This window comes from Corallococcus sp. EGB (genome assembly GCF_019968905.1).
Taxonomy (GTDB): Bacteria; Myxococcota; Myxococcia; order Myxococcales; family Myxococcaceae; genus Corallococcus.
Genome location: NZ_CP079946.1, coordinates 4,968,661 through 5,026,331, shown reverse-complemented (window position 1 = coordinate 5,026,331; position 57,671 = coordinate 4,968,661). Strand labels below are relative to the sequence as shown.

General features: G+C 71.2%; 33 protein-coding genes (2 of these 33 only partly in view). 3 read left to right on the top strand and 30 right to left on the bottom strand.

Features of this window, described 5'->3' with window-relative positions; translation table 11 throughout:
- A protein-coding gene (locus tag KYK13_RS20795; protein WP_223631961.1) for a non-ribosomal peptide synthase/polyketide synthase crosses the window boundary here: on the top strand, positions 1 to 23,882 show its 3' portion. It extends 13,132 nt beyond the left edge of the window; 23,882 of the gene's 37,014 nt are visible here — the last part of the coding sequence; its start codon lies off the left edge, out of view; the stop codon is at positions 23,880 to 23,882.
- Between the two features lie 124 nt (positions 23,883 to 24,006).
- Here KYK13_RS20795 and KYK13_RS20790 read toward each other — a convergent pair whose 3' ends face one another.
- The 26 genes from KYK13_RS20790 to sppA all read right to left on the bottom strand — a co-directional run bounded on the left by KYK13_RS20790 (position 24,007) and on the right by sppA (position 48,086).
- Positions 24,007 to 24,801 carry a DedA family protein gene (locus tag KYK13_RS20790; protein WP_223631959.1) on the bottom strand — a complete coding sequence of 265 codons (795 nt, stop codon included), beginning with the start codon at positions 24,799 to 24,801 and terminating at the stop codon, positions 24,007 to 24,009.
- Positions 24,802 to 25,097: 296 nt separating this feature from the next.
- Positions 25,098 to 25,568 (bottom strand): cyclic nucleotide-binding domain-containing protein, encoded by a 471-nt coding sequence (locus KYK13_RS20785; RefSeq protein ID WP_223631949.1) that lies wholly within the window; start codon positions 25,566 to 25,568, stop codon positions 25,098 to 25,100.
- A gap of 33 nt (positions 25,569 to 25,601) precedes the next feature.
- A complete protein-coding gene (locus tag KYK13_RS20780; protein WP_223631940.1) occupies positions 25,602 to 26,117 on the bottom strand; it encodes a gamma carbonic anhydrase family protein in 516 nt (171 codons plus the stop codon).
- Between the two features lie 36 nt (positions 26,118 to 26,153).
- Complete coding sequence (gene miaB / locus KYK13_RS20775) at positions 26,154 to 27,539, bottom strand: tRNA (N6-isopentenyl adenosine(37)-C2)-methylthiotransferase MiaB (protein WP_223631938.1); 1,386 nt, start codon at positions 27,537 to 27,539, stop codon at positions 26,154 to 26,156.
- 73 nt (positions 27,540 to 27,612) lie between these two features.
- Complete coding sequence (locus tag KYK13_RS20770; protein ID WP_223631930.1) at positions 27,613 to 28,128, bottom strand: hypothetical protein; 516 nt, start codon at positions 28,126 to 28,128, stop codon at positions 27,613 to 27,615.
- A 25-nt stretch (positions 28,129 to 28,153) separates the two neighbouring features.
- Positions 28,154 to 29,551, bottom strand: a complete 1,398-nt coding sequence (locus KYK13_RS20765) for a VWA domain-containing protein (protein ID WP_223631928.1) — start codon at positions 29,549 to 29,551, stop codon at positions 28,154 to 28,156.
- 6 nt (positions 29,552 to 29,557) lie between these two features.
- Entirely contained in the window at positions 29,558 to 30,853 is a 1,296-nt protein-coding gene (locus KYK13_RS20760; protein ID WP_223631926.1) for a class I SAM-dependent RNA methyltransferase, read from the bottom strand.
- 39 nt (positions 30,854 to 30,892) lie between these two features.
- Positions 30,893 to 31,285 (bottom strand): TIGR02266 family protein, encoded by a 393-nt coding sequence (locus tag KYK13_RS20755; RefSeq protein ID WP_223631924.1) that lies wholly within the window; start codon positions 31,283 to 31,285, stop codon positions 30,893 to 30,895.
- 88 nt (positions 31,286 to 31,373) lie between these two features.
- The gene (locus KYK13_RS20750) at positions 31,374 to 32,036 is read right to left on the bottom strand and encodes a CoA transferase subunit B (RefSeq protein ID WP_223631922.1); all 663 of its coding nucleotides are present in this window, start codon (positions 32,034 to 32,036) and stop codon (positions 31,374 to 31,376) included.
- Positions 32,037 to 32,039: 3 nt separating this feature from the next.
- A complete protein-coding gene (locus KYK13_RS20745; protein ID WP_223631914.1) occupies positions 32,040 to 32,741 on the bottom strand; it encodes a CoA transferase subunit A in 702 nt (233 codons plus the stop codon).
- Positions 32,742 to 32,754: 13 nt separating this feature from the next.
- Positions 32,755 to 33,936: an acetyl-CoA C-acetyltransferase gene (locus tag KYK13_RS20740; RefSeq protein ID WP_223631912.1), complete on the bottom strand. Its 1,182-nt coding sequence runs from the start codon at positions 33,934 to 33,936 to the stop codon at positions 32,755 to 32,757.
- 148 nt (positions 33,937 to 34,084) lie between these two features.
- The gene (locus tag KYK13_RS20735; RefSeq protein ID WP_014397002.1) at positions 34,085 to 35,791 is read right to left on the bottom strand and encodes a 30S ribosomal protein S1; all 1,707 of its coding nucleotides are present in this window, start codon (positions 35,789 to 35,791) and stop codon (positions 34,085 to 34,087) included.
- 271 nt (positions 35,792 to 36,062) lie between these two features.
- Positions 36,063 to 37,208 carry an acyl-CoA dehydrogenase family protein gene (locus KYK13_RS20730; protein ID WP_223631905.1) on the bottom strand — a complete coding sequence of 382 codons (1,146 nt, stop codon included), beginning with the start codon at positions 37,206 to 37,208 and terminating at the stop codon, positions 36,063 to 36,065.
- 16 nt (positions 37,209 to 37,224) lie between these two features.
- Positions 37,225 to 37,701: an AgmX/PglI C-terminal domain-containing protein gene (locus tag KYK13_RS20725; protein WP_223631903.1), complete on the bottom strand. Its 477-nt coding sequence runs from the start codon at positions 37,699 to 37,701 to the stop codon at positions 37,225 to 37,227.
- 10 nt (positions 37,702 to 37,711) lie between these two features.
- Entirely contained in the window at positions 37,712 to 38,854 is a 1,143-nt protein-coding gene (locus KYK13_RS20720; RefSeq protein WP_223631901.1) for an acyl-CoA dehydrogenase, read from the bottom strand.
- A gap of 35 nt (positions 38,855 to 38,889) precedes the next feature.
- Entirely contained in the window at positions 38,890 to 39,513 is a 624-nt protein-coding gene (locus tag KYK13_RS20715) for a hypothetical protein (protein ID WP_223631900.1), read from the bottom strand.
- Position 39,514: 1 nt separating this feature from the next.
- Positions 39,515 to 40,291, bottom strand: coding sequence for an enoyl-CoA hydratase-related protein (locus KYK13_RS20710; protein WP_223631898.1), 777 nt, complete (start codon positions 40,289 to 40,291; stop codon positions 39,515 to 39,517).
- Positions 40,292 to 40,315: 24 nt separating this feature from the next.
- Positions 40,316 to 41,164 (bottom strand): 3-hydroxyacyl-CoA dehydrogenase family protein, encoded by an 849-nt coding sequence (locus KYK13_RS20705; RefSeq protein WP_223631896.1) that lies wholly within the window; start codon positions 41,162 to 41,164, stop codon positions 40,316 to 40,318.
- A gap of 59 nt (positions 41,165 to 41,223) precedes the next feature.
- The gene (locus tag KYK13_RS20700; RefSeq protein ID WP_223631888.1) at positions 41,224 to 41,664 is read right to left on the bottom strand and encodes a hypothetical protein; all 441 of its coding nucleotides are present in this window, start codon (positions 41,662 to 41,664) and stop codon (positions 41,224 to 41,226) included.
- 4 nt (positions 41,665 to 41,668) lie between these two features.
- Positions 41,669 to 42,184 carry a hypothetical protein gene (locus tag KYK13_RS20695; RefSeq protein WP_223631886.1) on the bottom strand — a complete coding sequence of 172 codons (516 nt, stop codon included), beginning with the start codon at positions 42,182 to 42,184 and terminating at the stop codon, positions 41,669 to 41,671.
- A 24-nt stretch (positions 42,185 to 42,208) separates the two neighbouring features.
- Complete coding sequence (gene apbC / locus KYK13_RS20690; RefSeq protein WP_223631884.1) at positions 42,209 to 43,294, bottom strand: iron-sulfur cluster carrier protein ApbC; 1,086 nt, start codon at positions 43,292 to 43,294, stop codon at positions 42,209 to 42,211.
- A gap of 154 nt (positions 43,295 to 43,448) precedes the next feature.
- Positions 43,449 to 44,051 (bottom strand): hypothetical protein, encoded by a 603-nt coding sequence (locus tag KYK13_RS20685; RefSeq protein ID WP_223646682.1) that lies wholly within the window; start codon positions 44,049 to 44,051, stop codon positions 43,449 to 43,451.
- Positions 44,052 to 44,145: 94 nt separating this feature from the next.
- A complete protein-coding gene (locus KYK13_RS39080; RefSeq protein WP_304504050.1) occupies positions 44,146 to 44,892 on the bottom strand; it encodes a zf-TFIIB domain-containing protein in 747 nt (248 codons plus the stop codon).
- A gap of 51 nt (positions 44,893 to 44,943) precedes the next feature.
- Positions 44,944 to 45,807 (bottom strand): helix-turn-helix transcriptional regulator, encoded by an 864-nt coding sequence (locus tag KYK13_RS20675; RefSeq protein ID WP_223631882.1) that lies wholly within the window; start codon positions 45,805 to 45,807, stop codon positions 44,944 to 44,946.
- Between the two features lie 3 nt (positions 45,808 to 45,810).
- The gene (locus tag KYK13_RS20670) at positions 45,811 to 46,341 is read right to left on the bottom strand and encodes a YbhB/YbcL family Raf kinase inhibitor-like protein (protein WP_223631880.1); all 531 of its coding nucleotides are present in this window, start codon (positions 46,339 to 46,341) and stop codon (positions 45,811 to 45,813) included.
- 74 nt (positions 46,342 to 46,415) lie between these two features.
- Positions 46,416 to 48,086, bottom strand: coding sequence for a signal peptide peptidase SppA (sppA, locus tag KYK13_RS20665; RefSeq protein WP_223631878.1), 1,671 nt, complete (start codon positions 48,084 to 48,086; stop codon positions 46,416 to 46,418).
- A gap of 79 nt (positions 48,087 to 48,165) precedes the next feature.
- On the opposite strand from sppA, the gene KYK13_RS20660 reads away from it, so the two are divergent.
- Positions 48,166 to 48,519, top strand: a complete 354-nt coding sequence (locus tag KYK13_RS20660; protein ID WP_223631876.1) for a hypothetical protein — start codon at positions 48,166 to 48,168, stop codon at positions 48,517 to 48,519.
- 9 nt (positions 48,520 to 48,528) lie between these two features.
- On the opposite strand, the gene rtcA is transcribed toward KYK13_RS20660, so the two are convergent.
- Complete coding sequence (gene rtcA, locus KYK13_RS20655; protein WP_223631874.1) at positions 48,529 to 49,605, bottom strand: RNA 3'-terminal phosphate cyclase; 1,077 nt, start codon at positions 49,603 to 49,605, stop codon at positions 48,529 to 48,531.
- Positions 49,606 to 49,710: 105 nt separating this feature from the next.
- A complete protein-coding gene (locus KYK13_RS20650; RefSeq protein ID WP_223631872.1) occupies positions 49,711 to 51,645 on the bottom strand; it encodes a CocE/NonD family hydrolase in 1,935 nt (644 codons plus the stop codon).
- A 295-nt stretch (positions 51,646 to 51,940) separates the two neighbouring features.
- On the opposite strand from KYK13_RS20650, the gene KYK13_RS20645 reads away from it, so the two are divergent.
- On the top strand, positions 51,941 to 53,548 hold the full coding sequence (locus tag KYK13_RS20645) for an ADYC domain-containing protein (RefSeq protein WP_223631870.1): 1,608 nt from the start codon (positions 51,941 to 51,943) through the stop codon (positions 53,546 to 53,548).
- Here the strand turns inward: KYK13_RS20645 and KYK13_RS20640 are convergent, their stop codons facing one another.
- Positions 53,549 to 56,122: a bifunctional serine/threonine-protein kinase/formylglycine-generating enzyme family protein gene (locus KYK13_RS20640; RefSeq protein WP_223631868.1), complete on the bottom strand. Its 2,574-nt coding sequence runs from the start codon at positions 56,120 to 56,122 to the stop codon at positions 53,549 to 53,551.
- Positions 56,119 to 57,671: the 3' portion of a sigma 54-interacting transcriptional regulator gene (locus tag KYK13_RS20635; RefSeq protein ID WP_223631853.1), read on the bottom strand. It continues 244 nt past the right edge of the window; only the last 1,553 of its 1,797 coding nucleotides appear in the window; its start codon lies off the right edge, out of view — the gene reads right to left on this strand; the stop codon is at positions 56,119 to 56,121. Before KYK13_RS20635 ends, KYK13_RS20640 begins: the two co-directional genes overlap by 4 nt.

The following is a 57,671-nucleotide window of genomic DNA, read 5'->3' as shown; positions in this document are numbered from 1 at the left end:
CGCTGGCGGACCTGGCCTTCACGCACGCCGTGGGCCGCAAGGCCTTCGAGTACCGCCAGGCGCTGGTGGTGAAGGACGCGGCGGACCTGACGCGCCAGCTGGGCAAGCCGGCGGCGGCGGTGAAGACGGAGAAGCGCGCGCCGCGCGTGGCGTTCGTGTTCTCCGGCCAGGGGGCGCAGCGCATCGGGATGGGGCGCGAGCTGGTGGAGGCGTCGCCCCGGTTCCGCGAGCACCTGGACGGGTGCCTCGCGCTGCTGGAGGCGCCGTTGCGGGCGCGGGTGTCGGCGCTGCTGTCTCCCGGGGCCGACGCGGAGATGGAGGCGAAGGCCGCCCTGGCGGACACGCGCGTGGCGCTGCCCGCGCTGTTCAGCGTGCAGGTGTCGCTGGCGCGGCTGTGGCAGGACCTGGGCGTGACGCCGTACGCGGTGCTGGGGCACAGCTTCGGGGAGTACGCGGCGGCGTGCGTCGCGGGCGTGCTGTCCCTGGAGGACGCGATGCACCTCACGGTGGCTCGCGGGGAGCTGATGCACCGCATGCCCCCCGGGGCGATGCTCGCGGTGGCGCTGCCCGTGGCGAGCGTCCAGCCGCTGCTGTCAGGCCGGCTGGAGCTGGCGGCCGTGAACGCACCGGACCGCTGCGTGGTGTCCGGGCCGGTGGAGGACGTGGAGCGGCTGGAGGCGGAGCTGAAGGCCCGGAAGGCCGGGGCCGTGCGCATGCCCGCGCCGCACGCGTTCCACTCGGCGGATGTGGAGCCGGTGATGGCGGAGCTGGCGCGGGTGGTGGGGACGCTGCGCCGGTCGGAGCCCTCGGTGCGGTATGTGTCCAGCCTCACGGGCACGGTGGCGCAGCCGGGGCAGTTGGCGGATCCGCGCTACTGGACCGAGCAGATGCGCAGGCCGGTGCACTTCACCCGCGCGGTGGAGACGCTCCAGGAGGAAGGCTGCGCGGTGCTGCTGGAGGTGGGCCCGGGGCAGGACGTGACGCCGCTGGTGCGCGCGAACCTGGCGCGGGAGGAGACCGGGCCTCGTGTCCGCGGGCTCGCTTCGCTGAGGGTGGGCGGGACGACGACGGAGCAGATGGGCTGGCTCCAGGCCGTGGGCGAGCTGTGGACGGCGGGTGTCGCCGTGGACTGGACCGCGCTCTACGCGCATGAGCAGCGCCTGCGGCTGCACCTGCCCACGTATGCCTTCCAGGAGAAGACCGTCTGGGTCGAGCCGAAGGGCCCGGCCTCGGGCCGCATCACGACGGCGACGCGGTCCGCGGTGGAGGTGTCCGCGCCAGGGACTGGTGCGGGGCCCGCTGTGTCCCCGGGCGCGAGCCTTGGAGGTGGCGGTGGGGCTGGCCGGGTGGCCACTCTTACCGAGGTTGCTTCGTCCAATGGGCGTCCGCTGACGGACTCCCCCCACGCCGCATCCCTTGCGACGACGCAGGACGATGCCTCCCAGGTCGCCACGTCCCAGTCGCCGACGCGGACCGACACCTCTTCGTACGTCACGTCCGCAACGACGCAGGCCCCTGGCGTGCCTCCCCACTCGCCCCAGCTCCCGACGCTGGTTGACGCCGCGACCTCCTCCACGGCCCAGGTCCCGGCGCGGGCCGACGCCACCTCCTTCGACAGGTCCCCGATGCCCACGCGCACCGACGCCGCAGACTCCGACGAACCCGGGACGGTGGCTCCCGCGGCCTCGCGGCCCGTGCGCGACGATGCGCCTCGCGGGGAGGTGGAGGAGCGCGTGGCCGCGCTGTGGCGCGATCGCCTGGGGCTCGAGTTCGTCGGCCGCAATGACGACTTCCTGGAGATCGGCGGCAACTCGCTGACGGCCGCCCAGCTGCTCAATCAGGTGCGCGACGCCTTCGGGGTGAACCTGCCGCTCGCCGCCCTGTTCGAAGCGCCCACCGTCGCGGGCATCGCGGCGCGCCTGGAGCCCCTGCTGCGTCAGGCGCCGCAAGCCCGCGTCTCCGTGGAGCTTCCCCTGGTGCCGCTGCCCCGCACCGGCGAGCTGCCCCTGTCGTTCGTGCAGGAGCGCGTCTGGCGCCTGGAGCAGCACCTGCCCGGCCAGTCCGCGTACAACATCCCGTTCGTCCTGCGGCTCGAAGGCGACGTGAACGCCGCCGTCCTGGAGCGCGGCATCAACGAGATCGTCCAGCGCCACGAAGCGCTGCGCACCACCTACGACGCGGTGGACGGACGCCCCGTGCAGCGCTTCCACGCGCACATGCATGTCCCCCTCACCCGCGTGGAGCTGCGCGGCCCGCTGGAGACCCGCGAGCCCGAGGCCCTGCGGCTCGCCCGTGAGGACGCCGCGAAGCCGTTCGACCTCGTCCACGGGCCCGTGCTGCGCACCACCCTCGTGCGCCTGGAGCCCCAGCTGCACCTGCTGCTGGGCTGCCTGCACCACATCGTCAGCGACACGTTGTCCATCGCGCTCTTCGTCCAGGAGCTGGGCCAGCTCTACGACGCCTTCCTCCAGGACCGCCCGTCCCCCCTGCCCCCGCTGCCCTTGCAGTACGCGGACTTCGGCGCGTGGCAGCGCCAGGGCATCGCGGAGGGCCGGCTGCCCGAACAGGACCAGGGCTGGCGGCAGCGGCTGGCTGGAATGCCGCGCCGGCTCGAGCTGCCCACGGATCGGCCGCGCCCCCCGGAGAGCCCGCTCACCTCCGCGCGCATGACCGTGGACTTCCCGCCCGCGCTCGCACGTGAGCTCACGGCCTTCGCTCGCCGCGAGGGCTTCACCGGCTACATGACCGTGCTCGCAGCGTGGCAGACGCTCCTGCACCGCTACACCGGCCAGACGGACGTCGTCGTGGGCACGCCCATCGCCAACCGCACGCGGCCGGAGCTGCTGCCGCTCATCGGCTACGTGGCGCACTCGGCGGCGTTCCGGACGCGCTTCACGGACGGGCTCACCTTCCGCGAGCTGCTCGCCCAGGTGCGCGACGAGGTCGCCGACGCGCAGACGCGTCCGGACGTCCCCTTCGAGTACCTGGTCGAGGCCCTCATCCCGGGCAAGGACATCGGCCGCGGACGGATGACGGACTCCGTGTTCGTCTACCACACGGGTGCGGCCGCGGGCGCGACGACGCTGGAGCTCACCGGCATGCGCGGCTCGCTGGTGGAGGTGCCGGGCACGCCCGTGCAGTGGGGCGCCACGCTGGCGGACCTCACGCTCGTGCTCTCCGAGTCCCATGGCCGGGTCCACGGCGCCCTGGAGTACGCGACGGAGCTGTTCGACGCCGCCACGGTGGCGCGGCTCGTGGAGCACTTCCAGGTGCTGCTCGGCGCGGCGCTCGCCCGGCCGGAGACGCCGGTCTCCCTGCTGCCCCTCGCCACGGAGGCCGAGCGCCGCGCGTGGCCCGCGCCCCGTGCCTCGCCGGGCTTCACCTCCGTTCCCGCGCTGCTCGCGGAGCGGCGCGCGCGCCACGCGGACACCACCGCCGTTTCCCGAGGAGACGCGCACTGGACCTGGGCGGAGCTGGGCGCCCGAGCGGACGCGCTGGCCTCGCGATTGAAGGCCCTGGGCGTGACGGCCGGGACGCCGGTGGCCGTGTGCCTGCGCCCGTCGCCGGAGAAGCTGGCCGCGCTGTGGGCCGTCCTGGCCGCGGGAGCCGCGGGCCTCGCGCTGGGCCCCGCGGACCTGGGGCAGCTCTCCGTGTACGCGCCGGAAGGCGAACGCGTGCCGGTGCTCGTCACCACGCGCGCCCTGGTGGCGTCCGTGCGCGTGGAGGCGTCTCGCGTCGTGTACGTGGAGGACGTGGAGGCCGCGACCGTGGCCCTTGTCTCCGGCGAGGACGCGCACGCGCTGGCGTGGCTGCTGCCCACGGGCTCAGGCCAGCCCGCGTGGGCGTTGGGACACCGCGAGCTGTCGGAGTTCTTCGCCGGCCTGGACGCGCGGCTGTCCCCGCCGGATGGCGGCGCGTGGCTGTCCGCGAGCGAGGCCTCCGCGGACCGTCCGGAGCTCGAGGCGCTGTGGGCGCTGACGCGCGGGCTGCGCGTGGTGTACCCGCCGGAGCGGATCAGCGCGGGGCTGGTGGCCCTGGGCGGCGGCGGGCCTCGCGCGAAGGCGATGGACCTGAGCCTCATCTACTTCGCCAACGACGAGGACACGGTCCAGGGGCCGAAGTACGAGCTATTGCTGGAGGGCGCGAAGTTCGCGGACGCGCACGGCTTCTCCGCCGTGTGGACGCCCGAGCGGCACTTCCACTCCTTCGGCGGCCTGTACCCGCAGCCGGCCGTGGTGGCGGCGGGCCTGGCCACCGTCACGAAGCACCTGCGCCTGCGCTCCGGCAGCGTGGTGCTGCCGCTGCATGATCCGCTGCTCATCGCGGAGCAGTGGTCCGTGGTGGACAACCTGTCGCAGGGCCGCGTGGGGCTGTCCGTGGCCACGGGCTGGCACACGCAGGACTTCACCTTCGCGCCGGCCAACTTCGAGAAGCGCCGTGAGCTCCTCCTGGAGAAGCTGTCCACGCTGCGCGCGCTGTGGCGTGGCGAGCGGTTCCGTCGGCCCGGCGGCGCGGGCACCACCGTGGAGGTCGCGCTGCGGCCGAAGCCCGTGCAGAAGGAGCTGCCGGTGTGGCTCACCGCCACGTCCAACCCGGAGACCTTCCGCATGGCGGGCGAGCTGGGCGCGGGCGTGCTCACGGGCCTGCTGTCGCACTCGCTGGAGGAGCTGAAGCCGAAGGTCGCCCTGTACCGCGAGGCGTGGCGCCGCAACGGCCACCCCGGCCGCGGCCACATCACCTGCATGCTGCACACGTACCTGGGCGACGAGGACCAGGAGGTGCTGCGCGTCGTGCGCCAGCCGCTGCTCGCGTACTTCCGCAGCTCGGTGGACATCGTCACGTCGCTGCTGCTCACCCAGGGCTACCAGGGCGACATCCAGAAGCTGTCCCCGGCGGACATCGACGCGCTGCTGGAGCACACCTTCGAGCACCACGCCAAGACGACGGGCCTCATCGGCACGGTGGACGGAGCGCTCCAGCGGCTGCGCGACGTGCGCGCGGCGGACGTGGACGAGGTGGCCGCGCTCATCGACTTCGGGCTTGAAACGCCGGTGGTGCTGGAGGGCCTGCGCCGGCTGGCCGTGGTGCGCGAGCGCATGGAGGCCGAGGCGGCCGTACGCCAGGAGCAGGTGCTGGTGGAGGCCGAAGCGGGCGTGGAGGGACTGCTGGCGCTGGCGCGCGCGTCCGGCGCGGTGCTGGTGCACACCTCCGCCCGCCTGGCGCGCACGCTGAGCGAGCTGCCCGGGGCGCGCGAGTCCCTGGCCCACGTGGGCGCGCTGGTGGTGGAGGGCGCGTCGGTGGAGCTGGGAGCCGCGCTGCACCGGGCCGCGGGCGTGGAGGTGTGGCTGTCCGGGGACGCCCAGGAGGGCGCGCTCCTGCCGCGCACGCCGCGGGAGCGCATCCCCGCGAACCTCCAGACCTGGGTGCTGGACGCGGCCGGCCAGCCCGTCCCCGCGGGCGTGGTGGGCGAACTGGCGCTCGCTGGCGCGGGGCTCCCCACCGCGCTGTGGCGCGCGGGCGACGAGGAGCACCGCCGCCTGGTTCCGCACCCCCGCGAGGCCGCCGCGAAGTTGTACCGCACCGGCCGCCATGCCCGGCTGCGCGCGGATGGCCGCGTGGAGCCGGTGGCCACGCCGTCCCGCCTCCCTCCTCCGCCCGTGGCGCGTCCCGCTGCGTCGCCTGTCGCCGCGCGCCCTGGCTCCATGGAATCGCCGCATGCCGGCGCCTCGCCCGTCGCCGTGCGCCCTGCCTCCGCGGCGACGGCGCGTCCCGCTGCCCCGGCCGTCGTGTCGGGCCCGCCGCCCATCCCGCGCGTGGGTCGCGACCGGCCGCTGCCTCTGTCCTTCGCGCAGCAGCGCCTCTGGTACCTCCAGCAATTGGAGCCGGGCAGCGGCGCGTACAACAACCCGTTCCTCTTCCGCCTCGTCGGGGAGCTGGACGTGGACGCGCTCCAGGCCGCGCTGGACGCGCTGGTGGCGCGGCACGAGGTGCTGCGCACGACGTACTCGCTGGAGGGAGATCGCGCGGTGCAGGTCATCCACCCGTCGCGCGGCCTGCCGCTCCAGCGCGTGGACCTCGCGGGCGAGACGACGGAGGCCCGTGAAGCGGAGATGCAGCGCTTCTGCCGGGCTGACGCGCTGCTGCCCTTCGACCTGGAGCGGGACGTGCTGCGCGCGACGCTGCTGCGCATGGAGCCCCGGGTCCATGTGCTCTCGCTCGTCTTCCATCACGCGGTCTCCGACGCGTGGTGCAACATGGTCGTCGCGCATGAGCTGGCGGCGAACTACGCCGCGTTCCGCGAGGGCCGGCCGTCCCCCCTGCCGCCGCTGCCGGTGCAGTACGCGGACTACGCCGTGTGGCAGCGCGCCTGGCTGGAAGGCGGCGCGATGGAGGCGCAGCTCGCCTGGTGGAAGCAGCAGCTCACCGGGGCGCCCACGCTGGAGCTGCCTACGGACCGGCCGCGTCCCGCCCGCCAGTCCCTCGCGGGCGCGCGGCACCGCTTCGCGTTCCCTGCCGACGTGTCCGCGCCGCTCCTGGCGTTGGGCCGCAAGCACGGCGCCACGTCGTTCATGGTGATGACGGCGCTCTTCCAGACGCTGCTGTCGCGCTACTCGGGCCAGGAGGACTTCGTGGTGGGCACGCCCATCGCGGGCCGCACGCGTCCGGAGGTCGAATGGCTGATGGGCTGCTTCATCAACACCCTGCCCCTTCGCTCCCGGCTGTCCGGACAGCCGTCCTTCGTGGAGCTGCTGGGCCGCGTGCGCACCCAGGCCCTGGAGGCCTACGCGCGCCAGGATGCTCCGTTCGAGCGAATCCTCGAGACCCTCGAGCTCCCGCGTGACCTGAGCCGCACGCCGGTCTTCCAGGTCGTCCTCAACGTCGTCAACACGCCAGAGGCCCGGGGGCACCTGCCGTCGCTGGAGCTCAGCCCGGTGGTGATTCCCGTCGACACGGCCAAGTTCGACCTGTCCCTGGAGGTCCTGGAGAGCCGCACGGGCATCGCCGCCCACCTGGAGTACGCGACCGCCCTCTTCGATGCAGCCACCATGGCGCGCATGGCGGAGCACCTGGTGGTGCTCGCGCGGGAGGTCGTCGCGGCTCCGCAGGCCCCGCTCGCGACGCTGTCTCTGCTCACGCCAGCCGAGCGCGAGCAGGTGCTGCGCGGCTGGAACGACACGCGCGTGGAGGCCCCTCGTGGCGCCACGCTCCATCAGCTCTTCGAGTCCCAGGCCGAGCGTACGCCGGAGGCCATCGCGCTCCAGTTCGAGGACCAGCGCCTCACGTACGCGCAGCTCGAAGCCCGGGCGAACCAGCTCGCGAACCACCTGCGGGCTCGCGGCGTCGGGCCAGAGATCCTGGTGGGCGTCTGCCTGGAGCGCTCCCTGGAGATGGTCATCGCCCTGCTGGGCGTCCTGAAGTCCGGTGCGGCCTATGTCCCGTTGGATCCGGCCACGCCCCCGGAGCGGCTCGCGGGGATGTTGGAGGACACCGCCACGCCCGTGCTCCTCACCCAGGAGCGCTTCCGCGCCGCGCTGCCTTCGCATTCCGCGCACGTCCTCGCGCTGGACGCGGGAGGGGCGGTCCTCGCGCGTGAGTCCACGACGCGTCCCACGCTGCTCGCGGGGGAGGATTCGCTGGCCTACGTCATCTTCACGTCGGGCAGCACGGGCCGTCCCAAGGGCGCGATGAACGCGCACGCGGGCATCGTCAACCGCGTGCGCTGGATGCAGGCGCGGTACGGCCTGACGCCGTCGGACGCGGTGTTGCAGAAGACGCCGTTCAGCTTCGACGTGTCCGTGTGGGAGTTCTTCTGGCCCCTGATGACGGGGGCGCGGCTGGTGCTCGCGCGGCCCGGCGGACACCAGGAGCCGGACTACCTGGTGGCGCTCATGGCCCGCGAGCACGTGACGACGGTGCACTTCGTGCCGTCCATGCTGCGCGCCTTCGTGGAGGAGCCGGGCCTGGAGTCGCTGACGCACCTGCGACAGGTGATGTGCAGCGGCGAGGCCCTGCCCGCGGACCTGGTGCTCCGCGCCCAGGCGCGCATGCCGCACGCCACGCTGCACAACCTCTACGGCCCCACCGAGGCCGCCGTGGACGTGACGTCCTGGGAGTGCCCGCGAGACGAGGCGCTGCGTGTCGTCTCCATCGGACGGCCCGTGGCGAACACCGCGATGTACGTCCTGGATGCCCACGGCCAGCCAGTGCCCGTGGGCATCCCGGGCGAGCTGTTCATCGGCGGCGTACAGGTGGGCCGGGGCTACTGGCGACGCCCCACCCTCACGGCCGAGCGCTTCCTCCCGGATGCCTTCAGCGACACGCCGGGCGCGCGCATGTACCGCACGGGTGACCTCGCCCGGTGGCGCACCGACGGCACGCTGGAGTACCTGGGCCGCGCGGACTTCCAGGTGAAGCTGCGCGGCTTCCGCATCGAGCTCGGCGAAATCGAGGCCGCGTTGCTCGCCCGCCCGGATGTGCGGGAGACCGTGGCCGTGGTGCGCGAGGATGCGCCGGGTGCACGGCACCTGGTGGCCTACGTCGTCTCGGGCGTGGAGCTGGATCCGGCCGCGCTGCGGACCCTGCTGCTGCGGCGGCTGCCGGAGTACATGGTGCCCTCCGCCTTCATCTCGCTGCCGGCCCTGCCGCTCACCTCCAGCGGCAAGGTGGACCGCAAGGCCCTGCCCGCGCTGGACGGCCCGCGCGTCTCGAAGCGGGAGTACGTGGCGCCCCGCACGGAGCTGGAGCGGACGCTCGCCACGATCCTGGCCCAGGTGCTGCGCGTCGAGCGGGTCGGGCTGGGTGACAACTTCTTCGAGCTGGGCGGCGACTCCATCATCAGCCTCCAGGCCGTCGCGCGAGCGCGGCAGGCCGGCGTGACGCTGTGGGTCCGCGACCTGTTCCAGCACCCGACGCTGGGAGCCCTGGCGTCGGTCGCCCGGATGAGCGACGTCCGCTCGGCGGATCAGGGACCGGTGGTGGGCGCGGTGCCGCTCACGCCCATCCAGCGTCAGCTGCTGGAACGCGACCCCACGCACGCGCACCACTTCAACCAGGCGCTGCTGCTCCAGACGCGCCAGCCGTTGGTGGCGGCGCAACTGGAGCAGGCGCTCCAGGCGCTCGTCGTCCACCATGACGCCCTGCGCATGCGCTTCATGCGCGACGACGGCGGTGTGTGGCGTCAGCAGAACTCCGCGCCGGATGAGGCTCAAGTCTCCCTGCTCCAGGTGGATCTGTCCGCGCTGTCCGCCGACGTGCGCGCGGCGCGGCTGGAGGAGGAGGCCCATCGCCTCCAGGCGTCGTTCGATCTGTCCCGGCCGCCCCTGCTGCGCGCCGCGCTCTTCCACTTCGGCCCAGGGCAGGAGCAGCGCCTGCTGCTGATCCTCCACCACCTGGTGGTGGACGCCGTGTCGTGGCGGGTGCTCGTGGAGGACCTGGAGGCCACGTACCTGCGCCTGCGCGCGGGTCAGCCTCCCGCGCTTCCGGCCAAGACGACCTCCTTCCTGGCCTGGGCCCGCAGGCTGGAGGCCCACGCCCTCTCCGACGCGCTGCATGCGCAGACCGCCCTCTGGCTCGACGAGGCCCGGCGGGACGTGGCCCCGCTGCCCGCGGATGGCTCGGGGCCCGGCCTCGCGGGTTCGCACCGCACCGTGACCGTCCGGCTGGACGCGGAGGAGACCCGGCTGCTGCTCCAGGAGACGCCGGGAGCCTGGCGCGCGCGGATCAACGACGTGCTGTTGACCGCGCTGGCCCTGGCGCTGCGCGAATGGACGGGCCAGTCGCGCCTGCTCATCGACCTGGAAGGCCACGGGCGCGAGGAGCTCTTCGCGGACGCGGATGTGTCCCGCACCGTGGGGTGGTTCACGTCGCTCACGCCCGCCCTGTTCCAACTGCCGGAGGCCGGCTCACCCGGGGACTGCCTGCGCGCGGTGCGCGACTCGATGAGCGAGTGGCCCGACCGGGGCATCGGCTTCGGGCTGCTGCGCTTCATGGGGCCCGCGGAGCTCCGGGAGCGGTTCGCGGCCCTCCCGTCCGCGCAGGTGGTCTTCAACTACCTGGGACAGCTCGACAGCTCCACTGGCGCCAGCACCCTCTTCTCGATGGGCAGTGAGTCCACCGGCAACAACGTGGCGCCCCAGTCGCTGCGCGCGCACCTGCTGGCCGTCGACGGCTTCGTGGCGGACGGACGGCTGCGGATGGACTTCGGCTTCAGCGACGAGTGGCACCACGAAGCCACCATCGAGTCCCTGGCCCTGGCCTTCACGCGCGTGCTGCGGACCCTCATCACCCAGCGCCACTCCGACGACGCTCGCCGGAGAACGCCCGGCGACTTCCCGCTGGCCCGCCTGCCCGCGTCGGCGTTGGACGCGCTGCTCGCCGCGCAGGGCCCCACGGTCGAGGACCTCTACCCGCTCTCCCCGGTGCAGCAGGGCTTGCTCTTCCATGCCCTGTATGCCCCAGCCGGCGGCGTGTACCTCACGCAGACCGCATGGTCGATCCACTCGGCCGTGGACATGGGGCTGTTCCGCAAGACATGGCAGGCCGCGGTGGACCGAAACGCCGTCCTGCGCACCGCCTTCGTCTGGGAGGGCCTGGACACGCCGCTCCAGGTCGTCCACGCGCAGGTGCAGCTGCCCTTCGAGCAGCACGACTGGCGCCACCTGTCCGCGCCGGAGCAGGAGGCCGCCCTGGAGCGGCTGGAGGCGGAGGACCGGGCGCGGGGCTTCGACCTGTCGCGGGCGCCGCTGATGCGCGTGACCGCGGTGCGGCTGGCGGATCACCACTGGCGCTTCCTCTGGAGCCACCACCACCTGCTGCTGGACGGCTGGAGCACCGGCCTGTTCTTCCAGGAGGTCTTCGCACTCTACGATGCCTTCCGCACCGGCACGGCGCTGCCGCCCGCGTCGCGCGCGTCGTTCCGCGACTACATCGCGTGGCTGCGCGAGACGGACCCCCAGGGCGACGAGGCCTTCTGGCGCGGTCAGCTCGCGGGCCTGTCCGTCCCGACCCCGCTGCCCGGCGAGTTGCCCCCGGTGGCGAGGCCGGCCGGCGAGGGCCATCCCGTGGAGACGCTGTTGGAGCTCCCGGAGGAGCGCACCGCGGAGCTGCAGGCGTTCGCGCGCCAGCACCAGCTGACGCTCAACACGCTGGCGCAGGCGGCGTGGGCGCTGGTGCTCGCGCGCCACGCGGACACGCGCGAGGTGCTCTTCGGCACCACCCTGGCGGGCCGTCCTCCGGAGCTCCCGGGGGCGGAGGCCATGCTGGGGATGCTCATCACGACCCTGCCGGTCCGCATCACGCTGCCCGAGGACTCCGCGCCCGTGCTGCCCTGGCTCCAGGCCCTTCAGGCCCAGCAGCTGGGCATCCTGCAGCACCAGCACACGCCGCTCGTCCGCGCGCAGGGCTGGAGCGACATGCCGCGCGGCACGCCGCTCTTCCAGTCGCTGCTCGTCTTCGAGAACTTCCCGCTGGACGAAGCCCTGCTGCGGCGCTCCACGGCGCTCGACGTGCGGGACCTGAGCACTGGCGAGTCCACGAACTACCCGCTGCTGGCCACGGTGATGCCGGCCGCGAAGCTCCAGCTGCACCTGACGCACGATTCGCACCGCTTCACCGCCGAAACGGCCCAGCGGCTCCTGGGCCAGTGGCGGCAGGCGTTGGAGGAGCTGGCCCGGCCCGGCGCCCGGATGGCGGACGTGTCCCTCGTGCCGGCCGGGGACCGCGCGTGGCTGCTGAGCGCGGCGCTGGGCGACCTCATCGACTTCGAGCGCGACTCCACGGTGCACGCGCAATTCGAACGGCAGGCCGCGGCGACGCCGGACGCGGACGCCGTGGTCTTCGGGGAGACGACGCTGTCATTCCAGCAGCTCAACGTCCGCGCCAACCAGCTCGCCTGGCACCTGCGCTCGCTGGGCGTGGGGCCGGAGGTGACGGTCGGCCTGTGCCTGGAGCGGACGGCGGAGGCCATCATCGCGCTCCTCGCGGTGCTCAAGGCCGGCGGTGCGTTCGTGCCGCTGGACCCCAGGGCTCCGACCGCGCGCAGGTCGTTCGTCCTCGAGGACAGCGGCGCGTCCGTGCTGGTGACGACGCAGGCGCTACAGGACGGATGGCATCCAGACGTGTCACATCGGGTGCTGATGGACGCGGAACCTGTCGGACAGTCGGACAGGTTCGCGGAGAACCCGCCGCCGGTGGCAGGGCCGGGGAACCTCGCCTACGTCATCTACACGTCGGGGTCCACAGGCACTCCGAAGGGCGTGATGGTGCAGCACCGCTCGGTGCTCCACCTGCACCAGGCGATGACGCGGAGCATCTACGAGAACCTGCCAGACGCCCAGCGCGTCAGTCTGAACGCGCCGCTGTACTTCGATGCGTCCATCGAGCAGGTGATCCAGCTGCTGTCCGGCCACTGCCTGGTCCTCGTCCCGGAGGACGTGCGCCTGGAGCCGGAGACCCTGCTCGGGTGGCTGGAGCGTCAGCGCATCGACGTGTTCGACAGCACGCCGTCGCAGCTCAAGCTCCTGCTGTCCGCGGGGCTGCTGGAGCGTGCCCACGTCCCCAAGCACTTCTCCATCGGCGGCGAGGCGATGGACGAGGTGACGTGGCGGCAGCTCGCCGCGACGAAGCGCGGTCGCGCCTTCAACGGCTATGGCCCCACGGAGGTCACCGTGGACGCGACGGTCAGCGTCGTCCAGGGCGCTCCCCAGGCGCTGCCCGTCATCGGCCGGCCGATTCCCAACCTGCGCGCCTACGTGCTCGACGCGAACCTGGGCCTGGCGCCCATCGGGACCCCGGGCGAGCTGTGCCTCGCGGGTGAAGGCCTCGCGCGAGGCTACCTGGGCCAGCCCGCGCTCACGGCCGAGCGCTTCATGCCGGATCCGCTCAGCACGGAGCCCGGCGCGCGCCTCTACCGCACGGGCGACAAGGCCCGCTGGCGCGAGGACGGCACGCTCGACTTCATGGGCCGCCTGGACTTCCAGGTGAAGCTGCGCGGCAACCGCATCGAGCCCGGGGAGATTGAAGCCACGCTGCGCGCGCACCCGGGCATCCGGGACGCGGTGGTGCGGGTCCACGACGAGCGGCTCATCGCGTATGTCGCGCCCCAGGTGGACACGTCGCCCCTGCGTGAGCACCTGCGCAAGCGCCTGCCGGAGTACATGGTACCCGCGGCGTACATCGCGCTGGACGCCCTGCCCCTGACGCCCAACGGCAAGGTGGACCGCAGGGCGCTGCCGGCGCCGGAGTCCGCCCCGGTCCCCGAGCGCGTCATCGAACCGCCCGCGACGCCCACCGAGGCGGCGCTGGTGCTGCTCTGGACCGAGGTCCTGCGCGTCCCCGCCGTGGGACGTCACGATGGCTTCTTCGAGCTGGGCGGTCACTCGCTGCTGGCCACGCAGCTGGTGTCGCGCGTGCGCGCGCACTTCGGCGTGGAGCTGCCCCTGCGCGCCCTGATGGAAGGGCCCACGGTCGCGGCGCTGGCCGAACGCATCGACGCGCTCCGCGCGCCCCGCTCCGGGGCACCGGAGGCCCCCGCGTCCGAGGCCCTGCCCGCGCTGGTCCGCGTGGCGCGGCCGGACGTGCTGCCTCTGTCGTTCGCGCAGCAGCGGCTGTGGTTCATCGAGCAGCTCGGCACGGCGGGCAACGCCTACAGCCTCCCGAGCCTGCTCAAGCTGGACGGCACGCTGGACATCATCGTGATGCTCGCGGCGTTCGATGAGCTGATGCGCCGTCACGAAGCGCTGCGCACGACCTTCCGTTCGAACGAGGGCACGCCGTCGCAGGTCATCCACCCGCCCTTCCCCATGCCCCTGCGGCACGTGGACCTCTCCGCGCTGCCGACGGCGGAGGAGCGAGAGGCGGAGGCGTCGCGGCTGACGCTGGAGGAGCTCCGCACGCCGTTCGACCTGGAGCAGGGCCCGCTGTTCCGCGGGCTCCTGATGAAGCTGGGGCCCACCGAGCACCGGCTGCTGCTCAACACGCACCACATCATCTCCGACGGCTGGTCCACGGGCGTGCTGGTGCGCGAGATGGGCGCGCTCTACGCGGCGTTCTCCGAGGAGCAGCCCTCGCCGCTGCCGGAGCTGCCGGTGCAGGCGGCCGACCACGCACTCTGGCAGCGCGGCTGGCTCCAGGGGGACGTGCTGGAGTCGCAGCTGGCGTACTGGCGCGGTCAGCTTGAAGGCGCGGCCCCCTTCCTGGAGCTGCCCACGGACCACGCGCGTCCGGCGCGTCAGTCCTTCCGGGCCGGCGTGCAGCCCCTGCTTCTGTCGCGCGAGCTGAGCGAAGCGGTGGAGGCGTACGCACGCCAGACGGCCACCACGCCCTTCATGGTGCTGCTCGCGGCCTTCCAGGTGCTGCTGCACCGGTACGCGGGGCAGGAGGACGTGCTCGTGGGGTCGCCCATCGCGGGCCGCCGTCACGCGGAGGCCGAGGACCTCATCGGCTACTTCGCGAACACGGTGGTGCTGCGCACGCGGGTCCGCGACACGCTCCGCTTCCGCGAGCTGCTGGACGAAGTCCGCGCCACCACGCTGGGCGCGTACGAGCACCAGGACCTGCCGTTCGAGAAGCTGGTGGAGGTGCTCCACCCGGAGCGGGACCTGGGCCGCACGCCGCTGTTCCAGGTGACGTTCACGCTCCAGAACGCGCCCATGCCGGAGCTGTCCCTGCCGGGGCTGACGCTGCGCCCGGTGGAGGCCCTCCCGGAGACCGTCCTCTTCGACCTCCAGTGCCTGATGGCCCGAACGCAGGACGGCTTCGACGGAGCCCTCGTCTTCAACCAGGACCTGTTCGAGCCGACCACGGTGGCGGGCATGGCGGAGCACCTGCGCGTGCTGCTGGAGGCCGCCATCCGCGCGCCGGACACGCGGCTGTCCCAGCTGCCGTGGCTGACGGAGGCGGAGCGTCAGCGGCTGCTCGTCGGGTGGAACGACACCGCCCGGGACTACCCGCGTGACGCGTCCGTGGCCGCCCTCTTCGCGGAGCAGGCCGCGCGCACGCCGGACGCCGTCGCGCTGAAGGCGGGCGCGGAGACGCTCACGTACGCGGCGCTGGACCGCGCGTCGAACCGGCTCGCGCATCACCTGCGGCGCCAGGGCGTGCGGCCCGGACACCGGGTGGGCGTGTGCCTGGAGCGGTCGTTCGACCTCATCACCACCCTGCTGGGCATCCTCAAGGCCGGCGCGGCCTACGTGCCGGTGGAGCCGAAGGCTCCCGCCGAGCGCATCACCTGGATGCTCCAGGCGGCGAGCGTCAGCGTGCTCGTCACCCAGGAGGCCCTGGCGGACGAGCTGCCCCAGGTGACGGACCTCCAGGTCCTGCTGGACGCGGACGAGGCCACCATCGCGAGGCAGCCGGAGACGGCGCTGGACCTGACGGTGCCGGCGGACGCGCTGGCCTACGTGATGTTCACGTCGGGCAGCACCGGACGGCCCAAGGGCGTCAGCGTCCCGCACCGGGGCATCACCCGCCTGGTGCGAGGCGCGGACTTCATCCACTTCGGCCCGGAGGAGGTGTTCCTCCACCTGGCGCCCATCGCGTTCGACGCGTCCACGCTGGAGGTCTGGGGCGCGCTGCTGAACGGAGCGACGCTGGTGCTGGCGCCGTCGAAGGCGCTGTCGCTGGAGGAGACCGGCGCGCTGCTGCGGCGCGAGGGCATCACCACGCTGTGGCTCACCGCGGCCCTCTTCGAGCAGATGGTGCTGCACCAGGGCGACGCGCTGGCGCGGGTGAAGCAGGTGCTCGCGGGCGGTGACGTGCTGTCCGTGGAGCGCGTGCGCGAACACCTGAAGCGGCTGCCTCCGGGCGCCGTGCTGGTCAACGGCTACGGCCCCACGGAGAACACCACGTTCTCCGCCACGCACACGCTGCGCGCCGGGGACACCGTGGGACGCTCGGTGCCCATCGGCCGGCCGCTGACGAACTCCACGGTGTGGGTGCTGGACGCGGCGCTCCAGCCCGTGCCTCCCGGCGTGCCGGGGACGCTGTACGTGGGCGGAGACGGTCTGGCCTGGGGCTACCTCCAGCGCCCGGACCTGACCGCCGAACGCTTCGTCCCCCACCCCTTCGCCACCGAACCAGGAGCGCGCCTCTACGACACGGGCGACCGCGTGCGCTGGCGGAACGACGGGACCTTGGAGTTCCTGGGCCGCACCGACTTCCAGGTGAAGCTGCGCGGCTTCCGCGTGGAGCCGGGCGAGCTTGAAGCCGTGCTGCGCCAGTCGCCGGAGGTCCAGGAAGCGGTGGTCGTGGTGCGCGAGGACGTGCCGGGCGACCGGCGCCTCGTGGCCTACGTCGTGGGCCACGAAGGCGAAGGCCTGGACACGGGCGCCCTGCGAGCCGCCACACAGAAGCAGCTGCCGGACTACATGGTGCCGTCGGCCATCGTGGTGCTGGCGAAGCTGCCGCTCAGCCCCAACGGCAAGGTTGACCGCAAGGCCCTGCCCGCGCCGCAGGCCCGTGCCGCGGACCCCGCGGCGTCCGCCTCGCCACGGAGCGCGCTGGAGAAGGCGCTCGCGGACATCTGGGCGGAGGTGCTGCACCTGGACACCGTGGACATCCACGGCGACTTCTTCGAGCTGGGTGGGCACTCGCTGCTGGCCACGCAGGTGGTGTCGCGCATCCGCGCGTCGCTGGGCGTGGAGCTGCCGCTGGGCGAGCTGTTCCGCGCGCCTACGGTGGCGTCGCTGGCGGAGCGGCTGGTGAACGCGCGCCGCACCCTGGCCCCGCCGCTGGTCCGGGTGCCGAGGACGTCCGCGCCGCCGCTGTCGTTCGCACAGCAGCGGCTGTGGTTCATCGACCAGTTGGAGCGGGGCAGCCCGCTCTACAACATGCCGCTGGCGCTGAGCCTCACCGGCGACCTGGACGTGGATGCGCTGCGGGCGAGCCTGGACGCGCTGATGGCGCGGCATGAATCCCTGCGGACCACGTTCCGCATGGAGAACGGCCGCCCCGTGCAGGACATCCACGCGGAAGGCCACGTCCCCCTGGAGATGGTGGACCTGACGGGCCCGGGCCCCCGCGCCGCGAAGCAGGCCGAGGCCCAGCGCCTGGGCCACGCCGAGACGCTGCGCCCGTTCGACCTGACGCACGGGCCGGTGATCCGCGCGCTGCTCCTGAAGCTGGACGCGCGCGAGCACGTGCTGGTGCTCCACCTGCACCACATCGTCTCCGACGGTTGGTCACTGGGCATCCTTGTGCGCGAACTGACCGCCCTCTACGAGGCCCACCAGTCCGGACGGACCGCTGCGCTGCCGGAGCTGCCGGTGCAGTACGCGGACTTCGCCGTCTGGCAGCGCGGCTGGCTCCAGGGCGGCGTGCTGCAGGCGCAGGTGGAGTGGTGGAAGCATCAGCTGGCCGGAGCACCGTTCGTGCTGGACGTGCCCACGGACCGGCCGAGGACCGCCACCGCCTCGCAGCGCGGCGGCCTGGTCCGGGTGACGTTGCCGCGAGCCCTGAGCGAGCGCGTGGACGCGCTGGCCCAGCAGGAAGGCGCCACGCCCTTCATGGCGCTGCTGGCGGCGTTCCAGGCCGTGCTGTCGCGCGTGTCCGGCCAGGACGACGTGCTGGTGGGCTCGCCCATCGCGAACCGCCGGCACGCGGAGACGGAGGGCCTCATCGGCTTCTTCGTGAACATGCTGGTGCTGCGAGGCCGCTTCGGCGCGAGGACGACGTTCCGCGAGCTGCTCGCGCAGGTGCGCACCACCACGCTGGGCGCGTACGAGCACCAGGACACGCCCTTCGAACACCTGGTGGAAGCGCTCCAGCCCGAGCGCGACCTGGGCCGCACGGCGTTGTTCCAGGTGATGTTCGCGCTCCAGAACGCCCCGGTGCCGGAGCTGGCGGTGCCCGGCCTCTCCGTGGGCCCGGCCCACTTCGAGGGCGACGCCCCGTCCCAGTTCGAGCTGGCGCTGGACCTGAACCGGACCCGCGACGGCTACGAGGGCCGCTTCCACTATTCGGCGGACCTCTTCGACGCGAGCACCATCGAGCGGCTCTTCGCGCACCTGCGCCGGCTGTTGGAGGCCGTGTGCGACGCGCCGGACGTGCCGCTGGCGGACGTGTCGCTCGTCTCGCCGGAGGAGCTGGCGCGGCTGGTGCGCATGGGCAGCGGCGAGCTGGCGGACTTCGAGCGCGACGCCACGCTGCACGGCCTCATCGAGCGGCAGGTGGCGCGCACCCCGGACGCCCCGGCCGTCGTGTTCGGTGAGACGGCGCTGACGTACCGGCAGCTGGACACGCGGGCGAATCAGCTCGCGTGGCGGCTGCGCTCCATGGGGGTGGGCCCGGAGGTGCGGGTGGCCCTGTGCGTGGAGCGCTCGGTGGAGGCCATCGTCGCGCTGCTGGCGGTGCTCAAGGCCGGCGGTGCCTTCGTCCCGCTGGACCCCGGAGCCCCCGCCGCGCGCAGGGACTTCGTGTTGAAGGACAGCGCCGCGGCCGTGCTCGTCACGACGGAGGCCGCGTGCGGGGACTGGAACCCCTACGGCGTCCAGGAGGTGTGGCTGGACGTGGAGCAGCCCGGCCTGGGAGCCCTCTCCCACGAACCCCTGCCCGCCCTGTCGGGACCGGAGCACCTGGCGTACGTGCTCTACACGTCCGGCTCCACGGGCACGCCCAAGGGCGTGATGGTGCAGCACCGCTCCGTGCTCAACATGCACCGGGCCCTGAACCGCGCGTTCTACGCGGGCCAGCCGCGCGGCCAGCGCATCACCGTCAACGCGCCGCTCTACTTCGACGCGGTGGTCGAGCGCGTGGTCCAGCTCATCGACGGCCACTGCCTCCACGTCGTCCCGGACGCGCTGCGCCTCGATCCAGAGGCGATGCTCGCGTGGCTGGAGCAGCACCGCATCGACTCGCTGGACTGCACGCCCGCTCAGCTCAAGCCGCTGCTGGCGGCGGGGATGCTGGAGCGGGCCTGGGTTCCGCCCCTCGTCATGATGGGCGGCGACGCGCTCGACGCGGAGTCGTGGCGGAAGCTGGCCGCCACGGACCGCACGCGCGTCTTCAACGGCTATGGCCCCACGGAATGCACGGTCGGCACGACGGGCGCGGTCATCCAGGGGAGCCTCCGGACGGAGCCCATCATCGGCCGGCCGCTGGCGAACCTGACCGCGTATGTGCTGGACGCGCGGCAGCGGCCGGTGCCCATCGGCACGCCGGGTGAGCTGTGCTTCGCCGGCGAGAGCGTCACGCGCGGCTACCTGGGCCGGCCGGACCTGACCGCCGATCGCTTCATGCCGGATCCGTTCAGCGCGGAGCCCGGCGCGCGCCTCTACCGCACCGGCGACAAGGGCCGCTGGCGGCCGGACGGCACGCTGGAGTTCATGGGCCGCCTGGACTTCCAGGTGAAGCTGCGCGGCTACCGCATCGAGCTGGGCGAAATCGAAGCCACGCTGCGCGCGCACCCGGCCGTCCGCGACGCGGTGGCGCAGGTGCGCGAGGACACGCCGGGCAACGCACGGCTCGTGGCCTACGTGGTGACGGACGGCGACCCGGAGGTGCTGCGCGAGCACCTGCGCCGGCACCTGCCGGAGTACATGGTGCCGTCGGCCTACGTCGCCCTGCCCGCCCTGCCGCTGACGCCCAACGGCAAGCTGGACCGCAAGGCGCTGCCCTCACCGGAGACGCAGCTGCGCGCCGCGCACTCGTACGAAGCCCCTGCGACGCCCGCGGAGGTGGTCCTGGCCTCGCTGTGGGAGGAGCTGCTGAGCATCCCCGTCGTGGGCCGCAACGACCACTTCTTCGAGCTGGGCGGCCACTCGCTGCTCGCCACGCAGCTGGTGTCCCGCATTCGCGAGCGGTTCGGCGTGGACGTCGGCGTCCGCGCGTTGTTCGAGTCCCCCACCCTGGCGGCGCTCGCCCAGCGGCTGCCGGACGCGCCAGAGGCCAGCAACGCCCTCCCCCCGCTGCGCCCCGCGGAGGGCCCCGGTCCGCATCCGCTGTCGTTCGCGCAGCAGCGGCTGTGGTTCATCGACCAGCTCGATCCGGGCAGCTCGCTCTACAACATGCCCACGGCGCTGCGCCTCACGGGCGCGGTGGACGTGCCCGCGCTCCAGCAGGCCTTCGACGTGCTGGTGGAGCGCCATGAAGCGCTGCGCACCACGTTCGAGGCGCACGCGGGCGAACCCCGCCAGCACGTGCACCCGGCCCCCACCGGAGTCCTGTCGGTGGTGGACCTCACGGGGTACCCCGAGGACACGCGGGAAGCCGAGGCCCTGCGGATCGCGAGCGAGGACGCGCTCAGGCCCTTCGACCTCGCCGCAGGTCCGCTCGCGCGGCTCACGCTCCTCAAGCTGGCGGAGCAGGATCACGTCCTGCTCCTGTGCATGCACCACGTCATCGGAGACGGCTGGTCCATGGGCATCCTGGTGCGCGAAGTCACCGCGCTCTACGAGGCCTTCCGGCAGGGCCAGGCCTCGCCGCTGGCCCCGCTGCCGGTGCAGTACGCGGACTTCGCGGTGTGGCAGCGCGGCTGGCTCCAGGGCGAGGTCCTGGACGCGCAGCTCCAGTGGTGGAAGCAGCAGCTGGCCGGAGCCCCGCAGGCGCTGGCCATGCCCACGGACAAGCCCCGCCTGCCCCAGCGGTCCTCCAGCGGCGCGACGTTCCCGGTGCGCCTGTCCCCGGAGCTCGGCGAGGCCGTGGAGGCGCTGGCCCAGGCGGAGGGCGCCACGCCCTTCATGGTGCTGCTGGCGGCGTTCCAGACGCTGCTCTACCGGTACTCCGGTCAGGAGGACCTGCTGGTGGGCACGTCCATCGCGGGGCGGCGTCACGCGGAGACGGAGAACCTCATCGGCTTCTTCGTGAACACGCTGGCGCTGCGCGCGCGGTTCGACGGCCGCCCGTCGTTCCGGAAGCTGCTCGCGCAGGTGCGCGCCACCACGCTCGGCGCGTTCGAGCACCAGGACCTGCCCTTCGAGCGGCTGGTGGAAGCGGTGCAGCCCACGCGCGACCTGTCGCGCACGCCGCTCGTCCAGGCGCTCTTCGCGCTCCAGAACGTGCCGGACACGGAGGTGCGCCTGCCGGACCTGACCCTGCGCCCGGTGGAGGTGGACCTGCCCACGACGAAGTTCGACCTGGAGCTGACGCTGGGCCGCTCGAAGCAGGGCTTCGAGGGGGTCCTCTCCTACGCTACGGACCTCTTCGAGCCCGCCACGGCCCGGAGGCTGTCGGAGCACTGGGTGCAACTGCTGGAGGGCGCGGTCGCGAAGCCCGACGCCGCGCTGGACGCCCTGCCCCTGCTGTCCGCGGAGGAGCGCCAGTGGGTGCTGGAGGAGTGGAGCGGCGAGAAGGCCGCCTACGAGAGCGACCTCTCCTTCCCCGCCCGCTTCGAGCAGCAGGTGACGCGCACGCCGAAGGCTCCCGCCGTGGTGATGGGCGACACGACGGTGTCGTTCCACCAGCTCAACGTGCGCGCGAACCAGCTGGCGCACTACCTGCGCTCGCTGGGCGTGGGCCCGGAGATCCCGGTGGCGTTCTGCCTGGAGCGCTCGCCGGAGGCCATCGTCGCGATCCTGGGCATCCTCAAGGCGGGTGGCGCCTACGTGCCGTTGGATCCGTCCGCTCCCGCCGCGCGCCGGGGCTACATCCTGGAGAACAGCGGCGCGGTCGTGCTGCTGACGACGCAGGCGCACCTGGTGGACTGGCAGCCGTCGGTGCGGCACGTGGTGCGGCTGGACGCGGAGGCCCGGCGCATCGACGCGCTGTCACCGGGCAACCCCCGGCCCCTCGTCCGGCCGGAGCACCTGGCGTACGTCATCTACACGTCGGGCTCCACGGGCATGCCCAAGGGCGCGATGGTGCAGCACCGCTCGCTGGCGCACCTGCGGCACGCGATGCACGAGGCGCTCTTCACCCGCGCGCCCCAGGCGATGCGGGTGGGCCTCAACGCGCCGTACTACTTCGACGCGTCGGTGTCGCAGCTGGTGCTCATGCTGGACGGGCACTGCCTGTGCCTCGTCCCGGAGGCCGTGCGGCAGGATCCGGAGAGCATGCTCGCGTGGCTGGAGCAGCGCCGGGTGGACGTCCTGGACTGCACGCCGTCGCAGTTCAAGCTGCTGCTGGACGCGGGCCTGCTGGCGCAGGCGCACGTGCCCGCCTACTGCATCATCGGCGGCGAGGCCGTGGACGAGGTGACGTGGCGAACGCTCGCGGCGACCTCCCGCACCCAGGCCATCAACATCTACGGCCCCACCGAGGGCACGGTGTTCACGACCTGGGAGCGCATCCGGGGCACGGCGCACCCGACGCCCGTCATCGGGCGGCCGCTGGTGAACGCGGGGGTGTACGTGCTGGACGCGAACCTGGCCCCGGTGTCCGTGGGGGTCCCGGGTGAGCTGTTCATCGCGGGCGAGGGCCTGGCGCGCGGCTACCGCAACCGCCCGGACCTCACGGCGGAGCGCTTCATCCCCCACCCGTTCAGCACCGAGCGCGGAGCCCGGCTGTACCGCACGGGAGACCGGGTCCGCTGGAAGCAGGACGGCACGCTCGACTTCATGGGGCGCGTGGACTTCCAGGTGAAGCTGCGGGGCTACCGCATCGAGCCGGGCGAAATCGAAGCCACGCTGCGCACGCACCCGGGCATCCGTGACGCCACGGTGTTGCTGCGCGAGGACGTGCCGGGCATGCCGCGGCTGGTGGCCTACGTGACGCCGGAGGTGGACACCTCGCCGCTGCGGGGACACCTCCACCAGTCGCTGCCGGAGTACATGGTGCCGTCGGCCTACGTCGCCCTGCCCGCCCTGCCGCTGACGCCCAACGGCAAGGTGGACCGCGCGGCGCTGCCCGTCCCCGTGGACGGCCCGGTCAGCCCCGAGGCCGGCGTGGGCCCCAGGAACGATGCCGAGGCCCGGCTCGCGGTCCTCTGGGCGGAGGCGCTGGGCGTGCCCGCGGTGGACGTGCGCGCGAGCTTCTTCGAGCTGGGGGGACACTCGCTGCTGGCGGTGCGGCTGATGGCGGCGGTGCACCGGGAGACGGGCCGCAAGCTCCCGCTGTCCTCCCTCTTCGAGGCCCCCAGCGTGGAGCAGTTCGCGGCGCTGCTGGACGCAAGCGCCGTGGAGGCGCCGAAGCCCTTCACGCCGCTGGTGCCCTTCACGAAGGACGGCACGGCCAGCGCGCCGCCGTTCTTCTGCGTGCACCCGGTGGGAGGCACCGTGCTGGTCTACGCGGAGCTTGCGCGCAGGCTGGGCCCGGATCAGCCCTTCTACGGCCTCCAGGCCCGAGGACTGGACGGCGAGAGCCAGCCGCTGGACACGGTGGAGGCCCTGGCCGCCAGCTACGTGCGCGTCGTGCGGGGGGTGCAGCCTCACGGCCCGTACCGCCTGGGAGGCTGGTCCCTGGGCGGCGTCATCGCCTACGAGATGGCGTACCAGCTGCGCGAGGCAGGCGAAGCCGTGGAGCTGGTGGCGATGATCGACTCGTACGTGCCGGAGACGGTGCCGGACTCGGAGCCGGAGCTGGACCGCATGCTCGCGCTGGGCCTGTTCGCGCAGGACCTGATGGGCATGTCGCTGACGGGCCTGGACGTGGACCTGTCGGCGCTGGAGCCCGAGGTGGCGGTCGAGCAGGTGCTGGAGTCCGCGGGCCGTGCCGGCGCGCTGCCGCCCGGCATGGACGCAGCGAGCGCCACGGCCCTCTTCACCGTCTTCGAGGCCCACCTTGAGGCCGTCCGGCGCTACCACCCGCCCGCGCTGGCGCAACGCGTGCTGCGCATCCACGCGGAGGAGCGGGACGAGACGCGCCCTATCGACGGAGGCTGGGCGGCGCTGGTGGGCGAGCAGCTCGCTTCGCACCAGCTGCCGGGCAACCACTACTCGCTGCTGCGTGAACCCACCGTGCAGTCCGTCGCGGAGCTGCTGAAGAAAGCGCTCCACGCCCCAGCCAAGGAGTGACGCGACCGCGGCGGCGCTGGCGCCTTCGTGAACGGAATGCGCCAGCCCGAGGCCCGCAACGAAGAACCCCGCTCCCTCCTGTGAGGGGGCGGGGTCCAGGGACCGCGTCACCGCCGCACGGCGGCTACTTGTGCGCGTTCAGGTCCGGCTCGGGCGCGGGCGCCTTGTCGGCGGGCACGTCGAAGAAGGCGCTGGGGCTGGGCGCGCGCGCCTGCGACACGCTGTTCTCCAGCGGCTCCTGCACGGGCGGCAGGGGCACCGGCGTCATGTGTGCCTGGGCGGCGGCCGCGGCCTTGAGCTTCGCGTTCTTGCGGTGGCGGAACAGGAAGTAGCCCACCGCCAGCACCGCCAGCGACCCCATCACCACGACCTGGCCGTCCTTCAGCTTGCGGATGACCATGTCCAGCTCGCCACCGAAGTGGAACCCGAGCCACACGAACACCGGCGCGGACAGGAGCGCCGCCAGCCCGTCCCAGAGGATGAAGCGCCAGTACGGCATGTGCACGGAGCCCGCCGTGAAGTACGTCACCGCGCGCACGCCGGGCATGAAGCGGGCAATCATCACGATCTTCTGGCCGTGCGTGACGAAGAGCGACTCCACCTTCGCCCGCTTCTCCGGCGTGACGATCTTGGAGAAGAACCCTCCGCCCTTCGCCCCCGGGTCGCGCCCCAGCTTCGTGCCCAGCCGGCGCCCCGCCATGTAGATGAGGCTGTCGCCCACCAGGATGCCGAAGAAGCCCACCGCCATCATCACCGGCAGGTGCGCCGCGCCCTTGTGCGCCAGGAACCCGCCGAGGATGAGCGAGATGTCCTCCGGAAGCGGCACCCCCAGCCCGCACGCCACCAGGATGGCGAACACGGTCAGGTAGGCGAAGAGGCCCTGGGAGTTACCGAGCAGGTTGGTGAGCAGTTCTTCCACGCGTCTTTCCGTCCAATCACTTCCCGAAGGGCCGCTCGGCAACCGCCCGGGCTGGCCCATCCAGTCACCCAGCCATCAACCGGGCGCGGCAGTTGAAAACTCCGGCCGCCGAGCTTCCCACTCCAAGCGCCCGGGCCCCACCACGAAAGCCCTCGGCCCTCTGCCTACCCATGCCCACGGTGTGGGACATCCCGGGTGCCCGGGGGATTCTCGACGGGCACAGTAACCACCTTGGGTGCGGGTAGCAGACCCATCGCGCTCTGGCAGGAGTCCCTCGCGACCTGTCCGACAGTCCGTCAGGTGCCGGGGGCCCGCGCCACGAGCGTGCGCAGCATGTCCCGGTTCTCGCGGGCCTTGGCGCCAAAGTGGCTGACGATGCCCATCAGCAGCTTGATGCAGGCCTGCGGCTTCTGCGCGAGCAGCTTCTGGAAGTCCGCCGAGCGGATCTCCAGCGCCATCACGTCCGTCTGCGCGGTGGCTGAGCACAGCCGCTCGCCCTTCTGCACGAGCGCCAGCTCCCCCAGGGGCTCCCCGACGGTCACCTCGCCCAGGGGCACGTCCTCGCCCGAGGGGCTCCGGGCGCTCAGCCGCACGGTGCCCTCGCCCACGATCAGCAGCGAGTCTCCGGGTTTGCCCTCGGTGAACAGCGCCGTCCCCTTGGGGTAGGCCCGTGACACGGCCGCCGCCGCGAAGATGGAGATGCCGGTGTCGGTGAAGCCCTTGAAGAGCGGGCAGGCCTTCAGGGTCGTCTCGGGGGCGAGCGCCATGGGGGTGTTCCTAACACGCACAACGCGGCCGCGTCAGCGGCTGGAGCGGTGTTCCGCGGCGGTGTGCACGTAGTGGAGGGCGGATTGGACGAGGAACTCGCGTTCGCCGTCGTGGATGGGGCGCTTCACCTTGCCGGGCGAGCCCACCACCAGCATCCCCGGGGGAATCTTCGTCCCCGGCGTCAGCAGCGTGCCGGCGCCGATGATGCAGTCGTCCCCCACCTCCACCCCGTCCATCAGGATGGCGCCCATGCCCACGAGCACCCGGTGGCCCACGACGCACCCGTGGAGGATGACCCGGTGGCCCACCGTGCAGTCGTCGCCCACCGTCGTCGAGTCACCCTGGCTGGTGACGTGGATCATGGTGAGGTCCTGGATGTTGGTGCGCTTGCCGATGCGGATGGAGTTCACGTCCCCGCGCAGCACGGAGTTGAACCAGATGGACGAGTCCTCGCCCAGCTCCACGTCACCCACCACCTGGGCGGAGTCCTCGATGAAGCAGCTCGGATGGACGCGGGGGGACACCCCGCGAAACGGCTTCAACGGCATGGTGGCACCTCCGACGGCAAGACGACGGCGAAGGCGTCAGGCCTCCGCCGGGACATGCAACGGCAAGGGCAGCTCCACCGCCGGCGGCGCCACGGTGGGGGCCTGGAGCACCGCCACCTGCCTGCCCGCAAGCTGGTTGGGCGTGGCGCGCTCCACGTGCACCTTCACGACGGAGCCCGCCGGAGCGTCGCCCTCGAAGTTCACCGTGCGGTTCTCCGGCGTGCGGCCGAAGCGCTTGGTGGCGTCGTAGCGCGAGCGGCCCTCGACGAGGACCTCCACGTCCAGCCCCACCTGCGCCTGGGTGTACTCGCCGCTGATGCGCCGCTGGAGCTTCTGCAGGCGCTCCAGCCGGGCCACCTTCACCTCGTGCGGGATGGGGCCCCAGTCCTTCTCGCGCAGCGCGGCGCCCGTCTTGGGGCGCGGGCTGTACACGAACGAGAACTGGTTGTCGTACTTCACGCGCTCGGTGAGCTGCATCGTCATCTCGAACTCTTCCTCGGTCTCTCCGGGGAAGCCCACGATGATGTCCGTGGTGATGGCGATGCCGGGCCGCGCGGCGCGCAGCTTCTCCAGCCGCTCCATGTACTGCTCGACGGTGTAGTCGCGGCGCATCATCTTCAGGATGCGGTCGCTGCCGCACTGCACGGGCAGGTGGAAGTGCGGGGCAATCCTGGGCTGCACGCGGAAGGCTTCAATCAGCTCGTCCGACAGGTCATGCGGGTGGCTGGTGGTGAAGCGCACGCGCTCGATGCCCGGCACCTCCGCGGTGCGCAGGAGCAGCTGCGCGAAGCTGATGCCGCCCCGGTACGAGTTCACGTTCTGTCCGATGAGCGTGACCTCGCGAACGCCCACGCCCGCCAGGTCCGCGACCTCGCTGAGCACTTCGGTGAACTCGCGGCTCACCTCGCGCCCACGGGTGTGCGGGACGATGCAGAAGGAGCAGACGTTGTCGCAGCCCTTCATCACGGTGACGAACTCGGTGACCTTGCCGCGGGACGTCTCCGCGTCGGCGCGCGGGAAGACGTACTCCTCGGAGTCCACGAAGGCCGTCTCCACCACGCGCTCGCGAGCGTCCTGCACGCGGGCAATCACTTCCGGCAGCTTGGCGATGTTGTCCGGGCCGAAGACGAAGTCCAGGTACGGCACCTTCTTCAGCAGCTTGTCCTTCTCCTGCTGGGCCACGCAGCCGCCCACGCCCAGGAGGGCGCCGCGGCTGGCCTTCACGGCGCGGTAGCGCCCCAGCGCGGAGAGCATCTTGTCCTCGGCCTTCTCCCGGATGGAGCAGGTGTTGAGGATGATGAGGTCCGCGTTGTCCGGCTCCGGCGTGGGCACGTAGGACATCTTCGACAACGCCTCGCTCATGCGGAGCGAGTCGTTGACGTTCATCTGGCAGCCGAAGGTGTGGATGAAGTAGCGCTTCATGGGTAGGCCTTGAAGGAAAACGGGCCGTTATGGAACGCCCGGACGCGGAATGCAACCGGGCGGGCACCCCGGGTCATCCCCGGCTGAGCACCTTCGTGAGCCGGGTGTGCAGCCCCAGCACCTGGGCCTCGCGCTCCCGGAGCAGGGCCACCGTCTGGGCGCCGTACCGGCGGCCCAGGGCGTCCGTCTCCTTCTCCTGGTTCACCAGCTCGTCCTGGACGCGCTTCTTCACCTCGTCCACCTCCGGCCCGGAGCGGGACTCCAGCTCCGTCAGCTTCGAGCGCAGCCGCTGCACGGTCCACCGCCGCCCGCCGAAGGCCCGGAGGATGGCGTTCCCCCACTCCGCCGCCTTCACGTCCAGGCCGCTGGCCTCCAGCGCCGCCTTGGACGCGCGCGCCATGGCCTCCGGGGTGGCGTCCGCCTCCACGTGCGCCAGGAAGGTCTCCTGGTAGCGGACCAGCTGGTCGAGCAGCGCGTCGTCCACCGGCCGGGACGCCATGCGCAGCGTGCGGTCGTCGGCGGCGTCGAGGTCCAGGCCGGTCTCCACGTTGGGGACGTCCTGGAAGTCGTCGAAGAGGGACGGGGCCATGGGGGCTCCTTGGGGACTGCGAGGTTCAGACGGGGACGAGCTGTTCCGCGATGCGGGCCAGGTCCGACACGGAGTTCACGACGACGGCCTGGGTGCAGTGCTTCTCGTAGGTGAGCATCTCGCTGTCGCCGATGCCCCAGTTGCCCCGCTCCTCGGGGCAGATCCACAGCACGCGCTTCGCCTTGCGCTTCAGGTCCTTCAGGGCCCAGGCGTTGCTCGCGTTGTAGTTGTTGCGGCCGTCGCCAATGATCATCACGGTGGTGCGGCGCGTGATGCTGCCCAGGTGGTCGCGCGTGAAGTCCGCCAGCGCGCGGCCGTAGTTGGAGTTGGAGCTCATGGACACGGTGCGCCCGGCGGTCGCCGCGTCGATGGCCTCGTTCACGTCCAGGTCCTTGAAGAACTGGGTCACCTCGCCCACGTCGGACACGAAGACGAACGAGCGCACGCGCACGAACAGCGACTGCAGCGTGTGCATGAACAGCAGCATCATCCGGGACGCGTTGCGCACGGAGTCGGACACGTCGCAGAGCACCACCAGCTCCGGGCGCTCCGGCCGGCGGGTGCGGAACACGGGCACCATGGGCACGCCGTCCCACGGCATGTTCCGGCGCAGCGTGCGCTGCGCGTGGAGCGACCCGCGCCGGTGCGAGCGCTGCTTGCGGATCATCCGGCTCTTGAGCTTCTCCGCCAGCGTGCGGACGGCGGCCTCCATCTGGTCCACCTCCGCCTGGGTGAGCAGGTGCAGCGCCTTCTCCGTGACGGAGTCCGTGCGGCGGCGGATGCGCGCCTCGGACTGGCGCTTCACCTCCGCGCGCGCGGCCTCTTCAATCTTGCGCATGGCCGCGGCCACGTGGCGCGAGACGATCTCCACGCCCTCGGCATGAAGCCCGCGAGCCTTGAGCTCGTCCTCCAATGACTTGAGGTCGGACCGGGCCCGCTCCAAGCCCGCGCCCGCGAGCAGCCGCCGCGTGAAGAACCCCGTCTGCAGAGGGCTCTCCAACTGCCCCAGGTCCAGCTGGAGCGAGGCCTGGCGGAAGATCTGCGCCAGCCGCGCGCGGTCCCCGGCGAGGAGGGCCTGCGCCAGCGGGGACATCTCCGGCGCCAGCAGGTTCATCTGGTAGATGACCATCTTCAGCAGGTCGCCTTCCAGGTAGCCCTCCTCCTCCAGCTGCTTCGCCAGCGACTTGTCGATGGCCTCGAACGTGCGGGCCGCGCCGGAGAAGAAGAAGTCGAACGCGCGGCGGAACGTCTCCACGTCCAGCTCGCGCTTCACCAGCGTGGTGCGCAGCACGGAGCGGAACAGCGCCCGGTCCTGGACTCCCACCTCGGCGGTGGCGCGCAAGGCGTCCTGCACTTCCGACGTGCTGACGCGCACGCCGTTCTGGCGGAGCACTTCGGCGAACTCGACGATGCGGGCATCCATGGCGTGTCAGGCTCCCCGTTCGAAGGACATCACCGCTTCCACGTGGTGCGTCTGCGGGAACATGTCCACCACCTGGAGCGCCACCGGCTTGTAACCGGCCTCCACCAGCCCCGCCGCGTCGCGCGCCAGCGAGGCCGGGTCGCACGCCACGTAGACGACCCGGCGCACGTCCAGCGCGCGCATCCACTTCGCCAGGCCCGGCGCTCCCGCGCGCGGCGGATCCGCGAGGCACAGGTCGAACGAACGCCCCTCCGCCACCAGCCCGTCGCACACCTTGCGCGCGTCGCCCTGGACGAAGCGCACGTTGGACACCCCACCCTCGCGAGCGCTCCGCTGCGCCAGCTCCACGCCCACCGGGGACGACTCCACGCCCAGCACCGACCCGGCCGTACCGGCCAGGGGGAACGTGAAGTTGCCGTTGCCGGAGTACAGCTCCAGCACGGAGTCCGTCTCCTTCGCGCCCAGCTCGTACAGCGCCGCCGTGACAAGCCCCACGTTGGCCTCCGCATGCGCCTGGGCGAACGCATCCGGACGCAGGTACACCGGCACCTCTGGCCGCAGCGGGGACAGCGAGCGCAGCACCGGTCGGCCGATGAGCCGCGCCGAGCCCTCCTTCGGCACCAGCACCGCGCCCTCCAGCCGCAGCGCGCGCACCGCGGCCTCCGCGGCCTCCAGGTGCCGCGCCGTCACCGGTCCGCTGAGGTTCACCGCGAACGCGGCCTTGTCGCCCTCGGCCAGCAGCAGGACCTCTTCCGTGTCCCTGGCCAGCGGCTTGAGCAGCGGAGCCAGCTTCCCGGGCAGCGCCGTGAGCACCGGCGTGAGCGCGGGACAGACCTCCACGGGGACGCGCTCGTGCGTGCGCCGGCCGAAGTAGCCGAGCACTCCCTTCCCCGCTCCGTGCAGCACCGCGCGGCGGCGGTAGCCCCAGTCCCGGGGCGCCACCATCAGCGGCCGCACGGCGAAGTCCGAGCGCCTCAGATGCCCCAGGTGCTCCAGCGTGGAGAGGACGATCTCCTGCTTCGCGGACCGCTGCGCCGGGACGGACAGCTCCAGCCAGTCGCAGCCGCCGCACGCGTCGGAGAGCACGCAGCGCGACGACACACGCTCCGTCCCGTCCGCAAGCACCTGGCCCAGGATGCCGCGCAGCACCTTCCCCTGGGCCTCCAGGTGGACGCGCACGGTGTCGCCGGGGAAGGCACCCGGCACGAAGACGGTGCGCCCCTCCCAGGAGGCCACGCCTTCGCCCAGCTGGCCCAGCCGTTCGATGGTCAGTTCAATGGGGGCTTCGGGCAGCGTCGTCATCGCAGGCGCACTCGCGGGGGCCGCCTGGGTGGGGCCGCCCTACTTCCGGGTCGCGCTGCCACGCTCGTCCGCCGGCAGGGCTTCCCGCAGGCGCTCCACGAACGCTTCGATGCGCGACCGCTTCTCGTCGTCAACGTCCAGGAACTCCACCGCCATCCCCGGCACCTCCGCCCCCGGCGTCTCCTGGGGGTTGGTGCGCGTCACCTTCCCGGACAGGTCCACCGGGAAGCTGGCACCCGGCAGCGACACCAACAGGCGCACCACCGTGCCCACCGGCAAGGGCTGCGGGGTGTTGATGTAGATGCCGCCGCGCGACAGGTTCACCGCCCAGTCCGTCACGAAGCCCGACACCGTGCGGTACGCCACGGGCAGCTCATGCTCGAGCCGGTGCGCGCGAGGCGCGGGAACGGGCTTCTCCGAAGTGTCGGTCATGACGTACTCCGTTCCCCCGCGGGGAAGGTGGCTTCCGGCCGCCTCCACCACAAGGCGAGGAGACGGAAGCGCACCCTAGCACCCTCCGTCAGGCAGGGAATTTCATCTCGCGCAGGTCGGGCGCGATCTTCAGCTTGGGCTCGGTGAGCTGCTGCACCCGTTCCACCGTCAGTCCGGGTGCGATCTCCCGCAGGACGAGTCCCTCCGGCGTCACGTCGATGAACGCGTGGTCGGAGACGATGTGGTGCACGCACTTGAGGCCCGTCAGCGGCAGCGAGCACTTCTTCAGGATCTTGGGCTGCCCGTCCTTGTTGGCGTGCTCCATGGCCACGTAGATGCGCTTGGCACCGACGGCCAGGTCCATGGCGCCGCCCATGCCCTTCACCATCTTGCCGGGGATCATCCAATTGGCCAGGTCACCCTCTTCGCTGACCTCCATGGCGCCCAGCACGGCCAGGTCGATGTGGCCGCCGCGGATCATCCCGAAGGACAGCGCCGAGTCGAAGAAGGCGGAGCCCTTCACCACCGTCACCGTCTCCTTGCCGGCGTTGATGAGGTCCGGGTCCTCGCTCCCCTCCTCCGGATACGGCCCGATGCCGAGCAGGCCGTTCTCCGACTGGAGCACCACCTCCACCCCGTGCGGGATGTAGTTGGGGACGAGCGTGGGGATGCCGATGCCCAGGTTCACGTAGAAGCCGTCCTTCAGCTCCTGGGCGATGCGCTGCGCGATCTGTTCACGAGTCAGGGGCATGGCTCAGGACGCCTTCTTGCGGACGGTCCGCCGCTCGATCCACTTCTGGAGGTTCTGCGCCTGCACGATGCGGTGCACGAAGATGCTCGGGATGTGCACCTGATCCGGGTCCAGCTCTCCCGGCTGCACGATGTGCTCCGCCTCCACGATGGTGACCCTGGCGGCCATGCACATCATGGGCGTGAAGTTGCGCGCCGTCTTGTGGAACACCAGGTTGCCCCAGGTGTCCGCCTTCCACGCGTGGACGATGGCGAAGTCCGCCTTCAGCGGCGTCTCCAGGACGTGGAGGCGCCCGTCGATGACGCGCGTCTCCTTGCCCTCGGCCACCTGGGTGCCCGCGCCCGTCGGCGTGAAGAACCCGCCGATGCCACAGCCCCCGGCGCGGATGCGCTCCGCGAGCGTGCCCTGCGGGTTCAGCTCCACCTCCAGCTCACCGGAGAGGAACTGCCGCTCGAACTCCTTGTTCTCCCCCACGTAGCTGGCGACCATCTTCTTCACCTGCTTGTTCTGCAGGAGGATGCCCAGCCCCAGCTCCGTGGTGCCGCAGTTGTTGGAGATGATGGTGAGGCCCTTCACGTTCTTCTTGTGCAGGGCCGTGATGAGGTTCTCGGGGTTGCCGCACAGCCCGAACCCACCACTCATGAGGGTGATGTTGTCCGGGATGTCGGCGACCGCCTCATCCGCGCTCGCGTAGACCTTGTTCATGCGGGCGGTATCCTCAGCGCTCGACCATCAGCGCGATGCCTTCGCCGCCGCCGATACACAGTGACGCCACGCCGCGCTTCTTGTCCTGGTCCTTCATCGTCTGGAGCAGCGTGACGAGCACGCGCGTGCCGGACGCGCCAATCGGGTGGCCGAGCACCACCGCGCCGCCGCGCACGTTCACCTTGGACGGGTCCAGGCCGAGGATGCGGTTGTTGGCGATGGACACCACCGCGAACGCCTCGTTGATCTCCCAGAGGTCCACGTCCTTGGCCGTCACGTTCTGCTTCTTGAGCAGCGCGTTGATGGCGTCCGCCGGCGCGATGGTGAACTCCACCGGCTTGCGGGCGGCCTGCGCGTAGCCCTTGATGCGGCCCAGGATGGTGCGGCCTTCGGCCTTCGCCTTCTCCTCGCTCATCAGCACCACGGCGGCGGCGCCGTCGTTGATGGAGGACGCGTTGGCGGCCGTCACCGTGCCGTCCTTCTTGAACACCGGCTTCAGGCCCGGGATCTTGTCCGGCTTGGCGTTCTTGGGGCCCTCGTCCTCGGAGACGGTGGTGAACTCATCCGGCTTCTTGCCCGGAATCTGGACGGGGACGATCTCCGCGGCGAACAGGCCCTCCTTCTGGGACTGGATGGCGCGGCGCGTGGACTCCAGCGCGAACTCGTCCTGCTGCGCGCGGCTGATGCCCTGCGAGGTGGCGCACTCCTCGGCGCAGTTGCCCATGTGCACGTTGCCGTACACGTCCCAGAGGCCGTCGTTGATCATCGCGTCCTTGAACTCCACGTTCCCCATGCGGGCGCCGCCGCGCATGGTGTGGCTCAGGTAGGGCGCGTTGGACATGGACTCCATGCCGCCCGCGACGATGACGTCCGCATCCCCCAGCGCGATGGCCTGCGCCGCCGCGATCACGGTCTTCAGGCCGGAGCCACAGACCTTGTTCAGGGTGACGGCCGGGACGGACTCCGGGAGGCCCGCGAAGATGGCGGCCTGACGCGCCGGGGCCTGGCCCACGCCCGCCTGCAGGACGCAGCCCATGATGACCTCCTGCACGGCCTCCGGCTTCACGCCCGCGCGCTCCAGCGCCGCCTTGATGGCGATGGCGCCCAGTTGGGGCGCGGTGAGCTTGGACAGCGCTCCCTGGAAGGAGCCGATGGGGGTACGGGCCGCGCCCACGATGACGACTTCACGAGCCATGGAAATGCCTCCTGGAGAGGGAACCGTCTGTAAAAGAGAAAAGCGCCGGAAAGGCACTTATCACGGGCGCTTTCCGCCGAATCAAATGGAAACGGCCGGGCTCCCCCTGGGGAACCCGGCCGCTATTCACGTCAGGACGTTGGGCTGATTACTTCTTCAGCTTGGAGGCCATGACGTCGCCCAGGCGGGCCTTGGACCCCTCGGCCTGCTTGCGCAGGTACTCGCGGTAGTCCTCGCCCTCGCCGATGAGCGCCTTGATGGACAGCGCCACCTTGCGGTCCGGGGTGTTGATGTCGATGAGCTTGACCTCGACCTCCTGGCCCTCCTGCACCACGTCGCGGGGGTTCTCCACGCGCTCCTCCTTCAGCTCGGAGACGTGGACGAGGCCCTCGATGCCCGGCTCGATCTCCACGAACGCGCCGAAGTCGGTGACCTTGGTGACCTTGCCCTTCACGCGGCTGCCCACCGGCAGGCGCTCGGACAGCGTCTCCCAGGGGTCCGGCTGGAGCTGCTTGATGCCCAGGCTGAAGCGCTCGTTCTCGACGTCGATGTTGAGGACCACCGCCTCGACCTCGTCGCCCTTCTTGAACATCTCGCCCGGGTGCTTGATGCGCTGGGTCCAGGAGATGTCGGACACGTGCACCAGGCCGTCCACGCCCTCCTCGACGCCGACGAACACGCCGAAGTCGGTGACGTTGCGGATCTGACCCTTGATGACGGAGCCGATCGGGTACTTGTCCTCGAGCAGCGTCCAGGGGTTCTGCTCGATCTGCTTCATGCCCAGCGCGATGCGCTTGGCCTTCGGATCGATGTCGAGGACGACGGCCTCCACCGTCTGGCCGACCTCCAGGATCTTGGACGGGTGCTTGAGGCGCTTGGTCCAGGACATCTCGGACACGTGCACCAGGCCCTCCACGCCCTGCTCGATCTCGATGAACGCGCCGTAGTCGGTGATGGACACGACCTTGCCGGCGACGCGGGTGCCGACGGGGTACTTCTCGTCGGCGCGGTGCCACGGGTCCTCCTGGATCTGCTTGAGGCCCAGGCTGACGCGCTCCTGCGCGGGGTCGAACTTGAGGACGACGACGCGCACTTCGTCACCGACGTTGAACATCTCGCTGGGGTGACCGATGCGGCCCCAGGACATGTCGGTGATGTGGAGCAGGCCGTCGATGCCGCCGAGGTCGATGAAGGCGCCGTAGTCGGTGAGGTTCTTGACCACGCCCTTGAGGACCGCACCCTCCTTGAGGTTCTTGAGGGTCTCCTTCTTCATCTCCTCGCGCTGCTTCTCCAGCAGCACGCGGCGAGAGAGGACGATGTTGCCGCGCTTCTTGTTGAACTTGATGACCTTGAACTCGAATTCCTTCGAGATGTACTGGTCAAGGTTGCGCACCGGGCGGATGTCCACCTGGGAGCCGGGGAGGAACGCCTTCACGCCGATGTCGACGGAGAGGCCGCCCTTCACGCGTCCGACGATGGTGCCCTTGACGATCTCATCACGCTCGCACGCGGCGGAGATCTCGTCCCAGATGCGCATCTTGTCGGCCTTCTCCTTGGAGAGGACGACCATGCCGGTGTCGTTCTCGCGGCTCTCCAGGAGGACCTCGACGGGGTCACCGGACTTGACGGTGACTTCCCCGCGGGGATTGGTGAACTCGGAGATCGGGACCTGACCCTCGGACTTGTAGCCGATGTCCACGATCGCGAAATCCTTCGTCACCTGCACGACCGTGCCCTTGACGATCTCGCCTTCCTTCAGGATTCCGTCGCCGCCCCGCTCCTTGAGCGAGGCCTCGAACATCGCCGCGAAGTCCTCGTCACCGCCGTCGATCTGCTGGTTCACGTTCTGCTGCATGAAGTGGAAGTCCTTGGAACGGTACAACTGCCCCCTGTTTGAATGGGTGCGCGGCCGCCTGCGGGGAGCGACGGGAAACCGCGGGTGTCCCCCAAATGGGGACGCAAGGCTGGTTGGAAGCCGCGCACCCTAGACACCTGGGTTTCCAGGAGTCAAGCGGAGCACTGCGCCAAGTGGTGATCCGTGTTCTATGAACGCCCGGCCGGGTCTGCATCTGTCCTACCCGGCGGGTGCCCCCTGCCCGCTCGCCCCATGTGGGACAAACGGGGCCCTACCCCTCCCGCTTGAACGTCTCGCGGGCGATGACCATCCGCTGCACCTCGCTGGTGCCCTCGTAGATGGTCTGGACGCGAGCATCCCGGAAGTAACGCTCGACCGGGAACTCGTCGATGTAACCGTAGCCACCGTGCAGCTGCACGGCCTTGTCCGCCACCTTGTTGCTCATCTCGCTGGCGAACAACTTCGCCATGGAGGCCTCGCGGGTGAACGGCTGGCCGGCCTCCTTGAGGGTGGCCGCGCGCAGGGTGAGCAGCTCGGCCGCGTCCAGCTGGGTGCGCATGTCCGCCATCATGAAGCGCGGGGCCTGCAGGTCCGCCACGGCCTGGCCAAAGGCCTTGCGGTCCTTGGTGTAGGCCACGGCGGCTTCCAGGGCGGCGCGGCCCGTGCCGCACGCCTGCGCCGCGATGCCGATGCGGCCGCCGTCCAGCGCCATCATGGCCAGGCGGAACCCGTCGCCCTCCTTGCCCAGGAGGTTCGCCGCCGGCACTTCGCAGTCCTCGAAGGTGAGCGCCACGGTGTTGGACGCGCGCAGGCCCATCTTGTCCTCGTGCCTGCCCACGTGGAGGCCCTTGGTGCCGCCCTCCACGATGAAGCAGGACAGGCCCTTGTTGCCTGCCTGGCCCGTGCGGGCCCACACGACGATGACCCCCGCGTAGGCGCCGGAGGTGATCCACTGCTTGCTGCCGTTGAGCACGTACACGTCGCCGCGCTTCACGGCGGTGGTGCGCATGGCGCCCGGGTCGGAGCCCGCGTGCGGCTCGCTCAGCGCGAACGCGCCGACGATGGACTCACCGGAGGTGATCTTCGTGACGAACTTCTCCCGCTGCGCGTCGTTGCCGGCCGCGTGGATGAGCTCGCCGCACATGTTGGTGACGGCCATGGCCACGGCCACGGAGGCGTCCGCGGCGGCCATCTCCATCATGGCCAGCGCGTAGGACACGACGCCCGCTTCCGCCCCGCCGTATTTCCCCGGCAGGTTCACGCCCAAGAGGCCCACCTCGGCAAGGGCCTTGAAGACTTCCGGGTCGAAGCGCTCTTCGCGGTCCGCGGCGCGGGCGTGCGGGGCCACGCGCTCGCGGGCGAACTTGCGAGCGGTGTCACGGATGAGCGTCTGGGTCTCGGTGAGATCGAAGTTCACGGGCGCGGGTGTCCTGCTACTCGATGGCCTTGAGGTTGAACGGGTACTCGATGGGGTGGTCGCGGCCGTCCGGGGGCTTGGGGAAGTCCATGGACGACAGGACGGACACCACGCAGTCGTTGAGGCCCGGGTCCTTCAGCGTGCTGCCGTGCTTGTCGATCTTCGCGCTGCGCACGGTGCCTTCCGCGGTGATGGTGAAGGTGGTGCGCAAGAGGCCCTCCACCTTCTTGTCCTTCTCCACCATGTGGTCCTCGTAGCACTCCTGGATGCGAGGCATGTGGTGGGCCATCACCTGGCGGATGGAGTCCGGGGTGAAGGGCAGCTTGCTGACGTCCAGCCCGTCGTCCTTCGCGGGGGCGGGCGTCTTCGTCGTCGGGGCGGTGGCCGGAGCAGGCGTCGCCGCGGCCTTCTTCTTGGAGCCGCCCTGGGCGAGCGCCAGCGAGGAGCCCAGGCCCAGGGACAGGAACAGCACGGGGAGGAGCGCGCGCTTCATGACCGGGTGACTACTCCTTGAGCAGGTTGGCGGAGATGACGATGCGCTGGATCTCGCTCGTCCCCTCGTAGATCTCGGTGATGCGCGCGTCGCGCACGTGGCGCTCGGCGTCCATCTCCTTGCTGTAGCCCATGCCGCCGTGGATCTGCAGGGCCTTGTTGGCCACGCGGCTGGCCATCTCGCTGGCGTAGAGCTTGGCCATGGCGCTCTCCTGGGAGTGGCGCACGCCCTTGTCCTTCATCAGCGCCGCGCGCCACACGAGCAGGCGGGCCGCGTCGATCTCCATGGCCATGTCCGCGATCATGAACTGGATGGCCTGGTGGTCGCGGATGGGCTTTCCGAACGTCTTGCGCTCACCCGAGTAGCGCACGGCCTCCTCGAAGGCCGCGCGCGCGATGCCCAGCGCCTGGGACGCGATGCCGATGCGGCCGCCGTCCAGCGTGGACATGGCGACCTTGAAGCCCTCGCCCTCCTTGCCCAGGCGGTACTTCTCCGGCACGCGCATGTCCTCGAAGAACATGGAGCAGGACCAGGCGGCGCTGATGCCCATCTTCTTGTCGGGCTCCGCGCGGATGAAGCCCGGCGTGTTGGTGGGCACGAGGAACGCGGTGATGCCCTTGTTGCCCGCTTCCTTGTTCGTCATCGTGATGAGGACGATGGCGTCGGCCTTGGGGCCGTTGGTGATCCAGTTCTTGGAGCCGTTGATGATGTACTCGTCGCCGCGCTTCACGGCGATGGTCTTCTGGGCGGCGGCGTCGCTGCCGGCTTCCGGCTCCGTCAGGCCGAAGCAGCCGATCTTCTGGCCGCTGGCGAAGGGCTTGAGGAACTGCTCCTTCTGCTCGGGCGTGCCGAACTTGGACACCGGGTCGCAGTAGAGCGAGTTGTTCACGCTCATGATGACGCCGGTGGAGGCGCAGCCGCGGGAGATCTCCTCCATGGCGAGCGCGTAGCAGACGTTGTCCAGGCCCGCGCCGCCCCACTCTTCCGGCACCGCGATGCCCAGGAGCGACAGCTCCGCCAGCTTCTTCACCGCGTCCGTGGGCCACGCGTGCTGTTCGTCCCACTTGCGGGCGTTGGGGATGAGTTCCTTGGCGGCGAACTCGCGGCACAGCCGCTGGATCTCGCGCTGGATGTCGGTCAGCTCGAAGTTCATGGTGGACCTCCCATAGTACGGGGTCCGCCCCGGGGCTACTCCGAAGACGCCCCGCCGTCCTCGGGCGCGGGAATCCGGGTTCCAAAGAACATCGCGAGAGGCACGGCCACGTCGAGGGACACGTCCGTGCGAGCCCCCGCGTCCGTCCAGGTCCTGCGCACCACCACCGACACCGTCCAGGGTTGGGTGTCCCGGTGCCGCTCAATCAGGTCGTAGGTGAGCCCCACCCCGGCCACCCCGCCCTTCCCGTCGCCGCCCCACACGCCCGCCCCCTCGGCCAGGGCGCCGAAGCGGGACACGTGCGGAAAGGCGTACACGCGTCCCCCGGCGAGCAGGCGGAAGGTGGACGGCCGCAGGCGCAGCTGGGGCTCCACGAAGGGCGACACGATGAGCGTGGGGCCCAGCGCGCCGGGGACCTCCAAGGGAGGCGTGGCCCACGGGTGGATGGGCCAGGACAGCACCCAGTGGGCGCCGTCGCCCCACTCGCGGCGGAGGTCCGGGATGGCGGGCTCCAGGAAGCACAGCGTGTAGAGACACAGCGTGCGCTTCCAGGACACCAGGGCCGGGGCGCGGGGCTCCTGCCCGGGAGCCTCCTCCGCCCGGGCCGGCGGCGCGGCCAGGAAGCACAGCAGGCTCCCGGCCGCGACCGCGTGCTTCACGTCACTTGCCCTGGAAGTTGGCGGGACGCTTGCCCAGGAACGCGGCCATGCCCTCGCGCTGATCCTCCGAACCGAAGAGGACGGCGAAGCCCTGGCGCTCCAGCTCGTTGGCGGCGCGCAGGTCCTGATCCGCGCCGTACTCCACCACGCGCTTGGCCTGGGCCACCGCGAGCGGGCCGTTCTTGAGGATCTTCGCGGCCACCGCCTTGCAGTGCTCCATCAGCTTGTCCGCGGGCAGGACGTCCAGGACCAGGCCGATCTCCTTGGCCTTGGCGGCGTCCAGGCGGTCCGCGGTGAAGAGCAGCTCCTTGGCGCGGGCGCGGCCCAACAGGCGCGCCAGGCGCTGGGTGCCGCCGAAGCCCGGGATGACGCCGAGGGTGACTTCCGGCACGCCCAGCTTGGCCTTCTCCGACGCGTAGATGAGGTCGCAGCCCAGGGCCAGCTCCAGGCCGCCGCCCAGCGCGAAGCCGTTCACGGCCGCGATGGTGGGGATGGGCAGGTTCTCCAGGTGCTCGAAGACGCGGTGGCCCAGGGCGGAGAACTCGCGCGCCTGCGCGGCGCTGATGGTGGCCATCTCCGCGATGTCCGCGCCCGCGACGAAGGCCTTGTCCCCGCCTCCGGTGATGATGAGGGCGCGGGTGTCGTCCTTCAGCGAGTCGAGCGCGTGCTCCATCTCGTGGAACGTGGCGCTGTTGAGCGCGTTGAGCGCCTTGGGGCGGTCCACGGTGAGGATGGCGAGCGCGCCGTCCTTCTCGAGCTTGATGTTCTGGTAGTCCATGTGCGTGCGGGCTCCGGGTGGGGGCTAGTACTTGTAGAAGCCGCGGCCGGACTTCTTGCCGTACCAGCCGGCGTCCACGTACTGGCGCAAGAGCGGCGCCGGGCGGTACTTGGAGTCACCCAGGCCCTTGTGAAGCACCTCGGCGATGTACAGCACCGTGTCCAGGCCGATGAAGTCCGCCAGCTGCAGCGGGCCCATGGGCTGGTTGGTGCCCAGCTTCATCGCGGTGTCGATGTCCTCCGCCGTGCCCAGGCCCTCCATCAGCGCGAAGCAGGCCTCGTTGAGCATGGGGATGAGGATGCGGTTGACGATGAAGCCCGGGTAGTCCTTGGAGACCACCGTCGTCTTGCCCATGCGCTCGGCCATGGCGCGGATGGTGGTGTACGTCTCGTCGCTCGTCGCCGCGCCGCGGATCAGCTCCACCAGCTGCATCACCGGCACCGGGTTCATGAAGTGCATCCCGATGACGGACTCGGGGCGCTTCGTGGCCGCGGCGATGCGGGTGATGGGGATGGAGGACGTGTTGGTGGCGAGGATGCCGCCGGGGCGCACCACCTCATCCAGCTCCAGGAAGATGCGGCGCTTGAGGTCCTCGTTCTCCGTGACGGCCTCGATGGCGACGTCCACGTCCTTCGCTTCGCGCGCGCTCGTGAAGGTGGCGAGGTTCGCTTCGGCGGCCTGCTGCTTCGCCGCGTCCAGCTTGCCCTTCTCCACCAGCTTCTTCAGGCCCGCCTTGATGCGGTCCGCGCCCTTGGCGAGCCCGTCCTTGTTGACGTCCACCAGCGACACGCGCAGGCCCGCCTGGAGCGCCACCTGCGCGATGCCCGCGCCCATCTGCCCTGCACCGACGACGACGATGTGTTCCGTAGCCATGGCGTCTTCTCTCCTGTGCCGGCGGCCATAACGCACGGCCCCAGGAGGGTCAACGCCGGTCAGCGACCCGGGCCGGGCAGTCTCAACGGGACAACGATGGCCCGGGCCTCGCCCACCGTCAGCCGGCCGCGAATCACGTCCCGCTTGTCGCGCCCCTCCACCTGGAGGAACAGGAGCGTGCGGAAGGTGCCCTCGGGCAGGTCCACCTTGAAGGTCACCTCCGGGGGCGGGCCGTTCGCGAAGAAGCGCTCCTCGCGCTTCACGATGTGCTCGTCCTTCGGATCCACCACCTGGAGGTCCATGGCGCGCACGTCGCCCCAGTCATCGCCCTCCAGCCGGTAGATCAGCTGGCGCTCCGGCACGTCCGTCACCTTCCACAGCCACAGGCCCAGCGCGACGATGGCGATGAGCGCCAGCCGCTTGGGCAGGGGGTGTGTGCGCCAGGTGCGGCGCGGCTTGTCGGACGGGGCCGGGGTCTGCGGCGTGGGGGATTCCGCCACGTCCCTACTCCCGCTTCGAGCGCTTGGAGGCCGGCCGGCGCGCGTTCACGTCGGTGATGACCACGCGCGTGGTGGGCGGCTCCGCGGCCTTCTTGCCCGGCTTGTGGTGGGGCTCCGGCGCAGGCGCCTCCTCGGACTTCTCCGAGGGCACCAGGCGGATCTGCGCCTTGACCTCCACCGTCATGCCGGAGAGCAGCTTGAGGAACTCGTCGCGCAGCTTCTCCGACTGCATGAAGCGGCGGAGCTCCTCCGTGACGACGCGGCTGATGTCGTCCTTGGTCTTCTCCGCCTGGGAGAGGAGGAAGCCCAGCGCCTCCTTGGGCAGCTTGAGCTGGCCGGCGAGGGCCCGGAGGCCCTCCTCGCCCATGAAGACCGCGCCCATGCCGGCCACCGCCATGCGCCGCACGAAGTCCGGCACGAAGCCGCCCGAGGAGCGGCTCTCGCGGCCGGGCTGCTCCTCCGACGAGTCGTCATCGAACAGCGGATCAGGCGGAAGCTCGTCGTTGCCGGCCGGGGCCATGCGATCTCCTCTTCAGGTTGAGTCCTACCGGGCCTGCATCACCGGCAGGGGCACGCTCTTCATGGTCTGCGCGGACACGCGGCCCGCGACGTTCCGGGCCACGTCCTGGAAGGCCTTGGCCTCCGGGCTGTCCTTGTGCCCCACCACCACCGGCACGCCGGAGTCTCCCGCCTCGCGCACCTTCAGGTCGAGCGGGATCTCCCCCAGGAATGGGATGCCGAACATCTCCGCCGCCTTGTGGCCGCCGCCGTGGTTGAAGATGGGCGTGCTCTTGGAGCAGTGCGGGCAGACGAACTGGCTCATGTTCTCCACGATGCCCAGCACGGGGATGTGGACCTTGTCGAACATCTGCTTGGCGCGCACCACGTCCGCCAGCGCCACGTCCTGCGGCGTCGTCACCAGCACCGCGCCCGCGGCCCGCACGGACTGCGACAGCGTCAGCGCCACGTCGCCCGTGCCCGGGGGCAGGTCCAGGACGAGGTAGTCCAGCTCGCCCCAGTTCACGTCGCGCACCAGCTGCATGAGGGCGCCGTGGAGCATGGGGCCGCGCCAGATGAGCGCCTGATCCGCCTCCACCAGGAAGCCGATGGACATGATCTTCAGGCCATGGGCGACCAGCGGATCCAGCGTCTTGCCGTTGGGGCTCACCGGGCGCTTGTCCGCGGTGCCCGTCATCAGCGGCACGGAGGGGCCGTAGAAGTCCGCGTCCAGCAGGCCCACCTTCGCGCCGTGCTGCGCGAGCGCCGTGGCCAGGTTCACCGCCACCGTGCTCTTGCCCACGCCGCCCTTGCCGGCGCCCACCAGCAGGATGTTCTTCACGCCCGGCAGCAGGGCCCCGCCGCCGGAGCCGCCCGCGACGCCGCGCACCTGGGCGCCCCACTCGATGTCGAAGGACTTCAGGCCCGGCAGCGCCTTGAGCGCCGCCTCCGCGTCCGCCTGGATCTTCCCCTTCATGGGGCACGCAGGAGTGGTCAGTTCAATCTTCAGCTTCACCGTGTCGCCGGTGACGCGCACGTCCTTCACCATCCCGGCCTTCACCAGGTCGACGTGCAGCTCGGGGTCGATCACCTTCGACATGGCCGTCATCACATCGGCCTGGGAAACGCTCATCGGGACACCTGAAACCTTTTGAAAACAGGCGCTTGCACGCTTGAAGGGGGGCGGAGATTGCCAGCACTCCGGGGGCTGTCAACGTCGTTTAACGCACATGTCCGGAGGCCGCCCGGCCTTCCTCCGGCCCCGGAGCGCGCCCGGCTTCTGGCCCTCATTCGATGGCCGCCACCCGGTACTCGCCATCTTCCAGCACCAGCCGCACCGCGCGCTCGCCGCCCAGGGGGAACAGGGCCTCCCCCGCCGCCACGCGCACGTGGGTGTTGAGCGCCAGGCGGGCCCGGCGCAGGCGCTCCCTGGCCAGGGGCTCCCGTTCGAAGTCCTCGCGCAGGCGCTCCGGCGTGTAGCGGGCCCTCAGCGGCGAGGCGAGCAGGCCCCACGCGCCCTTCCAGTCCCGGGACTCCACCTCATCCAGGAACTTCTTCAGCGCCGCCCTGGGCACGTCCGCGGGGCGGGACTCTACCACGCGCCAGTCCTCGCCCTGGCGGGCCAGCGTGACGGACGGGGCGCGGGCCTCCAGCACGCCCGCTCCGGCGCGGACGGCGGCGGCGCGATCCTTCCGGGAGGCTTCGTCGGAGTACTCGTCCAGGAAGGCCCCCTCGCCCTCCGGGTTGCCGGTCGTCAGGCGGTAGGCGTCCGACAGCCGGTTCTCCTCCAGCGCCTTCGCGTACGCCTCCGCCACGGACGCTGGTTCACGCGACGCGGTGGCACAGGCGGTGCCCAGCAACAGGAGGCTCAGGGGCGCAAGACGGGTCATCACGGGCGCGGCAGGGTAGACGCCGGCCCGGGGGCGGGCAATGCCCGGACGTCTCGTCCGTCGGTGCTCCAGCGGGCGGGCGGCGCTCGAAGGGTCAATGGCGCAACAGCCGGAACAACCAGATGACGATGTCCGCCAGGTCGATGGCGTCCGACACTTCGTTCAGGTTCGGGAGGCTGGACGCGTCGCGGCTCCTCGGCAGGCTGTTGCCCGACACGGCGCCCTTCGGGTGGTGCTCGTGGCAGTAGAGGTCGCCGCTGTACGCGTATGCCTCCGACACGGAGACCTGGATGCCGCACCGGACGCAACAGAAGGGGGAGCGCACGCCCAGTCCGCCAGTGGGTGAATCCGACGGCGGCAGCGGGGCCGTGGCGCCCGGGCCGCTCCATGGATCCGGGCCCCCATCCGTCGCCGGAGCGACCTCCCAGCCCCGGGCCGCGGGGGCGACCCTGGGGGCCGTCACGACGGCGTTCTCCAGGGCCTCGAACTTGCCCGCGTCCAGCCAGGTGCCGCCGCAGTGCGTGCACAGGTCCACGTTGCACACGCGCGCGTTGACCAGCGCCAGGCGTGCGCCGCAGCCGGGACAGCCCACGGGCTCGCTGTCGCAGGTGGCGCAGACAGCCATGGCCCGAGGGATGAGGTGTCCGCCCTCGCGGCACCGCGACGCGGCCTGCCTCGCCGCGCTCAGCAGCGGCTTGAGCGACGGCCGGTCCGGAAAGCGCTCCAGCTCCCCGCGGTCGAAGTACAGGCCCTGGCAGCGAGGACAGACATCCACCTCCACGTCGGAGGCCAGGACGACGTTCAGGGGCTGGCTGGGGCAGACCGGGCAGGAGCGGGTCATCCCGGGCATGCTAGAGGGCCCATCCCCTCCGTGAAAGGGGCGCCCCGCCGCTCAGTGCTCTCGTTGCGGGGGTGGGATGTGGCCCTTCCCCGTCACGGTGTCTGGCGGTCGTTTCGCGCGGAGCTTCGAAGGAAGCACGCCGAACCGCTCGTGGAAGCGGGTCGCGAACCGCGAGGCCGAGGTGTACCCCGCCTCGATGGCCACGTGTCCCACCGGCAGGTCGGTGGTCCAGAGCAGCGAGACCGCGTGGTCCATCCGCACCTCCGTCAGGAGCTTGCTGAACGTCGTCGCCTCGCCCGTCAGCCTCCGATGGAGCGTGTCCTCACTCATGGCGAGCGCCCGGGCGACCTCCGTCAGCGTCCATGCCCGCGAGGGATCCCGGGACACGAGGCGCTTCATGCCGAGCCGCGCGCTCGATGACGCGCTCACATCGATGTGGAGATCCCGCAGCCAGGCGATGAGCTCGAGCACGCGCGCGCGCACGACTCCTTCCGGGAACTTCTCCGTGAGCGCCTCGATGCATCGGCGGTGCGCGTCGACGAGCCGGGGAAGCTCGTCGGCGCGCAGCCGTTGGACCCTCGTGGAGCCCGTGGGCGGCTTCGGCTCCGCCTGGAGGAGGAGCTCCGGGGCGATGAGCATGCCCTCGGCCAGGTACTCGCCTCCTGCGTCCGGGACATTGCGCACGTCGAGGCGGGTCCCGGGGGAGATCCACACGAGCTCGCCGGCCCGGACGTGGACCGGCTCATCGCCCTGGCGCACCACCTTCTCGCCCCGCTGGATGTGCACCAGGCCGGCAGAGAGCCACTCCACCCCCGCGAAGACGGGGTCGGCCTCGCGTTGGTGGATCTTGAGGTACATGGCCGCCGTGGTGTCCAGGAGCCTGGCGGTGCGTTCGATGGGCGAGGGCCTTCGCATGTCTCAGGGCGTGACGGAGGTCGGGACGAGCGTACCGCGCGCGAGGGTGTGCCCCAAGAGCACGAAGGAGAGGTACGCGGGCGTGGCTTCCGCGGGGATGGGGAGCGCCTCGACATCGAGCGCATGCACGACGACGAAGTAGCGGTGCGGCCCGTGTCCTCGCGGCGGCGCGGCGCCGAGGTATTGCGCGAGGCGGGCATCGTTGGGGAGCTGCACCGCCCCCGGAGGAAGGAGCCCTCCCCCGGCGCTCCCGGCGTTCCGCGGCAACGCGCTGACGCCCGCCGGGATGTTGAACACGGCCCAGTGCCAGAAGCCACTGGGCGTGGGGGCATCAGGGTCGAAGACAGTGACCGCGAAGCTCCGGGTCGCGGCGGGGAATCCCGACCAGCTCAGCTGGGGCGAGATGTCCTTGCCGCCCGTCTCGGACTGCGCGCTGCGGTGGTCGGCGTGCAGCGGTTGTCCATCCTGGATGTCCGTGCTCGTGACGTGGAACGACGGAACGGCGGGGAGTGCTTCGTACGGGTTCGTTTTCATGAACAGCAATCTGCGGCTTTCGGACGAGGAGCGTTCGCCCGGGATCCGCAACGGCTGTCCCGTGAACCGCGATCTCACCGGCGGCGCTGGAGACTCCATGCCGTGGGGCAGAAGGCATACGTGGCCGGGTGCGCCGCGCCCATCAGCAGCTTGAGCAGGGACAGCCTCCCGCGGGCGCCGCCGTAGCGCACCAGGTCGAAGTCGTCCGACGGGACGCGCGCCTCGTCCAGCGCGTGGCGGCAGACCTCCTCGAAGCCGCCGATGCGGTCCACCAGCCCCGCCTCCTTCGCGCGCAGCCCGGAGTAGACGCGCCCCTCCGCGCGCTGGTGGATCTCCTCCTTCGTGCGGCCTCGCGCCTGGGCCACCAGCTCCAGGAAGGACTGGTAGCTCTCCTCCACCTCGCGCTCCAGGGCGGCGCGCTCGTGCGGCGTGAAGCCGCGTGACGAGGAGAAGAAGGCGGCGTTCTCGCCCCGCGCCAGCGTGGTGCGGTGGATGCCCAGCTTCTCCAGCAGGTCCCCGTACTCGAACTTGCCCACGAACACGCCGATGGAGCCCACGACGGCATGGGGCGCGGACCAGATCTCCTTCGCGCCGATGGCCGCCATGTAGCCGCCGCTCGCGCAGATGGAGTCCACGTACGCGATGACGGGCTTCTGCTTCGCCACGCGCTTCACGGCCTCCAGGATCTGCTCGGACGCGAGCGCGGATCCGCCGGGGCTCGCCACCGCCAGCACCACCGCCTTCGCGCGCGGATCCCTCCCCGCCTGCCGCAGCGCCTTCACCACCGCGTCCGCCGCGGCGAACCGGCCCGCGCCGCCGCTGCCCGGGATGATGATGCCCGCCACGTCCACCACCGCCAGCCGGGGCTTGCGGCGCAGCCGGCGCCACTTCACCGGAGGGAACGGGAGCGTCGCCAGGTACGCGTCATAGGTGGGCACCGGCGGCTCCTCGTCCTTCTTCGCCTCCAGGCCCAGGTGCGCGCCCAGGTCCGCCTCGTGGACCAGCCCGTCCACCAGCCCCGCCTCCAGCGCCCGCTTCGCGCTGTAGGGCCCGGCGTCGATGAGCGCTCGCGCCTCCTCCGCCGTCTTGCCGCGATCGCGGGAGACGGCGTCGACGAGCGCGGCGTAGCGTTCATCCAGGAAGGACTCCAGCGTCTGGCGCTGGATGTCGGACACCTTGCCGTCGGTGAAGAGCTCCGGCGCCGTCTTGTAGTCGCCGCGCCGGGCGAAGTGGGCGTGGATGCCCACCCGGCTGAAGGCCTCGCCCAGCACGGTGGCCTGGGCGGAGTAGCCCACCAGCTCCACGCGGCCCATGGGGGCGAGCAGCACCTCGTCCGCCGTGCCCAGCACGGGGTAGGCATCCGTGTCCACCATCACCGCCCAGGACACCACCCGCTTCCCGGCGGCCTGGAAGTCCGACAGCAGGGCGCGCAGGGCCTCGCGCTTCGCGTCGGGGATGGCCAGGCCCTCGACCTCCAGGAGGATGCCGTCCACCTTGGGGTCCGCGGCCAGCACCTTGAGTGCGCGACCCAGCGCGTCGAGCGACGTCACCGTGGCGGGCTCCACCGTCCCGCCGCCGAAACGGAAACGTGACATGGGGCGTGGGCGGTACGGGAGCTCGCCCGCGAGCCGGAAGCGGATCCATGTAGGTCTCTTGCGCGCCGCCATCAGACGAAAGGGCAGGCCCAGGAGCAGCTTCAGCCCCAGGAAGAGGTTCGCCAGGAGCAGAATGGGAAGGCGGAGCATGGCGCGCGCGTAACGCTCCGTGCGGGGCGAAGCAACCCCTGTTCACCCGCGGCTCGGCCCTCTGTTAGGCTCAAGGCCCATGTCCTCCCCCTCCCTCCCCCGCCTTGTTCTTGTTCTCGCCCTTGTGTGGGGCGGCGCTGTCCTGGCGCAGCCCCAGCGCCGGCAGCCCTCGGAGTTCAAGGAACGCAAGGAGTTGACCCAGGCAGAGAAGGACGCCGCCAAGGCGCGCGCCATGGGCAACAACCTCAATGGCTACGGCAAGGACGTGCAGATCAAGGAGACGCCCGTGCCCTGGATGGCCATTGGCCTGGTGGCCATCGTCTTCGTCGTCGCCACGCCCTTCGCCATCCGCGCCTACCGGGGCACCGTGAAGGACATGTCCGACGTCAACACCTTCGGCGCGCGCGGCGGTGCCGCCGAGGACGAGGCCTGAGCCTCCGCCTCACGCCGGGCGGACCTCCACGCTGCCGCCCGGCTCCACCTGGATGTGCACCGGCAGGAAGCGCCGCAGCACCTCCGCCTGGACCGTCAGCTCGCCGGTGATGCGAGCGGCGGTGAACCGCGTGGTCCCCGGCGTCACCGCCCCCAGCCTCCCCGACGCCAGGAGCGCCGCCGGCAGAAGCAGTTGTTCGGCCAGGTGCTCGTCGAGCGCGCCGCCCGACTCCATGAAGCGGGTCAGCGCCTCCGCCGCCTCACGCCCCACCCCTTCGGCGTCCAGGCCCCGCTCCCCCAGCGACGTGAAGCCCGCCACGGTGTGCTCGAACTGCGCCAGCACGAACGTCGCGGAGCCCTGCGAGCGCGTCACCGCCAGCGGCCGGTTGTCGGCTTCCGCCAGGATGCCCCGCTCGCGCAGCGCGGCCACGGCGGCGCGGGACTGACGCTCCGCCACCGCGAAGGGCAGCCCTCCCACGAAGGACATCACCCGCACCTCGCGCAGCACGCCCCGCGCGGGCAGCTCCACGCGCACGGGCGGCTCGGCCGGGGCCCCCACCTCCGCGGTGAACTCGCCCGCGCCCTCCGGGAGGAAGCCCGCGTGCGTGAGCGACAACTGCACGGGCAGCCCATACGCGCGCGCCACCGGCAGCCACGCGCCCACGAGCGCATGGAAGCTGGGTCCACCTCTCAGGTGCGTGGCCCCCCGCAGCGTGAGCCGTCCGCCGCCCGCGAGCGCCAGCGGATACACCAGGCACTGGAACAGCCGGGGCGTGCTGCCGGACGCGCCGGCCTCCAGCAGGTAGTCACCCGCGCGCACCGGGCCGGGGGTGAAGCCCAGCTCGGTGGAGGCCACGACGGCGCCCTCGCTGGTGCCACCGCAGAGCGTCTCCGCGCCGCGGACATAGGCCAGGTGCTGGGGCCGCAAGCCCGGCGGCTCGCGGTGCTCGCGCAGGCCGCGGAGCAGGAAGGGACGGCCGGTGATGAGCGACAGGGACAGCGCCGAGCGGAGGACGTGGCCGCCCCCCTCCCCCAGGCTTCCGTCGAGCAGCACCCGCCCGGCGTCGGGCCGGTCGTGACCGGTCATGTCCCTCCCGTCCTGGCGTGTCGTGGCGCGCGGCCCGGCGAAGGGCCACCCGCGTGTGGTGACGGGCGCGCAGCCTAGCAGACCGCGCGCCCGTGGACGGGGGAACTACTCGTCCAGCGCGGGCAGGACGTTCACCTTCAACGCACTGGGCTGGGCCGCCGTGTGGTGCAGCCGGTGCATCGCGCGAACGAAGTCCGTGGGCTTCGCCTCGAAGATGTTGGGCACGTACGTCTGCGGGTTCCGGTCGATGAACGGGAACCAGCTGGACTGCACCTGCACCATCAGCCGGTGGCCGCGCTGGAAGGTGTGGAACACGTCGTTGATGACGAAGCGCACCTTCGTCACCTCGTTGGACGTGAAGGGCTTGGGCTGCGAATAGCTCTCACGGAAGCGGCCGCGGAACGGCTCGCCGCGCACCAGCGTCTGCTGCGCGCCCCGGTTGCGCTCGCCGGACTGCTCCTGCTCCTTCGTCCAGCCGGGCATCTTCCCGGGGTTCACGTCCACCAGCTTCACCACCCAATCCGCGTCACTGCCCGTCGTGGAGACCCACAGCTCCGCCTCCAGCGGGCCCGCGAGCGTGAGGTCCTGGGTCAGCGGCTCCGTCTGGTACGTGAGCACGTCCGGCCGGCGCGAGGCGAAGCGTTGGTCCTCCGTCATGTACGTCTTGGACCAGCCGGGGCTCAGGTCCTGCGTGTACGGCACGGGCTTCGCGGGGTCGCTCACGTATTCGTCGAAGGACGCCTGCGTCGCCGTGGGCGCCTGGAAGGTCAGCGCGCCCTGCGGCTGGAAGTACAGGCGCGTCTCCTTCGTGCCCTTGGGCGGCCAGGCGTCCAGCTTGCGCCAGCGGTTGGCGCCGCCCTCGAAGACGAGCGCCTCCGGAACGGCCGCGTCCGGGCCGCCCTTCAGGTGCTGCTTGAAGAAGGCCAGCACCAGGTCCTGGTACGTGGCGGCCGTGGGGAACCCGAAGTCCGCGTCCCCCAGGGACGAGCCCTCCGTGCGCATCCAGCCGCCGTGCGGCCACGGGCCCATCACGAGCGTGTTGGTGATGCCGGGGTTCTGCTTCTCGATGGCGGCGTACGTGCGCAGCGGCCCGTAGAGGTCCTCCGTGTCGTACCAGCCGCCCACCACCATCACCGCGGCCTTGATGTTCTTCAGGTGCGGCAAGAGGCTCCGCGCCTGCCAGAAGGCGTCGTAGTTGGGGTGCGCGATGATGTCCTTCCAGAACGCGATGTCACCGTGGAGGTGCTTCGCGTCCGCGTTGGGGAGCGGGCCCAGGTCCAGGAAGAACTGGTAGGCGTCCGGGGTGCCGAAGTCGTAGGGCTTCCACTCCACCTCGTCCGTGGGCGCGGGGCGCGGCTTGCCGAAGGTGGAGAAGAAGCTGAACGCCAGCTGCAGGTTGAAGGCGCCATGCCGGTGCATGTCGTCCCAGAACCAGTCCGCGATGGGCGCCTGCGGCGACACGGCCTTGAGCGCGGGGTGCGAGTCGATGGCGCCCGCGGAGGTGTAGTAGCCCGGATAGGACACGCCCCACATGCCCACCTTGCCGTTGTTGTGGGGAACGCGCTTCACCAGCCAGTCGATGGTGTCGTACGTGTCGCTGCTCTCATCCACCTCCTTGCCCTTCTTGGTGTCGAGGTGGGGGCGGACGTTGACGAACTCGCCCTCGGACAGATAGCGGCCTCGCACGTCCTGGAAGGCGAAGATGAAGCCCTCCTTCTCGAAGTCGGCCGTGGCCAGGGTTTTGGGATAGCGGCCGGCGCCGTAGGGGCCCACCGAGTACGGCGTGCGCGTGAGCAGCACGGGGTAGCGCTTCTGTGGGCTCGCGTCGTTGGGCACGTAGAACGTCGTGAAGAGCTTCACGCCGTCGCGCATGGGGATGCGCACCTCGTACTTCGTGTAGTGCGCCCGGATGGATGCGGCGCGTTCGTCTTCCGGGCTCGCGGGCGGCTTGGGCGGCGCGGCGGGCGCCTGCGCGAGGGCGGATCCAGACAGGGAGAACATCGCGAGCGCTGCGACGAGGCCTCGGCGGTGGAAGGTCATGCTCCCCTCCTCCTTGCTGGGAAATGCGGGGGAAATTCGAAGGGAAATGCATCTTGGGCGATGGGGCCCGTGCAAGGAAGCTGGAACGCCCGCCGCATCGCGCCGCGCTCGGAGCGTGCAAGGTTTGCACACGCTCCTCGCATGCACGGCACGGCAAGACGTGCATGCACGGCAAGGTTTGCACGGTCCGCGCAAAACAGACGTTTGTTGTCAACTTCTCGGGGCCTGCACGTTCCTTGTGCATCGGGGACGCGAGTGCTCCCCACGGATTCGAAGGACTGCGGGAGATGGACCGATGAAGGCGAGTGGCAAGACGTGGACGCAGTGTTTGTTCGTGATGGGGATGATGACGGCCCTGGGAGCCAACGCGGAGCCAACCGAGGATCCGCCTCCGGAGAACGGCGCACAGGGAACCCGATTGCATGGTTCGGAGCGCTTCGAGAACGTGAACATTCCGCTCGGGTCCATCGAGCCCTCGGCACCTCCTGCCGGGATGGAGTGCGGGGCGGCCTCGGCGCAGATGATCGGCGGGCGGCTCGTGGGCACCCAGGTCTGCACGAGCGGCAACGCTCAGGTGACGCGGCATCTGGAGGGATCCAGCCTCGCGGGGGCGTCGTTCCGCGCGCCGTTCGAGGGACGCTCGGTGAAGCTGACCATCGAGGGGCTCAGGTGCCACAACAACATCCTGTCGTCCAAGCTTCCGTGCACCGCACTGGACGCGAGTCTGGGCAAGGCGCTCTGGGAGTACCGCATCACGGCGTCTACGGAGGACAACCAGCCCCAGCTTCTGTGTCCGCACGGCAGCGGCTTCGCGCTCGCGGTGCCTTATGCGTGGTCCACGGGCGGCAATCTGCTCCCCAATCCCGAGTACTTCACCTTCGCCTGCGCGCCGGAGAACGAGAACAAGAGCGGGCCCCTGGCCGAGGCCTTCTACGTAGGCGGTGGCGTCATCGCCAAGTGCATCGACTGGGGCTTTCCGCCCTGGCCTGTGGCCCCGCGCACACAGGACAATGCGCTGAAGTACCACCAACTGTGCACGCGCATGGCCACGGCGGACTACTGCGGCGAGGGGCACAGCAACACGCTGGATGGGACGCCGCTGGAGTTCATGACGGCGGCGACCGCCGTTCGATTGGGCGAGGATGGCTTGCCGTCAACGCTGGACGGCTACTCCCTGGAGGCCGTGTGGATGATGGATGACTGCGGCGGAGTCCGGCCGCTGTGCCTGGGCAAGAAGCGCTGGAACACGCTGCCCCTGGAGGCCACGTGCGTGGGGGGAAAGCGCGTGCTTGCCCCGCGTGACGCGCTGGCCTGTGATTCGCTGAACCTGCCGGCCCAGACCGACGCAACTCTGCTCGTGTCGTATTCGCTCTTCATCGACCGGTCGCTGGTGCAGTTCAAAGACGCCGGCAAGGGCTACGTGACGACCACGTCGGTGACGGTGGACCCGGAGCTCGTCGAAGGCAGCAGCGTGAACGGGATCAGCTTGGACCTGGATGCGGATGGGGTCGCGGACGCGACGCCGTTCACGGCGCTGCGCAAGGAGGGACCCATCCTCTCGCCGAAGTTGCCCGCGAACATCCTGAAGCGCATGCGCGAGTTCATCAAGCCGCTGTACCAGTGCGTGGATGGATACGGGCACTACCTGCTCACGGATAGCGAGTCTTGTGACGGTATCGCTGGTTACTCCCTCAACACCGCCAACGATGGCCGAGGCATCGAGGGCTACATCTACAGCGCCGTGGACTCCACCAGCGCGAGCCAGCGCCGGCCGCTGAAGCTGTGGCAGCACCGGGAGCTGGGTGTCTTCGCCACGTCCACGCAGGCCCCGCCCGGGTTCACGTTCGAGCGTGACCTGGGTTACCTGCCCGCGGTGGGCCAGTTGCCGGGGCGCGATCTCTGATCACGGCGCGGACGCGCACACGCGCATCCCGATGAAGGGGAAGCGTGTGCGCGGTTCGCCATCGCCGTGGTTGAGGGTCAGGGCGGTCCGTGCGTCCTGGTAGAACGAACCGCCGCCATACGCGGGCGCGCCGGTTGGATCCGTCACCAGCCACTCCCACACGTTGCCGGACATGTCTGAAATGCCAAAGGGGCTGTCCGACACGGGATGTGAGCCCACCGCATCCGGTCCGAAGGCGCCTGGCTTGCGGCCGTAGGTCGCGTCGAAGTTGGCGTCATCCGGTGCCAGGGTCGGGCCGTGCGGATAGGCCCGGCCATCCGCGCCCCGGGCGGCACGCTCCCATTCACGTTCCGTGCAGAGACGCGCTCGGGGCACGCGGCCGGTGGTGTCCAGCCAGGCGGTGTACGCGCGAGCGTCCTCCCAGGAGATGCCGGACACGGGGAAGCGGCGCCAGTCCTGTTCAGCGCGCAGGGTGCGGTCTTGATACCGCAGCAGCTCCCCTTCCCTCGCCTGGTACTCGATGCCTTCGTGCTCCAGATGGAAGGTCCAGGTGCCACCCTTCGCCGGGAGCAGCTCGATGGTGCCGTAGTAATTGGTCCCCCGGGGCCTGCGGGCTTCACGCTCGTGTGCCGGCAACTCGCGCAGCCAGGAGATCCAGTCCGCATAGGTGACTTCGTGGCGCGCGATGAAGAAGGCGCCGGTCGTGAGTCCGTGGACCGGGCGCGAGCGGCGGATGCTCTCGTCGTCGCCGCTGCCGTAGAGGAAGCGGCCCGACGGCACGTAGACGAAGCCATCCGGGACGTGTTCGGGGATGGGGACCTTCGCCTGGAAGGTCTCGCCGCGCGCGAGCAGCACCGGGTAGCGCACGGCTTGACGGCCCGGCAGCATGAACGTCAGGCGGTACGAGCCGGGCTCGAGCGTGAGGCCGGAGGTCATGGGCGTCTTGCCGAAGGCCCTCGGTTCGGACCAGCGCGGCGGGCCTCCGGGCTGGGGGTCGAAGGTCTCGACCTGGATGTCGGCGCCCGCGGGCTCGCTGTCCAGCTCCAGGTGAGCGGGGGCGGTCACCTTCCGGCTCGTGGTGGCGCTGGGGTCCAGCTCCTCGAGGTGCTCCGTCAGGGCCTTCTTCGCCTTGGGGTCACGGTCGCGTTCCGCGACCAGGATGCGCTGGAAGAGGACCTCGGCGACGCGTTGATCCAGGGCGGGGTTCGTGCCCCGGCCCACGCGCTTCTGCGAGGCTTCAAGGAGCTCGCTGGCGTCCTGATAGTGGCGAGCCTGCTTCGCGCCCAGGTCCAGGGCCTGGGCCCAGATTGGCTCCGCTTTGGCGGAGCCGTCGGTGTCAAAGGCGATGAAGGCCTCTGCACGGAGGGCTTCGATGCGGTCCCCCAGCGCACGGCCTTCATCGAATCTGGCGGCAGCGGAGGCCATGGCCTCCTCCGCGTCGATGCGCCGGGAACGCTCGCCCCACCAGTTGCCGCCGACGAGGACGGCCACCGCGATCCCCGGGAGCGCGAGCACGCGGGTCACGCGCAGCCACCGTGGACGCGGGGGCGCGATGGCCGGAGGAGCGCTGCGTGAGGCGATGGACTCCAACGCTTCACGCAGGGCATCCGCCGAGTCGAAGCGTGCGACTGGATCATGCGCGAGGCAGCGCGCGAGGACCGCGGCGAACGTGGCGTCCACTCCGGGGACAGCGACGTCCAGCGGTTCGAAGATCCGGGGCCGGGCAGGCGCTTCCACGAGCGGTCCCGGCGTCGAACCTCCGCACAGCTCGTAGAGCAGAACGCCCAGCGAGAAGAGATCGCTGCGGACCGTGGCGGGTTCTCCCCGCCAGACCTCGGGCGCCATGTAGAGCGGCGTCCCGATGCGACCCGTGGCCAGCAGGTCCGAAGGACCGACGAGCCATTCCGGCGGAAGCGGAGGCACCGTCGCCGTCCGCTGCGCCGCGTCCATGCTCGCGGGAGCCCTCGGCACATCGGCGGTCGCGGGCGCCACCGGGATCGGGACATCCACCGTCGCCGCACCCTCCACGGGCACGGGACGCAGGCCCTCCGGCGGACGCACGAGCACGACAGGCGCCGTCGCCACGTCGAGCAGCTTCGCCACACCGAAGTCGAGCAGCTTCACCTGCCCGTCCTCCGTCAGGAGCGCGTTCGCGGGCTTGAGGTCCCGGTGCAGCACGCCCTGACGGTGTGCCGCCGCGAGCCCCCTCGCCAGCCCGATTCCAATCTCCAGCACCCGTGTCCACGGCGCCGGCCGGGACAACCGGTCCAGGCTCTCTCCGCGCAGGAACTCGGAGACGAGGTACGGCCGCTCCTGCACCTCGCCGACACGATGGATGCCCACCACGTTCGGATGCTGCACGCGGGCAATCGCCCGGGCCTCCGTGCGGAAGCGCTCGCGCTGCATTTCATCCGGCGCGATGCCAGCGATGAACTTCACCGCCACCAGCCGGTCCAGCACCGTGTCGTGCGCCAGGTAAACCTCGCCCATCGCGCCGCGCCCCAATGGCTGCACCAGGCGGTACTCGCCGAACGCCGCGGGCGGCTGCCACGCTGGAGGCGACTCGCTCCTCATTCACCCGCCGGACCGCGGCCTCGCGAGGGCGCGATGCGATACTGCTTCAGCTTGAACGCGAACGTGCGCAGCGGCATCCCGATGAGCTGGGCGGCCCGCGTCTGCACCCCACCCGTCGCCTCCAGCGCCCGCACCATCCACGTGCGCTCCAGCGTCCGCAGCTCCTCCGCCAGGTTCGGGAACACCGTGGGCGCCTCCGTCCCGCCCTCCGCGCGCGCCGCCTCGGGCTCTGACCTCGTCCCCACCCGCAGGGAGTCCGGCAGGTGCGACGGCTCCACCACCGGCCCGGGCGACATGGCCGCCGCGTACTCCATGGTGTTCTTCAGCTCGCGCACGTTGCCCGGCCACTCGTGCGCCCCCAGCACCTCCATGGCCGCGGCGGACAGGTGCAACGGTGGGCGGCCGGCCCTCGCGCAGGACTCCTCCAGGAACGCCCGTGCCAGCAGCGGCAGCTCCAGCGGCCGGTCCTTCAACGGCGGCAACGTCACCTTCGCTCCGGACAGCCGGAAGAACAGATCCTGCCGGAAGCGCCCGGCCTTCACCTCGTCCGACAGCTCCCGGTGCGTGGCCGCGACCACCCGCAGATCCACCTGCCGCTCGCGGGAATCCCCCAGCCGGGTGATCCGCTGCTGATCCAACGCCCGCAGCAGCTTCGCCTGGATGGGCAGCGACAGCTCCGCCACCTCGTCCAGGAACAGCGTCCCGCCGCTCGCGCGCTCCAGCAGGCCCGCCCGCGCCCGGTCCGCGCCGGTGAACGCGCCCCGCTCGTGGCCGAACAGCTCCGCCTCCACCAGGTTCTCCGGCAGCGCCGCGCAGTTGATCGGCACGAACGGCTGTTCCGAGCGCGGCGACGCGTGATGCACCGCCCACGCCGCGTTCTCCTTCCCCGCCCCCGTCGGGCCGTGGATCAGCACCGGCAGCGGACTCGCCGCCAGCTGGCGCAGTTGTTCGAACACGCGCGACATCGCCGCGTCCGCCACCACCACCGACCGCTCACCCAGTGACAGCCGGTACATGGACGGTCCGCTGACCCGGGTCCCCCCCGGCTCCGCTGCCTTCGCCGCTGCCTTCGCCGCGCTCAGCAGCGCGTCCCCCTTCATCCCGTCCCCCGGCGCCGACGCCACGCCCGCCCACACGCGCCCGGCCAGCGGCGAGAGGACCGACACCAGGTGCGCCGCCGCCGCTTCCGCCTCCTCGCCGGACAGATCCGGCAGCAGCACCATCAGCAGCTCCCCCACCTGCCCCACCGCGTCCATCAACCGCAGCGCGCCATCCAGCGCCCGCACCAACTCCCCCCGCGGCACCCGCGCGGCCTCCACTCCCAGCGCCACCACGCTCACCGCGAGCCCGGAGCCGTGCACCCGGTCCAGCTCCTCGGAGAGCCGGGTCCTCAGCGCGTCCGCCTCCAGCGCCCGCCGCTCCGGCAGGGGGCGCTCGCCCCGGTGGACCACCAGCGTCACGTTGCCCAACGTCACCGCATCACCGCTGTCCAGCAGCCGCGAGCCCTGCACCCGCTCCCGGTTGACGTGCACGCCGTTGTGGCTGCCCA

Coding starts and splice junctions, on each gene's coding strand:
- KYK13_RS20740 (WP_223631912.1), bottom strand. CDS start 33,936: ATGGCTCGTGAAGTCGTCATCGTGGGCGCGGCCCGTACCCCCATCGGC.
- KYK13_RS20705 (WP_223631896.1), bottom strand. CDS start 41,164: ATGGCTACGGAACACATCGTCGTCGTCGGTGCAGGGCAGATGGGCGCG.
- KYK13_RS20750 (WP_223631922.1), bottom strand. CDS start 32,036: ATGCCCCTGACTCGTGAACAGATCGCGCAGCGCATCGCCCAGGAGCTG.
- KYK13_RS20685 (WP_223646682.1), bottom strand. CDS start 44,051: ATGACCCGTCTTGCGCCCCTGAGCCTCCTGTTGCTGGGCACCGCCTGT.
- KYK13_RS20780 (WP_223631940.1), bottom strand. CDS start 26,117: ATGCCGTTGAAGCCGTTTCGCGGGGTGTCCCCCCGCGTCCATCCGAGC.
- KYK13_RS20785 (WP_223631949.1), bottom strand. CDS start 25,568: ATGGCGCTCGCCCCCGAGACGACCCTGAAGGCCTGCCCGCTCTTCAAG.
- KYK13_RS20710 (WP_223631898.1), bottom strand. CDS start 40,291: ATGGACTACCAGAACATCAAGCTCGAGAAGGACGGCGCGCTCGCCATC.
- KYK13_RS20760 (WP_223631926.1), bottom strand. CDS start 30,853: ATGACGACGCTGCCCGAAGCCCCCATTGAACTGACCATCGAACGGCTG.
- sppA (WP_223631878.1), bottom strand. CDS start 48,086: ATGCTCCGCCTTCCCATTCTGCTCCTGGCGAACCTCTTCCTGGGGCTG.
- miaB (WP_223631938.1), bottom strand. CDS start 27,539: ATGAAGCGCTACTTCATCCACACCTTCGGCTGCCAGATGAACGTCAAC.
- KYK13_RS20720 (WP_223631901.1), bottom strand. CDS start 38,854: ATGAACTTCGAGCTGACCGACATCCAGCGCGAGATCCAGCGGCTGTGC.
- KYK13_RS39080 (WP_304504050.1), bottom strand. CDS start 44,892: ATGACCCGCTCCTGCCCGGTCTGCCCCAGCCAGCCCCTGAACGTCGTC.
- KYK13_RS20670 (WP_223631880.1), bottom strand. CDS start 46,341: ATGAAAACGAACCCGTACGAAGCACTCCCCGCCGTTCCGTCGTTCCAC.
- KYK13_RS20735 (WP_014397002.1), bottom strand. CDS start 35,791: ATGCAGCAGAACGTGAACCAGCAGATCGACGGCGGTGACGAGGACTTC.
- KYK13_RS20765 (WP_223631928.1), bottom strand. CDS start 29,551: ATGGATGCCCGCATCGTCGAGTTCGCCGAAGTGCTCCGCCAGAACGGC.
- KYK13_RS20725 (WP_223631903.1), bottom strand. CDS start 37,701: ATGAAGCGCGCGCTCCTCCCCGTGCTGTTCCTGTCCCTGGGCCTGGGC.
- KYK13_RS20650 (WP_223631872.1), bottom strand. CDS start 51,645: ATGACCTTCCACCGCCGAGGCCTCGTCGCAGCGCTCGCGATGTTCTCC.
- KYK13_RS20645 (WP_223631870.1), top strand. CDS start 51,941: ATGAAGGCGAGTGGCAAGACGTGGACGCAGTGTTTGTTCGTGATGGGG.
- KYK13_RS20755 (WP_223631924.1), bottom strand. CDS start 31,285: ATGACCGACACTTCGGAGAAGCCCGTTCCCGCGCCTCGCGCGCACCGG.
- KYK13_RS20695 (WP_223631886.1), bottom strand. CDS start 42,184: ATGGCCCCGGCCGGCAACGACGAGCTTCCGCCTGATCCGCTGTTCGAT.
- KYK13_RS20745 (WP_223631914.1), bottom strand. CDS start 32,741: ATGAACAAGGTCTACGCGAGCGCGGATGAGGCGGTCGCCGACATCCCG.
- KYK13_RS20770 (WP_223631930.1), bottom strand. CDS start 28,128: ATGGCCCCGTCCCTCTTCGACGACTTCCAGGACGTCCCCAACGTGGAG.
- KYK13_RS20675 (WP_223631882.1), bottom strand. CDS start 45,807: ATGCGAAGGCCCTCGCCCATCGAACGCACCGCCAGGCTCCTGGACACC.
- KYK13_RS20640 (WP_223631868.1), bottom strand. CDS start 56,122: ATGAGGAGCGAGTCGCCTCCAGCGTGGCAGCCGCCCGCGGCGTTCGGC.
- rtcA (WP_223631874.1), bottom strand. CDS start 49,605: ATGACCGGTCACGACCGGCCCGACGCCGGGCGGGTGCTGCTCGACGGA.
- apbC (WP_223631884.1), bottom strand. CDS start 43,294: ATGAGCGTTTCCCAGGCCGATGTGATGACGGCCATGTCGAAGGTGATC.
- KYK13_RS20660 (WP_223631876.1), top strand. CDS start 48,166: ATGTCCTCCCCCTCCCTCCCCCGCCTTGTTCTTGTTCTCGCCCTTGTG.